This window comes from Marinobacterium sp. xm-g-59 (assembly GCF_013283315.1).
Classification (GTDB): Bacteria; Pseudomonadota; Gammaproteobacteria; order Pseudomonadales; family Balneatricaceae; genus Marinobacterium_E.
Genome location: NZ_WBYR01000007.1, coordinates 1 through 57671, shown reverse-complemented (window position 1 = coordinate 57671; position 57671 = coordinate 1). Strand labels below are relative to the sequence as shown.

32 protein-coding genes (1 of these 32 running past the window's edge) are annotated in these 57671 nt (G+C 50.9%); 22 read left to right on the top strand and 10 right to left on the bottom strand.

Annotated elements, in window-relative coordinates; translation table 11 throughout:
* The 5 genes from XMG59_RS08795 to XMG59_RS08775 all read right to left on the bottom strand — a co-directional run.
* Positions 1–1876: the 5' portion of a monovalent cation:proton antiporter family protein gene (locus XMG59_RS08795; protein WP_173481994.1), read on the bottom strand. Its footprint begins 107 nt before the window's first position; only the first 1876 of its 1983 coding nucleotides appear in the window; the start codon lies at positions 1874–1876; its stop codon lies off the left edge, out of view.
* Positions 1869–2198, bottom strand: coding sequence for a YqcC family protein (locus tag XMG59_RS08790; protein ID WP_173481993.1), 330 nt, complete (start codon positions 2196–2198; stop codon positions 1869–1871). Before XMG59_RS08790 ends, XMG59_RS08795 begins: the two co-directional genes overlap by 8 nt.
* Positions 2191–3132 (bottom strand): LysR family transcriptional regulator, encoded by a 942-nt coding sequence (locus tag XMG59_RS08785; RefSeq protein ID WP_173481992.1) that lies wholly within the window; start codon positions 3130–3132, stop codon positions 2191–2193. Before XMG59_RS08785 ends, XMG59_RS08790 begins: the two co-directional genes overlap by 8 nt.
* A 77-nt stretch (positions 3133–3209) precedes the next feature.
* Positions 3210–4118 (bottom strand): ornithine carbamoyltransferase, encoded by a 909-nt coding sequence (argF, locus tag XMG59_RS08780; protein ID WP_173481991.1) that lies wholly within the window; start codon positions 4116–4118, stop codon positions 3210–3212.
* A 60-nt stretch (positions 4119–4178) separates the two neighbouring features.
* Positions 4179–5360, bottom strand: coding sequence for an aspartate aminotransferase family protein (locus XMG59_RS08775; protein WP_217362035.1), 1182 nt, complete (start codon positions 5358–5360; stop codon positions 4179–4181).
* A 169-nt stretch (positions 5361–5529) separates the two neighbouring features.
* Here XMG59_RS08775 and grxD point away from each other — a divergent pair, with 169 nt between their 5' ends.
* Positions 5530–5871 (top strand): Grx4 family monothiol glutaredoxin, encoded by a 342-nt coding sequence (gene grxD / locus XMG59_RS08770; RefSeq protein ID WP_173481990.1) that lies wholly within the window; start codon positions 5530–5532, stop codon positions 5869–5871.
* Positions 5872–5887: 16 nt separating this feature from the next.
* Here grxD and rnt read toward each other — a convergent pair whose 3' ends face one another.
* Positions 5888–6523, bottom strand: coding sequence for a ribonuclease T (gene rnt / locus XMG59_RS08765; protein WP_173482040.1), 636 nt, complete (start codon positions 6521–6523; stop codon positions 5888–5890).
* 231 nt (positions 6524–6754) lie between these two features.
* Between rnt and XMG59_RS08760 the strand changes: the two genes are divergently transcribed.
* The 11 genes from XMG59_RS08760 to XMG59_RS08710 all read left to right on the top strand — a co-directional run bounded on the left by XMG59_RS08760 (position 6755) and on the right by XMG59_RS08710 (position 18354).
* Positions 6755–7975 carry an argininosuccinate synthase gene (locus XMG59_RS08760; protein WP_173481989.1) on the top strand — a complete coding sequence of 407 codons (1221 nt, stop codon included), beginning with the start codon at positions 6755–6757 and terminating at the stop codon, positions 7973–7975.
* A gap of 202 nt (positions 7976–8177) precedes the next feature.
* On the top strand, positions 8178–9218 hold the full coding sequence (locus tag XMG59_RS08755) for a hydroxymethylglutaryl-CoA reductase (protein WP_173481988.1): 1041 nt from the start codon (positions 8178–8180) through the stop codon (positions 9216–9218).
* Positions 9215–10240, top strand: coding sequence for a type 2 isopentenyl-diphosphate Delta-isomerase (fni, locus tag XMG59_RS08750; protein ID WP_173481987.1), 1026 nt, complete (start codon positions 9215–9217; stop codon positions 10238–10240). The genes XMG59_RS08755 and fni overlap by 4 nt, the downstream gene beginning before the upstream one ends.
* A gap of 15 nt (positions 10241–10255) precedes the next feature.
* Positions 10256–11422: a hydroxymethylglutaryl-CoA synthase gene (locus XMG59_RS08745; RefSeq protein ID WP_173481986.1), complete on the top strand. Its 1167-nt coding sequence runs from the start codon at positions 10256–10258 to the stop codon at positions 11420–11422.
* A gap of 2 nt (positions 11423–11424) precedes the next feature.
* On the top strand, positions 11425–12432 hold the full coding sequence (locus XMG59_RS08740) for a mevalonate kinase (protein WP_173481985.1): 1008 nt from the start codon (positions 11425–11427) through the stop codon (positions 12430–12432).
* Positions 12429–13352, top strand: coding sequence for a mevalonate kinase (gene mvk / locus XMG59_RS08735; RefSeq protein WP_173481984.1), 924 nt, complete (start codon positions 12429–12431; stop codon positions 13350–13352). The genes XMG59_RS08740 and mvk overlap by 4 nt, the downstream gene beginning before the upstream one ends.
* On the top strand, positions 13352–14344 hold the full coding sequence (gene mvaD, locus XMG59_RS08730) for a diphosphomevalonate decarboxylase (protein ID WP_173481983.1): 993 nt from the start codon (positions 13352–13354) through the stop codon (positions 14342–14344). The genes mvk and mvaD overlap by 1 nt, the downstream gene beginning before the upstream one ends.
* Positions 14337–16673, top strand: coding sequence for a DNA polymerase II (locus XMG59_RS08725; RefSeq protein WP_371731448.1), 2337 nt, complete (start codon positions 14337–14339; stop codon positions 16671–16673). The genes mvaD and XMG59_RS08725 overlap by 8 nt, the downstream gene beginning before the upstream one ends.
* 11 nt (positions 16674–16684) lie before the next feature.
* The gene (locus XMG59_RS08720) at positions 16685–17197 is read left to right on the top strand and encodes a retropepsin-like aspartic protease (protein WP_173481982.1); all 513 of its coding nucleotides are present in this window, start codon (positions 16685–16687) and stop codon (positions 17195–17197) included.
* A gap of 14 nt (positions 17198–17211) precedes the next feature.
* The gene (locus tag XMG59_RS08715; RefSeq protein WP_173481981.1) at positions 17212–17685 is read left to right on the top strand and encodes a hypothetical protein; all 474 of its coding nucleotides are present in this window, start codon (positions 17212–17214) and stop codon (positions 17683–17685) included.
* A 102-nt stretch (positions 17686–17787) separates the two neighbouring features.
* Positions 17788–18354, top strand: coding sequence for a hypothetical protein (locus XMG59_RS08710; RefSeq protein WP_173481980.1), 567 nt, complete (start codon positions 17788–17790; stop codon positions 18352–18354).
* Positions 18355–18399: 45 nt separating this feature from the next.
* Here the strand turns inward: XMG59_RS08710 and XMG59_RS08705 are convergent, their stop codons facing one another.
* A complete protein-coding gene (locus XMG59_RS08705; protein ID WP_173481979.1) occupies positions 18400–18789 on the bottom strand; it encodes a hypothetical protein in 390 nt (129 codons plus the stop codon).
* Positions 18790–18883: 94 nt separating this feature from the next.
* On the opposite strand from XMG59_RS08705, the gene XMG59_RS08700 reads away from it, so the two are divergent.
* Complete coding sequence (locus XMG59_RS08700) at positions 18884–19486, top strand: NADPH-dependent FMN reductase (protein WP_371731447.1); 603 nt, start codon at positions 18884–18886, stop codon at positions 19484–19486.
* Positions 19487–19495: 9 nt separating this feature from the next.
* A complete protein-coding gene (locus XMG59_RS08695; protein WP_217362034.1) occupies positions 19496–19873 on the top strand; it encodes a DUF2237 family protein in 378 nt (125 codons plus the stop codon).
* A gap of 17 nt (positions 19874–19890) precedes the next feature.
* Here the strand turns inward: XMG59_RS08695 and XMG59_RS08690 are convergent, their stop codons facing one another.
* Genes XMG59_RS08690 through XMG59_RS08680 form a run of 3 tightly spaced genes read right to left on the bottom strand, consistent with a single transcriptional unit; the run spans position 19891 to position 21703 of the window.
* Positions 19891–20211: a DUF1905 domain-containing protein gene (locus XMG59_RS08690; RefSeq protein ID WP_173481977.1), complete on the bottom strand. Its 321-nt coding sequence runs from the start codon at positions 20209–20211 to the stop codon at positions 19891–19893.
* Between the two features lie 25 nt (positions 20212–20236).
* Complete coding sequence (locus XMG59_RS08685; protein WP_173481976.1) at positions 20237–21058, bottom strand: M48 family metallopeptidase; 822 nt, start codon at positions 21056–21058, stop codon at positions 20237–20239.
* A 36-nt stretch (positions 21059–21094) separates the two neighbouring features.
* The gene (locus XMG59_RS08680) at positions 21095–21703 is read right to left on the bottom strand and encodes a protocatechuate 3,4-dioxygenase (RefSeq protein WP_173481975.1); all 609 of its coding nucleotides are present in this window, start codon (positions 21701–21703) and stop codon (positions 21095–21097) included.
* A 134-nt stretch (positions 21704–21837) separates the two neighbouring features.
* Here XMG59_RS08680 and XMG59_RS08675 point away from each other — a divergent pair, with 134 nt between their 5' ends.
* The 8 genes from XMG59_RS08675 to XMG59_RS08640 all read left to right on the top strand — a co-directional run.
* Positions 21838–23142, top strand: a complete 1305-nt coding sequence (locus tag XMG59_RS08675; RefSeq protein ID WP_173481974.1) for a ferric reductase-like transmembrane domain-containing protein — start codon at positions 21838–21840, stop codon at positions 23140–23142.
* A 261-nt stretch (positions 23143–23403) separates the two neighbouring features.
* Complete coding sequence (locus XMG59_RS08670) at positions 23404–30021, top strand: cadherin repeat domain-containing protein (RefSeq protein WP_173481973.1); 6618 nt, start codon at positions 23404–23406, stop codon at positions 30019–30021.
* The gene (locus XMG59_RS12225) at positions 30014–31489 is read left to right on the top strand and encodes a FimV/HubP family polar landmark protein (RefSeq protein ID WP_173481972.1); all 1476 of its coding nucleotides are present in this window, start codon (positions 30014–30016) and stop codon (positions 31487–31489) included. The genes XMG59_RS08670 and XMG59_RS12225 overlap by 8 nt, the downstream gene beginning before the upstream one ends.
* A 10-nt stretch (positions 31490–31499) precedes the next feature.
* Complete coding sequence (locus XMG59_RS08660) at positions 31500–33599, top strand: ATP-binding cassette domain-containing protein (protein WP_173481971.1); 2100 nt, start codon at positions 31500–31502, stop codon at positions 33597–33599.
* Positions 33592–34755, top strand: a complete 1164-nt coding sequence (locus tag XMG59_RS08655; RefSeq protein WP_173489332.1) for an HlyD family efflux transporter periplasmic adaptor subunit — start codon at positions 33592–33594, stop codon at positions 34753–34755. The genes XMG59_RS08660 and XMG59_RS08655 overlap by 8 nt, the downstream gene beginning before the upstream one ends.
* A gap of 72 nt (positions 34756–34827) precedes the next feature.
* Positions 34828–36099 (top strand): sigma 54-interacting transcriptional regulator, encoded by a 1272-nt coding sequence (locus XMG59_RS08650; RefSeq protein ID WP_173481968.1) that lies wholly within the window; start codon positions 34828–34830, stop codon positions 36097–36099.
* Between the two features lie 84 nt (positions 36100–36183).
* Entirely contained in the window at positions 36184–56292 is a 20109-nt protein-coding gene (locus XMG59_RS08645; RefSeq protein ID WP_173498558.1) for an Ig-like domain-containing protein, read from the top strand.
* Between the two features lie 238 nt (positions 56293–56530).
* A partial coding sequence (locus tag XMG59_RS08640; RefSeq protein WP_217363722.1) for a hypothetical protein occupies positions 56531–57671 on the top strand: 1141 nt, incomplete at its 3' end.

Genomic DNA, 57671 nt, shown 5'->3' with positions numbered 1-57671 from the left:
TATCGATCTCCTCACCCTGTTGAATCAGTGAGCTGATCTCCAACTCTAGGTCGAGGGCGTCTAGGGTTTTGCCACAAGCATAGGCGTTTTCAGAGAGAGTAACCGCGTGCTTTTGAATCACTCGGCTTGGGTCTAAATCCGCTTTCAGGGATTGTCCGCCGTGCACGAAACCATGCAATATTCGGTAACGTTGTGATCTTACGGTACGAATGCGCTCCTTGATGATATCTGCGGGAACATCCAGCAGTGTGAGGACGTGAGAGACCAACATTAGGCTGCCTTCAAGGGCCTCAGGTACCACCTCTGCTGCGCCGTATATCTGAAACTGCTCTAAGTGATAATCATCCTGGGTTCTAACGAGTACTGGGATATCACCGAATTCGCGCTTGATCTGTTTTAACGTCTCAAGGCTCGACTTGGGGTTAGGCAGCGTCAGAATAATAAGGCGAGCCTTCGCAGCTCCTAAGCCTCGCATAATATCGACACGTTTGGCATCGCCGTAATAGGCAGGCTCACCGGCTGAAGAGGCCTCTTTAATGCGAATCGGGTCCGGATCGATGGCTACGTATTGAATCCCCATCTGCTTCAGAAAACGAGCCACAATCTGTCCAACACGACCATAGCCACAAATGATGACATGGTCGGCGAGTTCGTGATGTTGGCTGGCGGCATCAGCATGTTGGTGCTCTGGCACAGACTCAGTGCTGTTTTCGGTTGGGAAAAAGCGCTCTGCGATCCAATCGGCTTTATTTAATAGACTAGGTGTAATGACCATCGAAATGATAATGGTGGAGACTAAGACAGCGTTTAGGTCACTGTCGATCACGTGATAGGTCAGAGCAACCGCGAGTAGGGCAAAGCCAAACTCACCGCCTTGAGCTAGACTGATGCCTGCTTTCAGGGAGGTGTTTGCGTTATTACCGAATAGACGACCTAGCAGCAAAATGACGAGGGTTTTCGCCGTGACCAACATCAGAGTCGTTAAAATAACCCAGTGGATATTTTCAACCAGTGCAGACAGATCAAGCTGCATACCCACAGTGACGAAGAAGAGTCCTAGCAACACATCTCTGAATGGGCGAATGTCATTCTCAAGTTGATGCTTAAAATGGCTCTCTCCCAACATCATGCCCGCTAGGAATCCACCCAGTGCCATTGAAAGGCCGGCTGCGTGAGTAATCCAAGCCGCTGTCATAGCGGTGACCAGTGCAACTAGAACAAAAAGCTCATCCGAGCGCTCACGTGCAACCTCATTAAACAGTGCGGGAAGAATTTTGTGCCCAAGAATGAGAAGGAGTAGGAGTAATCCAGCGCCTTGCAGTAGAGGCCAGATTATGGATTCGCTACTTTCAGCGGTGCTGGTTCCAAGCGCAGGGACTAAGATCAGAAAGACGACAGCTGCGATGTCTTGAAATAGCAGAATCCCAAAGGATAGTTGCCCATGCGGTTGGCCTAGCTGCTGGAGTCGAATGAGCTCCTTAGTAACGATGGCCGTTGAAGATAAAGCTAATGCACCGGCGAGAACAATGGATGGTGCCAACTCCATCCCCATGAGTAGTGATAAGCCGATGAAAATAGCGGAAGTGGTAATTACTTGGGCTGAACCTAAGCCGAGAACGGTCTTGCGCATGGCAATCATTTTCGGCAACGAGAACTCTAGACCCAGCATGAAAAGGAGGAATACAACGCCTAGCTCTGAAAGCAGCGCCATCTGATCAGGGTGCGCAACTTGAAGTGCAAACGGGCCAATCAGGGCGCCCATAGCTAGGTAGGCGAGAATGGCGGGTAGTTTCAAGCGTCTAAACAGGGTGGTGGCTACAACGGCACCAATGAAAATAAGCAGTATCTGTTCAAATAGACCGTAGCTTTCAGCCATTACTATCCCCGCTGAGTGCTCTATCGAGTTGTTGAATCTGAGCGATTAAGTGCGTGTTCTCTTTACGACTCTTCAGTGCCTCTTCGGCATAAGGGTGAATGGCACTGGAGTCGGGAACAGGAATGTTTGTTTTTAAAAGGGCTTCAAGCCTAGGGATCAAAATCCACTGCAACCACTGAGTAAACTTAAGCGTGTCGATGCAAAAGGGTTGTTGACTGTTTAACGCTTCCTGGGTTGGTGGCGATGCCTCCCAGAGTGATAAACGCACCATCTCATCTCTGATCGCTTCGATCGATCGTGTAACGGCTTGAGCTTTACTCATCGTTGTGTTCAAACTTGGTGATCGCGGCTTTAATGCCCTTGAGTCGTTTAAAACTGATCTCTTGCGCAGTGCTTAGGAAGTCCAGCATAAAGTCTGACTCTTTCTGCTCTTCGCGTATGGCCGCGTAGAGTGTGCACCACAAACCCTCTTCACCTAATGACTTGGCATCGATGAACTGCTTTTCAAGGTACTCGTGCAGTGCCCAGTTTGGCAACGCAGCCACGCCTCGACCACTAGCAACCAGCTGCACCATCATAACGGTTAACTCCGCAGTGCGAATTTCTTGAGGTTCGATTCCTGCAGGATCTAAAAATCGTGTGAACAGATCCAAACGGTTTTGATCGACGGGGTAGGTGATCAAGGTCTCTTCCGATAGATCGGACGGCTCAATCTGCTTTTTAGCGTTGAGTCGGTGCTGGCGGCTTAGCGCTAGCATCGATTCGTAACTGAACAGTGGAACGTAGTGAATGCCGTTTCTTGGCTCTGGATCCGATGTGATAACGAGATCAATATCACCACGAGCCAGTGCAGGCAGTGGCTGGAATGTAAAGCCGGTTGAGAGATCCATCTCAACGTCAGGCCAATTTTTGCGGAACGAGTCGATGGTTGGCATGAGCCAATCAAAACAGCTATGACACTCAATACAGATATTCAAACGACCGACTTCACCACCCGCTAAGCGAGCAATATCACGCTCGGCTGTTCGGATCATCGGTAGAATATCATCCGCCAACGATAGGATGCGTTGTCCAGCTGAGGTAAAACGAATCGGTTTGGTTTTGCGGATAAACAATGAACAGTTTAGGCGCTCTTCGAGATCTTTGATTTGGTGTGACAGGGCCGATTGGGTTAAGTGAACCCGCTCTGCAGCTTCGACAAGGCTACCGGCATCTCTCAGTGCCACAAGAGTTTTAAGATGTCGAAGATCGATCATGGCTGACTCCGGCTATTTGCTTTGAGGCCAGTATAGACCATAACAGGTAAGCAGCCCATGGACTGCTTACTCAAGGGTTAAATGCCTACTAGAAGGAACTCGAGAAGTGCTTTTTGGGCGTGAAGGCGGTTTTCAGCCTCCTGGAATGCAACGCAACGTGGGTCGTCCATCATTTCATCGCTGACCTCTTCACCACGGTGAGCAGGCAGACAGTGCATGAATAGAGCATCCGGTTTAGCGAGATCCATCAATGCGGTATTCACTTGGAATCCATCAAAACGCTTCAGGCGAAGGGCCTCTTCCTCCTCCTGTCCCATTGATGCCCAAACATCGGTGACAACCAGATCGCTATCTTTAACGGCCTCTTTGGGGTCATGGGTAATAGTTACGCGACCTGGGTTTGCGGCAAGTAGCTCTGCATCTGGCTCAAAACCTTTAGGGCAAGCGACGTTTAAATGGAAGTCAAACTGGCGAGCTGCATTGATGTAGCTGCTGCACATGTTATTGCCATCGCCAACCCATGCCACGGTCTTATCTTTAATGGATCCGCGGATCTCTTGATAGGTCTGCATGTCGGCAAGTAGCTGACAGGGGTGGAACTCATCGGTTAGCGCGTTGATAACCGGAACCTTTGAGTTGGCTGCAAAGGTTTCAACTAACTCGTGGCTAAAGGTACGAATCATCACCACATCAACCATGCTAGAGATGACTCGAGCGCTGTCTTCAATCGGCTCGCCGCGTCCTAGTTGGGTGTCGCGAGGGGATAGGAACATCGCATGACCACCAAACTGTGCCATCCCTGCTTCGAAGGAGACACGCGTTCGCGTAGACGACTTTTCAAAGATCATCGCCATAACGCGATTCTTGAGTGGCTCGTAGATCTCTCCCGCATTGCGCATGCGTTTAAGTTCAATCGCACGATTGATCAGTTTGTTAAGCTCTTCAGGAGTTAGGTCTAGAAGAGTTAAAAAGTGTCTTGTTCCCATAAAAATTAAAACGTCAGCCACAAATATGACTGACGATACCCTAAATAAAGTTAGTTTTGATTACTTTGCAAGTAGCTGATGAACTAGCTCAGATACAGTCTCTATCAGTTGCTCTGCTTCGGACTCAGAGATGATTAGAGGTGGTAGCAATCGAATAACCTTACCTCCTCCATTCACATTGAGCAATAGCTGATTGTCAGAGGCAAGTTTAGCTAAGCCAGTAATGTCAGTCTTGAACTGACAACCGATCATCAACCCTTTGCCTCGTACCTCAACAAATTCCTCAAGGTCGGCAAAGCGAGCGGCCAAACCATCACGAATTTGTTGGCCGCGAGCCATCGCGTTGGCCATCAACTCTTCATCTTGGATGGTGTTGTAAACCGCAAGGGCCGCCGCACATACCAATGGGTTACCACCATAAGTTGAACCGTGGTTACCAGGGCCGAATACATGGTTGCCATGATGTGCAACCAAGCAGGCACCAATAGGTACTCCGTTACCAAGACCTTTTGCTGTGGTCAATACGTCTGGCTTTACACCTTCATGTTGGAACGCAAAATACTTGCCAGTACGGCCATTGCCTGTTTGAACCTCATCCAGCATGAGCAGCCATTCATTCTCATCACAAATGTCACGCAAGGCTTTTAGGTAGCCGTCGGTAGGGACATGTACGCCACCTTCACCCTGAACAGGCTCTACAAGAATCGCCACAATGCTGCGGTTGTTTGATGCGACCTTCTTAATCGCTTCAATATCATCGTATGGGACGCGCACGAATCCACTCAGTAGCGGTTCGAACCCTGCTTGAATGGTGCGATTTCCCGTGGCTGACAGCGTCGCCATGGTGCGGCCGTGAAAACTCTGTTCCATCACAATAATTGACGGGTTAGTGATGCCGCGGTCGTTACCGTATTTACGTGCAATCTTGATTGCCGCCTCATTCGATTCCGCACCGGAGTTGCAGAAGTAGACAGCCTCCATATTGGTCTCGGTACATAACTTTTCGCCCAGCTGCTGTTGCAGTGAGATCTCGTACAGGTTGGAGGTGTGAATCAGTTTAGCGGCTTGTTCGCTGAGCGCTTGAGTGACGGCAGGGTGAGCGTGACCAAGACCAGTGACGGCTATGCCAGAGAGTGCATCCAGATAGCGTCGCCCCTCAGTGTCGAACAACCAAACGCCTTCACCGTGAGTGAAAGCAACAGGTAACCGAGCGTAGGTGGGCATTACAGGGGTCATGGTCATTGAAAGTGTTCTCCGTAAAACGCAAAAAGACAGCCGTGGCTGTCGCTGGAGAGTAATATTATTTTGTGCTTACAAAATAAGCAATCTTAGAGAGGATATAACCGAGTTTTTTACTCAGATTTACTGTATAGTGCGCCCATTCGTTCAATGAGATTTAAGAGGTGAGTTAATGAGCACTTTAGAGACAATTAAAGAACAGATCGAAAGCAATGCCATTCTTCTTTACATGAAAGGCACACCTCGCTTTCCTCAGTGTGGTTTTTCATCACGTGCATCTGAAGCGTTGATGTCATGTAACGAACGTTTTGCTTTCGTAAACATTCTTGAGAATCCAGATATTCGTGCAGAGCTACCCAAGTACGCTAACTGGCCGACCTTCCCTCAGTTGTGGGTTAATGGTGAGCTAGTCGGCGGGTGTGACATTATCTGTGATATGGCAGCGAGCGGTGAACTACAGACATTGGTCTCTGAAGCGGCTAAATCTGAAGAGGGTGACAGCGCTGAGGGTTAATCCCCGCTGACGCTTGTTAGTCCTGCTCGCTCTCTTCTCTGAGGGCGAGCATCATGTCCCATCCCCCCATCTCTTTCCACTGATTCACAATCATGCAAAACAGTTCGGCCGTTTTCTCTGTGTCGTAGAGAGCAGAGTGCGCCTGTTTGTTGTCGAAGCTAATTCCAGCGAGATCGCAGGCCTTTGCCAACACCGTATGGCCATAAGCCAGACCTGCTAGTGTGGCGGTATCAAAGGTGGAGAATGGGTGAAAGGGATTACGCTTGATGTCACAGCGATCGGCTGCATTGCAGACAAAGCTGTGATCGAAGTGAGCGTTGTGGCCAACCAGAATGGCTCGTTTGCAGTCATGTGCTTTAACCGCTTTGCGGATAGGCTTGAAGATCTTCTCCATCGCCATGAGTTCAGGCTCTGCTTCACGATCCGGTGACCAAGGATCGATGCCGGTAAAATCCAATGCCGATTGTTCTAGATTTGCCCCTTCGAAAGGCTCCACCTGTGCTTCAATCGACTGATCTACGATCAGGTAACCCTCTTCATCCATGGTCAGTGTGACCGCTGCAATCTCTAAGAGAGCATCGGTTTGAGCATTGAATCCAGCTGTTTCAACATCAACAACAACGGGAAGATAACCACGGAAACGGTCTGCCATTGGGTGACGCTGTTTCGAATTTGGCACAGTAGATCCTTACTCTTCGATGGGGTTTTGTGGAGTTTAACAAATCCAATGGATAAGGGCAGAGTTAAAACTCAGATCTACTGATATTTATTTAAATGTTCGCTATAATTCCCGCCCATAAATTTCAGTGCTGTCTGATTCATGAGTTCAGTGCGCCGTATTAACCTCTGCCCTGATCGGGCGAGCATGGAGTTGGAGTCGTCAATGTCCGACATTAAAAAAGTCGTTTTAGCTTATTCTGGTGGTTTGGATACCTCTGTAATCGTTCGTTGGTTACAAGATGAATACAATGCCGAAGTTGTAACCTTTACTGCTGATATTGGTCAGGGTGAAGAGGTTGAGCCAGCGCGAGCTAAAGCCGAAGCGTTGGGCGTCAAGGAGATCTACATCGAAGATCTTCGTGAAGAGTTTGTTCGTGATTACGTATTCCCAATGTTCCGCGCGAACACCATTTACGAAGGCGAATACCTACTGGGTACGTCGATCGCTCGTCCACTCATCGCTAAGCGTCTGGTTGAGATCGCCAACGAGACAGGTGCCGATGCGATTTCACACGGTGCGACCGGTAAAGGTAATGATCAGGTACGTTTCGAATTGGGTGCCTACGCACTGAAACCGGGCGTGCACGTTATTGCACCTTGGCGTGAGTGGGATCTTAACTCGCGCGAGAAGTTAATGGCTTACTGTGAAACTCACAACATCCCAGTCGATTTCTCTAACAAAAAGAAAAAGTCACCTTACTCTATGGATGCGAACCTGCTTCACATCTCATACGAAGGCGGCATTCTTGAAGATCCTTGGGCAGAAGCTGAAGCCGATATGTGGCGTTGGTCTGTTTCTCCAGAGGAGGCTCCAGATCAGCCAACTTACCTTGAATTGACCTACCGTCAGGGTGACATTGTTGCGATCAACGGTGAAGAGATGTCTCCAGCTACCGTATTGACTTACCTTAACAAGGTGGGCGGCGAAAACGGTATCGGCCGTCTTGATATCGTAGAGAACCGCTTTGTAGGTATGAAGTCACGTGGTTGTTACGAAACACCGGGCGGAACCATCATGCTTCCTGCACACCGTGCGATTGAATCGATTACACTGGATCGTGAAACGGCTCACCTAAAAGATGAGCTGATGCCACGTTACGCTAAGACAATCTACAACGGTTTCTGGTGGTCAGAAGAGCGCAAGATGCTTCAAACGATGATCGACGAGAGCCAGAAGTACGTGAACGGTGAAGTCCGTGTCAAACTGTACAAAGGTAACGTGACGGTTGTTGGTCGTCGCTCTGAAGAGAGTCTGTTTGACGAGAGCATTGCAACCTTTGAAGATGATGCAGGTTCCTACGATCAGAAAGACGCTGCAGGCTTCATTAAGTTGAATGCCCTTCGTATGCGTATCGCAGCTAGCAAAGGTCGTAAGTTCGACTGATCGTCAACTAGCCTAGGTTGCTAAATCGAAGCCCGAATCATCGATTGATGACTCGGGTTTTTTGTTTTTTTAGTGATCTCAGTAGCTCTGTTATGAGTTCAATCAATTGCATCAGGTAGATGTGATCGATAAAATTGTTTCTAGATAGTTATTGAACCTAAAGGGTTGTTACTACAACCCTTTTTTATTGGATTTTCAGCGGATGAAAACACACAAAATTCTTCAAGCTCCGATCCCAATGCGCTGGGTCGGTCCGATGAAACTGTCAGGTCATCTGATTGAAGAGAAGTTGAGTGTTCCTCTAGCCACTTACGAAACCCCTCTATGGCCATCCGTTGGCCGTGGTGCACGTATCTCTACACTCTGTGAAGAGGGGATTAAAGTCAGTGTGATTGATGAGCGTATGACTCGCTCGATTTTGCTTGAAGCGGAAGATGCTTATGCAGCGCACCAAGCGATCCAGTCTCTAAAAGCACGAATGGATGACCTCAATGAGGTAGTGGCTAAATCGAGCCGTTTCGCCAAGTTAATTGATATCAATTCACAGGTGGTTGGTAACCTTATTTACCTGCGCCTTGAGTTTACGACAGGTGATGCCTCTGGTCACAATATGGTGACTAACGCCGCTGATCATCTGATTCCTTGGATTTTGACAGAGTATCCACACCTTCAGTACAGCTCCATATCGGGTAACTACTGCTCCGATAAAAAGGCAACCGCTGTTAATGGTATTCTTGGTCGTGGAAAGTATGTGGTTTGTGAAATCCTGATTCCACGAGATATTGTTGAGCGCCGCCTTCACTCTACGCCGGAAAAAATTGTTGATCTGAACATCAAGAAAAACCTGATCGGCACAATGATCGCTGGTGGTTTGCGCAGTGCTAATGCGCACTACGCCAATATGCTGCTCGCCTTTTACTTGGCAACAGGGCAGGATGCGGCCAATATCATTGAGGGCTCACAAGGTGTGGTTCACGCAGAGGTTCGCAACGGCGATCTCTACTTCAGCTGTACGCTACCCAACCTCATCGTCGGCAGTGTCGGTAACGGCAAAGGGATCGACTTTGTAGAAGAGAACCTAGAACGCCTTGGCTGTCGAGATGATCGTGAGCCGGGTGCTAATGCTCGTCGATTAGCTGCAATCTGTGGTGCGACGGTTCTGTGTGGTGAGCTGTCGCTTATTGCTGCGCAGACTAACCCAGGTGAGCTGATGCAGTCGCACCTTCAGATGGAACGCAAATGAGTCAGTTGACCAACGATCGGAAGATTGAGCACATCAATGCGATTCTGCAGGATGCCGAGACCGATCGTGATGCGCGCTACTTCGATCGTATCAAGTTAACGCACAGGGCGTTGCCAGAGCTTGATTTCGAAAAGATCGATCCGTCCATTAAATTGTTGGGTAAATCGCTAAGCTTCCCCATGCTCATTTCATCGATGACCGGTGGCGATCATGAGTTGATCCGGACCATTAACCGTAATCTCGCTGAAGCAGCCGAGCGTTGTGGCGTGGCGATGGCGGTGGGTTCGCAGCGAGTGATGTTCAGTGACGATTCGGCTAGGAGTAGTTTTGATCTTCGATCGGTTGCTCCCAATGCGCTATTGATCGGCAATGTTGGTGCTGTGCAGCTCAACTATGGTTTTTCACTGGAGCAGTGTCAGGCCGCTGTCGACCTACTGAAAGCCGATGCTCTCTATCTTCACTTGAACCCTTTGCAGGAAGCCATTCAGCCTGAGGGTGACCGTAATTTCGAGAATCTTGCCGATCAGATCCAGCAGATTGTCGAGGGTTTGTCCGTTCCAGTCTGGTTGAAAGAGGTGGGTTCTGGCCTGTCGGCCGCCGATGTGGAGCTTGGTTACCGAGCAGGCGTTCGTTATTTCGATGTGGCAGGCAGCGGCGGAACCTCCTGGAGTCGAATCGAACATCATCGTCGTGATCAGGATGACCTTGGGTTACTATTCCAAGATTGGGGATTACCGACACCGGTGGCGTTAGATCAATGTCAGTCTTGGCAAGATAAGAGCACGTTAATTGCCAGCGGTGGTCTACGTAATGGGATTGATCTAGCTAAGTCTGTTATACTCGGCGCCTCGTTGGGGGGATTTGCAGCACCTCTACTGCAACCTGCAATGCAATCGGCTGATGCGGTTGTCGACGTAATTGAACGTATAAAACGTGAATATGTAACGGCACTGTTTCTTTTAGGTGTGCCTAGTACGACAGCGCTTAAGGGTCAGCGAGCGCTTGTCATCGAACAGTTTTAAGGATTTGATCAAAGTATGTCCGTAGGTATCGACGAAATCAGCTTCTATACATCGAGCTACTACCTCGATTTGCGCACGCTGGCTGAACGTCAAGGCACTGATCCGAACAAGTATTACGATGGTATCGGTCAAGAGAAGATGGCGATGGCGGCGCATGATGAGGATATCGTTACGCTTGCGGCGAACGCTGCGCTTCCTATTGTTGAACGCATTGGAACTGATGCCATCTCAACGATTCTGTTTGCCACTGAGACCGGTATTGATCAATCCAAAGCGGCGGGTGTCTATGTACATCGTTTGTTGGGATTGAACAGTCACTGCCGTGTCGTTGAGCTTAAACACGCTTGTTACAGTGCAACAGCGGCCGTTCAAATGGCCTGTGCACTGGTTGCTCGTAACCCAAGTAAACAGGTGCTTGTGATCGCATCTGACGTGGCTCGTTACGACCTGGACTCTCCAGGTGAAGCCACCCAAGGTTGTGGTGCGGTTGCAATGTTGATCAAAGCAAACCCGAGAGTTCTAGAGATTGAACCAGAATCGGGCACTCACACTGAAGATGTGATGGATTTTTGGCGTCCCAACTACCGTACAACGGCGCTGGTCGATGGCAAATACTCGACCAAAATTTACCTAACATCTTTGAAACGTAGCTGGGAAAACTTCTGTGAAGAGAGTTCCGTTCGCTACGGTGATATCGACTATTTCTGCTACCACTTACCCTTTGGCAAGATGGCACAGAAAGCTCACTCACAGTTGGCCCGTGTCAATAAAACGGGTCAATCTCCGGAAGAGCTTGCTGCTCAGATTGAACCAACACTTATCTACAACCGTTTGATTGGTAACTGTTACACAGCGTCAATGTACATTGGGCTCTGTTCCCTCCTTGAGCAACTTAACGAAGATTTAACCGATAAACGTATCGGACTGTTCAGTTATGGTTCGGGTTCGGTCAGTGAGTTCTTCACCGCTAAGGTGGTGGCGGGCTACCAATCGGCTTTGAATACAGGCCGCCACGCTGAGCTGCTAAACGATCGAACTGAATTGAGCTACGAAGAGTATCTCACCCTTTACCGTTACCCTGATCCACGTGATGGTGGGCAGCATGTGATTGCACCCGATACACAGGGCCGCTTCCGCTTGGCGGCGATTAGCGATCATAAACGTGAGTACGTAGAACGTTAGTCATGTCGGTTGCAAGTGCTCCCGGAAAAATTATTTTAAGTGGTGAGCACTCCGTTGTGTACGGTGCTCCAGCTCTAGCATTCTCGGTTAAACAGCGTTTGACCGTTAACTTTACTCCCGATCTTCTGCCTCGACTTAGCTGGTTTACTCCAGACAGAGCACATGAGATGGCTCTGGAAAAGTTTTCCACTCTTCGTCATAAATTGGATGCGGCGTTTGATGGCTACCTTCGAGGTGAACGCTCCATCAGCGAGATCTTCTCTCGACCGGCAGAGTTGATTTTCTACACCGTTGATGTGGCCCGTATCCTAGGTAACCTTGAACGCATTCCGCGCGGCAAATTTGATATTCAATCGGACATTCCGGTGGGTGCCGGTATGGGCTCGTCTGCTGCTCTGCTCGCTGCACTCTTGAAACTCTTCTCCAAACATGAAGATTTAGCCACTTTGATTGAGCAGGTGCGGCACTGCGAACGCTTACAACACGGTCGCGGCAGTTTGATTGATGCCGCTACAGTAACCATGGGGGGTTTGGTCAAGGTGGAGCAGGATCAAGCGAATCGATTGGGTCTGTTGCCTGATATTTTTAATAACGACTGGTACTGGATATTTACCGGAACTCCTGCAACAAGTACCGGAGTTTGTGTCGAGCGTGTTCGCAGCCAATTTGAACAGTCGGATATATGGAGTGAGTTTGCTGCTGTGACGCATCGTATCGAAACGGCTCAAACCGATCTCGATCAGCTCTTCTCTGCGATTCAAGATAACCACCGCCTTTTAAACCGTATCGGGGTGGTGCCCGCCCGAGTCGCCGCATTGATTGAGCGGATCGAGAGGTTAGGCGGTGTGGCTAAAATCGCTGGTGCTGGTGCGGTATCCGGTGATGCCGGTGGGCTTGTGCTGGCCTATCTGCCTAATCAAACACCGGATGCTTTGAAGTTACCGTCTTTGATGCGCTGGGGGCGGGTTGAATCGGATGGTCAGGGTGTCAGTCTCGGAGACGATGTATGATCTGTTATTCGGCCCCCGGTAACCTGATGTTAATGGGCGAGCATGCCATCTTGCATGGTCAACCTGCCATTGCTCTGGCCGTTGGTAACCGGCTGTCTGTCTCTTTGATCCCGCGAGTGGATGAGGTCGTCACTATTGAATCGGAACTGGGCCGTTACCAGAGCGCTTTGAGTGAGTTAGCAGACGATTCAACGTTCAGCTTTATGGTCACTGCAATTCAGCTATGTCAATCCAAGCTAAAACAGGGTTTTGATTTAACCGTCTCCAGTCAGTTTTCAGATCAAGTTGGCCTGGGTTCATCGGCCGCTGTCACCGCTTCAACCGTTGCCTGCCTGTTAAACTTTTGTAATGAGCCGGTGACCAATGAACAGGTATTCAAACAGGCTCTAGAGGCCGTTCACAGGGTTCAAGGCGGTCGTGGTTCGGGCACCGATTTAGCCGCTTCAATTTGGGGCGGTATGATCGCCTACGAAATGAACGGTGCCAAGGTGCGTCCACTGAAAGGCACCCCTGATATTGATCTCTTCTACGTCGGGTACAAGATGAAAACACCTGAGGTGATTGCGTTGGTAAATCAGCGAGCTGACGCCGATCCCGATATTTATACCTCAATCTATCAATTAATGGGGCAGGTGACTCGCGCAGCAGAACAAGCGATAGAGTCACAAGAGTGGAACCGGCTAGGGCAATTGATGGATCAATACTCAGGGCTTATGGATGCGCTAGGAGTGTGTGATGCTAATTTAGCAGACCTGCAATTTAGAATGCGTCAGCAGTCTGGTGTTCTGGGTGCTAAGATTTCAGGATCTGGTTTGGGTGACTCTGTCATCTCGTTAGGTTTGACCAATCCTTCAGAGATACCCTATCAACATCTGCCCGTCTCGATACACAGTGTAGGTCTCAAACAGGAGTCAATGTGATGACTAAGCAAGAAGTACTGACTAAAGTGCTGCCCGAGTTGGGGGCTGTCTCCGCTTCATCGGAACACTTTGCTCCGAGTAACATCGCTCTGTGTAAGTACTGGGGCAAGCGAGATGTTGAACTTAATTTGCCGATCAACCCCTCCCTCTCTGTCTCATTGAATGATTTGGGCTCTAGAACTCGAGTAACGCCGATTGATCAGCCGATTGATGAGGTATGGTTAAACGGCCAACAGATGCACCAGGATTCACAGTTTGCACGTCGTGTCAGTCGGTTCATCGATCTTTTTCGTGGTAACAAGTCACTCGCTTTCAGAGTGGAGACTCGAAATAACATTCCTACCGCGGCAGGCCTCGCTTCCTCTGCCTCTGGTTTTGCGGCCCTGACGTTGGCGATGAACGATGCACTATCACTTCATCTATCCAATGAAGCGCTATCCATGATTGCGCGTATGGGGAGCGGCAGTGCCTGTCGATCCATCTTTAATGGATTTGTAGAGTGGCACATGGGGCACCGTGAAGATGGCTTGGACAGTCATGCACACCCGATTGATGCGACCTGGGATGATCTTCGAATCGGTCTGGTCAAAGTAGATATCGGCGAAAAGTCCGTTGATAGCCGATCTGGGATGCAGCGCACCAAGGAGACCTCCCACCTTTATAACAGTTGGCCCGCTCAAGCAAATGCCGATCTGTCGAAGCTGCATCAGGCGATCTCAGATAAGGACTTTACCCTGTTGGGTTCTACGGCAGAGCATAATGCTATGTCTATGCATGCCACGTTTGCTTCCAGCTGGCCACCGCTCGTCTATTGGCAACCAGAGTCGTTACAGGCGATGCATAAGGTGTGGCACCTTCGTGAGCAGGGGTTGGAGGTCTATTTCACCATGGATGCGGGGCCTAACTTGAAGCTGCTTTTCCAGAAAGAGTCCTTAAGTGATCTATTGGCTCACTTCCCTGAACTAGAGGTAGTCACCCCTTTCGGTGTCTAACGCGGTTATGCCAATCACTGGCTTCCCTCTTACTCGAACTCAGCGAGATGGTTCGCAGGGTATTGAATACACCTTCTGGTTGACTGGGGTGGAGGGGGCTCATGCGGTTACCGTCACACATGCAGAAGCGGTCTGTTTTGTTTTCGCTATTGATCAAGCTGCCATTGAGTCCTGTCTGAAAGATATATCGGGTTGGACGCTGCGTCATTTAGAACTGAAATCCCTCTCTTTAAAACCTGTCATGGGTCTCTACTGCCAAAGCCTAAAAGTTTACTGGGAAGTGTTAAAACGACTCGAGGCGGAACAAATTGCTCTCATGGAAGAGGATATCAGGCCGGTTGATCGCTACTTGATGGAACGGTTTATTCGCACTGGGGCTGTTCAGTTCGAAACTGTTAAAGGGGTTGAGTTACGCCCCTATGATTTTACACCTGATTTAAAACTACTCTCGTTAGATATTGAAACCACGTTAAATGCCAATCAATTGCTCTCTATAGGTTTGCAGCAGGGCGATCAGAGTCTTGTGCTATTTAATGGTGAGGCACCCGAACTAGCCTGGTGTGAGGGCTGCTCGGATGAGCGAACTCTGCTTCAACGCTTTGTCGAGATAGTGGCAGATTGGGATCCTGATTTGATCGTCGGCTGGAATTTGATTGGCTTTGATCTGCGCGTGCTAGCACGGCGAGCTAAGGCTAATCGAGTTGGACTCAAACTTGGACGTGATAGCAGTGAGATGCACGTCGATGTTGGTCAAAATGGTCGCTGGTTCAGTCGCATTGCTGGTCGTGTTGCCATCGACGGCATCGAGACTTTAAAAGGGGCTACCTGGCAATTTGATAGCTTCAGCCTAGAGAGTGTCGCTCAGGCACTGCTGGGGCGTGGTAAAGCGATTGATAACCCTTACGATCGTGGTGAGAAGATACAGCAACTCTTTAGAGAGGATAAACAAGCATTAGCGACCTATAACATTGAAGATTGTCGATTGGTGTTAGAGATCTTCAAAAAAGCGGAGTTGCTTGAGTATCTTATCGAACGCACTCGTCTTACTGGTTTGGCGTTGGACAAAGTGGGTGGTTCCCAAGCGGCATTCGATAATCTCTATCTGCCTAAGCTGCATCGCGCTGGCTATGTAGCACCTCCTTATGCCTCAGGTCGCAGTGACCTCTCTGTGCCTGGTGGGTTTGTCATGGAGTCTAAACCCGGACTCTATCGTGATGTGTTAGTGTTCGATTTTAAGAGCCTCTATCCCAGTATCATTCGTACCTTCTCAGTGGATCCTTTAGCACTCGCTCTGGCGGGTGAGGCCTCAGAGGCATCATTAGTACCAGGATTCTTTGGTGCGCAGTTCAATGCCGATGTGGCCATTCTTCCCGCGATCATTGAAGAGCTCTGGTTAGCCCGAGATCGAGCCAAGGCGCAAGGTAACTCTGCGTTATCACAAGCGATCAAGATACAGATGAATGCCTGCTATGGGGTGTTAGGGTCCAATTTGTGTCGCTTCTATGATCAGAACCTATCGGGAGCAATTACGTTGAGAGGCCATGAGCTCCTGCAAAAAACCGCGCAATGGTTTGAGTTTGAACGGGGCCATCAGGTGATTTATGGCGATACCGATTCAGTCTTTGTCTGGTTGGGCGATGACTGCCAACAGGGTGATATCGCACAGTACGGTGCTGAATTGGCAGATCAAGCTAACCACTGGCTGCAAGAGCACCTTAAACAGCAATACGGTGTAGAGAGTGCACTTGAGCTGCAATATGAGACTCATTTCAAACGTTTTTTGATGCCAACCATGCGTCACTCTGAGAAGGGCACTAAGAAACGCTATGCGGGTCTTAAGAGATCGGGTGGTGAGGATCAATTGGTCTTTAAAGGGTTGGAGACGGTTAGGTCCGATTGGACACCCTTGGCCAAAAAATTCCAGACAGAGTTGTTGTCCAGAATATTCAATGACGAGTCTTGGCGTGATCTGGTCGTCGAAACCACGGAGCAACTACTCAGCGGTAATGCAGATCATCAATTGACCTATCGTCGTCGACTAAGACGACCTCTAGATGCCTATCAGGCCAGTAATCCACCGCATGTGAAAGCGGCTAAAAAAATGCAGTCATACCTAGATAGGCAGGGTTTAAACGTGCGTTTAGGGCGAGGCGACCCTATTGAGTACGTCATGACAGTTAACGGTCCAGAACCAACCATCTGTCGTAAATCAATCATTGATTATCAACACTATGTCTCTAAACAGTTAGAGCCGGTCGCTGACACAGTATTACCCTTTCTTGGTGCCAGCTTTAATGATCTGATAGATAAACAGAGAGCGCTTTTCTAGAGAGGTTTTGTGTGAATAAGGTTCCGAGTACACAGCGTAAAATGGCCCGTTTTTCTGCGCATATGACCTGGATTCTTATTCTGGTGATGCTTACCTATGGCTTTAACGCCTATCTTGAACAGCGCGATCATCCCAATGCACAACTATCTTTGGCAAACGGCACCGATCAGGTTCGCCTGATTGCCGATCGAAAAGGGCAGTATCGAGCACCCGGTACGATCAATGGATACCCTGTCTCTTTTGTGGTTGATACCGGTGCGACCTATGTGTCACTTTCAGATGCTCTGGCCGATGAGCTCTCGTTACCCCGTGAGGGCAAAAGCTTTGCGATAACCGCCAATGGTCGAGTGCCCGTCGATTTAACGCAGTTGGAGGAGGTTAGCTTGGGTGGGCTCTCCATGGCTAACGTACCCGCAATGATTGTACCTGAGCTGGACAGTCAGATTGTTCTGTTAGGGATGAGTTTTCTAAAACACCTCGACTTTGTTCAAAGCGAGGGAAAGCTGGAGCTTCGTGTTCCTTAAGAGGTAATGCTCTTTTGGCTGATTTCGGTTCTTATCTGACGTCGGCTCACGAAGCAAGAATACCGCTTCTTTGGGGGATCACTACGCAGTATTCATCGGGCTTAACCCATGCTGCGATCCGGTCAATGGGCTGCTCATACAGTTATAACGATTACCTGTATGAAACAGCAAAAGCACAAATTCATGATGCTGAATTGATTCAACGCATCGGCGAGTTCGAATCGGGTTGTTACAGCGTGGCGCGTGAGCAGCTAACCACGATACCAGTTGATCGCTCTGCGCTGAATAAGCTTTGGGATGTTGATTGGTTAGGCTCGAAAACTTTTCTCCAAACGCCCGGTACGTTCTATCAATCGCCCGAGGCCTATCTCCATAATCAAGAGGCCTATGGATTCATCCGGGATGAAAGAAATCATCAGCCTGATAAGCAAGAACCCATTGAACGCGGTACTAACCCGTATTGCTCAGAGGTCTGGAACGGTGCTTGAGGTTCAGGGCATTAACACAGACGCCGTCACTCGAGCAGGGCAAAGTTCCTATGTGCCGAGACACAGTTATACCAAGATCAAGGCTTCAGTGTCAGTAATATAATGAATAACGTCATTGGCATGGCAGAGAATGTCGTGGCAGCGGTGGGTGCTAGCACTCAAGCCATAGAGGCCGCTCAGCTTATGACAGCCAATAAAGCCGTAAAGGTCTTCATACCGATGATTATTGCTTTGATTCAGGCTGTGATTGTCATTGCGACACCCATCGTGTTGGTGTTTACGTCTTATCGTTTTAAGGCATTTTTTACGATGGCAGGCATGTGGTTCACGTTGGAGTTCATGCACGCGATTTTAGGGCTGGGTAATCTATTCCAGCACCGTCTGGCCTTATTGACGTCCACCGATGCAAGTGAGGCCTCTGCATTGGAAACGGTCATCAGTGTCATGCTCTCCTATGGCATCATTCTGATTCTTCCCATTATTTGGTTAATGATTATGACAGGCGTTGGATTAGCATTGGCGAAAGGGTTTCAGTCAGTAGGGGGGTCACCCAGATCAGGTATGTCGGGTAACCCTGTTAGTCCGACTTCAGGCACTCTTGGCAGTTCATCAACGCGTGTACCTGGTTCAATGGGTGGTAGTTCAGGAGAGGTTGGTAAAAATGGATGATGAATAATGATCTACAAATCTCGCTAATGAGATCTTCATACTCTTTTACCAAAAGTTAGGATTTTGAGAGTCGTTCCCTAATGGGTCTTTTTGGTCCTGAGAGTGATAGGTGGGATTGGAAGTTACCTGAATCGCTCTGGCACTGAATATTAGTCCGAACAGTCCCGCGAGGAGGGTCACTAATCCAATCACGAGCATACCAGTACGCAGGAATATCCATCTATAGACCGTGAATGTTTTAGCACGCCTATGAAGTGTCAGTAGTTTTGAACGCATCAATACAATGAGTAACGGTGTAGCGATGACTATGAATTCATCGAATATGTTCCAGTCTATCGTGCTTGTGTTTGCAAAAAGCGCGTTATGTAAAAAACTCCCTGTCAAAATGGTCAGCCAGATTGATGTGATAGATGTAATCCACTTTTGCTTAGTCATATGATCTCCTTGCTTTGAGTTTAGTACAAAAAAAGATGGCCGCTCGAGAGCAGCCTAATTGATTTACTAAACACCAAGGGTGGAGGGCTCCTTAGTGAGCAAGATACTCTCACTACTCTTTGAACTTACAAGTCAAAAGCTCGATAAAAAACTGTTTTTTGAGTTTGAGGACGGCCGTCGTGACGATGGCGTGCATCGACAAATCTTTAATCATTACTGCGAGATTGCAGCGGGTAAGTTTGAGCTGGAGCTCGGATCTATTGCAGGTATTCCCCTTTACGATGGGGAAGATGAGAGTCACCCAGCAGTTGAGAAGCTGTCAACTCAGATAGTTGAAGCTGATGGCGTGATCTTTTTTAGCCCCGAGTATAATTTTTCGATACCCGGTGGGCTCAAGAACGCCATTGATTGGCTGTCGCGCTGCAAACCTCAGCCCTTTGCAGGCAAGCCGGCCACAATCATTGGTGCGAGCCCCGGTAACCAAGGCACGGCCCGGATGCAGTATCACCTGCGTCAGGTGGGCGTCTACTTGGACCTTCACTTTATGAATAAACCTGAGGTAATGATTGCTGGTGTGAATCAGAAAGTGCAGGCTGGGAAAATCGTAGATCAACCCACTATCGAGTTTTTGCAGCGTCACGCGAGCGTATTCAAATCCTTTGTCGAGCGCCATGCGTACTCACGTCAAGACGTCTAGGAGTGGATGATGGCTGAGAAACAGAAAAACGTGTTGGGAGAGGCGTTGGAGCAGTGCGGTTGCGACCCAATGACCGGTTACTTTCGTGACGGCTGCTGCAATACCGATGCCTATGATCGTGGTTCACACACCGTTTGTGCGATTCTTACCGACGAGTTTCTGCAGTTCTCATTGAGTCGCGGTAATGACCTGATTACCCCTCGGCCGGAGTATGACTTCCCGGGTCTAAAGGCTGGCGACTCATGGTGCCTGTGTGCCTCGCGATGGCTTGAGGCGGAGGCTTTCCACTGTGCGCCGCCGGTAAAGCTTAGCTCCACAAATATCGCTGCGTTGGAACGAGTCGATCTAGAGATGCTCAAGCGATATTCGCATGAGCAGCTGCACTAGCCAGAGCATGGCGCTTTTTAAGGTGAGACGGTCACTTCCACAGAGATGTCGTCTCCCTCTCCAAAGCCCTCCTTGGTGCGAACGGGTGCCTTGAGTGGGAGGATAAACGAGCCCGACTTCTTATCGGGAAAAATAGAGGTTTTCCAGCAGCTGGAGCCTATCTGTACCTGAACCGGAATGCTGCCAAAGCCCCGTCTTAACGGAAAAAAGAAGCGAATCTGCTCGGCGGTCTCGATGGGCAGGGTGACGAAGAACCAAGAGGCTTTCTCCGACTCCCAGCGCCAGACTTCGCCAGTGAATCCAAAGCTATGTGCCTCGTGCGATGAGCTCGTTTGCATCTCAGTCCGCTCTTGTCTTTGCAACCTAGTTAAACGAGTAGGTAAGGGCCGCTGCAGTTGGGTTGTATAAGCCCGTCATCTGCGGTGCCAAGTTTGCCAGCGTCTGTTGGCGGTTTCCTGGGGCAGGGTGGGTACTTAGAAACTCGGGCGGAGCACCTTTGCTATTAGCGCCCATCTTCTGCCAGAGGGTGGCAGCAGCGTTCGGGTTGTAACCGGCGCGCGCAGCCAACTCCATGCCAAGACGATCGGCTTCAAGCTCGCCGGTCCGACTGTTGGGCAGCGTAATCGCGACTGCAGCGGCCAAAGGCGCACCTGTAAGCGCAAGATCGCGGTATTCACTGTTCTCGGTTGCAACACTCAGTGCCAACATCCCAAGTTGAGTCGCCATCGCCACAGACATACGCTCCGCCGTGTGATTGGCCAAGGCATGGGAGACCTCATGCCCAATCACCTGAGCCAGTTCATCATCGGTTGGATTTAGCTTCTCAATTAAGCCGGTGTAAATGGCCATGCGACCGCCTGCCATACACCAGGCGTTTACAGTCTCTGGGTCATCAATAACGCTGATGCTCCAATCCCAGTTACGGGTGTTGGGAAAGCGCTCGATCGCTTGATAGACAATACGCCCCGCGATCGTCTGTACGCGCTTAACCACCTCTGCATCAGTGTCTACTTTGCCTTCATCTTTGAGCGGGGCCAACATCTGGGTATAAGCCGCTTTGGAGGCGTTGATAGCCTGCGAGGGTGAGACCAGCATCAGCTGGCTGCGACCGGTGGGGCTGGTACCGCACGCGCTGAGCATCGCAGCTAGCGTGAGTGTTAAGCCAAGCTTGGAAAATTTTGTCATTGAAGGGCTCTCGGGCGAACTTAATTCTAGCGAATGTTATACCACCAGTAACACCTCTGTCTGCGCCGGATCCTGCTCAAAGCGCATACTGACCTGTTGCTGCTGTTCGCTACTCATACGATTGAATAGAAAGTCGCGCGTATTGCCGGGGTGGCCCTCGAGGTAGAGCTGGCTGGTGAGCAGCTCAAACCCTTGGTCAATCACTTTCACGTGGATATGCGGGGTGCGGCCCGGGTAGGGCACAGGCTTGATGGTTCTGAACGTAAAGCGCCCTTCAGCATCGGTACGGGCGCGGCCAAACCCTTGAAAGCCAGCGTCGCGTGGTTCGGCGCGGCGATCCGCCGTATGCAAGTAGCGACCCGTCGCGTCACATTGCCAGATCTCTACGATCGCATTGGCGATGGCATCCCCATCGCTATCTACGAGTCTACCGTTCAGCTGAATTACTTCACCGCCGGCGGCTTTTACCGCACCTTCGATCTTTACCAGATCGTTGTCGACATCATCGAAGCGCATCGAAGAGGTGGGGTAGAAAGGTCCCTCCATTGCTGACGGGGTTGGAGCAAGCGCATTGGCAACGGGAGCCAACGGGAGCAGTGCCGCGGCAGTTAGTAGGGAGCGGCGTTTAACATTGATTTTCGACATGTAAAAACCTCCTGTCACTAGTTTGGGTTGGTACGCAGGATTGGGCAGATGGCGTTTAGTTTAGCCCGCTATCGTAACGTTGACCTATATTGATACTGAGAGTTTTTGATACGGGGCGTTACGGAGGGGTTGAGATGAAGAAGGGACTGTTGATAGGTTTTTATGTACTGATTATTGCAATACCCCTGCTGGCCTCCTGGTACTTCGTAGGTCATCCACGCATTTTCTGGCAAGAGCTTGGTTCAGTATTGGGTATCCTTGCGTTCGCGATGATCCTCTCTGAATTTGTTCTGTCTGGCCGGGTTAAATCTTTCTCACGCAAGGTTGGCATGGATGCAACGATGAGGTTTCATCGCATCATTGGATGGTGTGCGCTGATCGCTGCTCTGCTTCATCCCTTTCTTTACGAATCGACCCCAACAACAGGCCCTTGGCCGTGGGACAGCACGCGTCAATTTGCAGTCGCCACTGACTTTGCCGCGATCTCGACAGGTGTGATCGCTTTTATTTTGCTACCAGTGCTTGTTGTGTTGGCAGTCTGGCGCTCGTCGCTGGACTATCGCTATGAGACCTGGCGACGGCTGCACGGCTTAATCGCCGCAGCCTTGGTTGGACTCCTTCTGCACCATACCTTGTCTGCGGGGCGGTATGCGGCACACGAAACTGTAGCGCTGCTATGGCAAGTCATGGCGCTGATTGCGCTTCTGACGCTAGTGTACCGCTATCTGATTTCGCCCATTCAACAACTGGGCAAACCCTGGAAGGTGAGTCGGGTGGAAAGGTTGTCAGAGAGACAGTGGCGCTTGAGTTTGCTGCCGGATGGGCATCCGGGGATGGATTACAAAGCCGGGCAGTTCGCCTGGTTGAAGCTCGGTCATTCAAGTTTCTCAATCAGCGAGAACCCGTTCTCTATCGCGTCGGCACCCGCAGAGGGGCCTGAGATCTGTTTTGTGATCAAAGAGCTCGGTGATTTCACCTCAACGCTCGGTGAAACCAAGGTGGGTGCGCGTGCTTACTTGGATGGCCCTTATGGTAGTTTGATCGTCGATGGCCGCTCGGAACCCGGTGTTGCTCTGATTGCAGGGGGTGTGGGTGTGGCACCGATACTTGGAATACTTCAGCAACTCAAACAAACCGATGATCCGCGTTCGTATCGTCTGATATACGCTAACCGGACTGAGGATCAGATTGTCTGTCGTGACGAGCTGGCTGATGACAACCCAATACTTGTGCTGTCAGAGCCAACTGAGGGTTGGCAGGGTGAGGTCGGTTTAATCGATCAGAAGCTGATTGAGCAGAGCTTTTCCGACGCTGAGTTTGACACTTGGCTCTTCGTTATTTGCGGGCCTGTACCGATGATGGACCAGGTGTATCAGGCACTCAAACAGAAGGGCGTATCTGACGATCGTATTCTGCTGGAGCGGTTTGATTACGACTGACACTCATATTGTTTTTTCTGTCAAGAATGGATCTTCTACCCATTTTTCGCGCCTGTGTGTCATATTTTTAATGAGCCCTGCTTGAACGCTAGGTTCATTCAAGATATTGATTTTAATAAGGTTATTCGTCTATTTTTGCCATCATTGACAATAGTGTCACGTCTATCGTTGACGCTATTTGCCATACCTGACATAATTGTCATAAGTGTGTCAATTTGTAATTTGACATAGTTTTGACCAATTTAGGGTAACGATGGCACGATGATCCTTGACCAAAGGCAGGTCCTGATCAAAGAAGATTTCGAGTCCGCATCGACTGTGTACGATGTGGCCGAAATGCGTGAGCTGCTCGCACGAGCAGGGGCCAGCTATACCCTATTGGACGGCTCCTCTCTCAGTCCGATTCCGTTTGTAGAGGGGCGACAAAACGGACCCAATCTAGAACTGCTTCTACCCGATGGCACCATTGTCATAATTCGTGAATTCTTCGGTGACATGGGCACGCCCTATAGCACTCAGACAATGCTGGCCAGTTTCGGACCCGAGACTGAGGTCTACTTCCCCGATTACGTTCCCGGCCTGATGCAAGCCTCTTACGGTGGTTTGTCAGGTGCGATCCCAATGTTTGGAACTGCCGCACCAGCGGCTGCTGCGGGTGGTATCAGTCCTGCGATGATGGCGATGGGTGCTGCGGCGCCCGCTGCTGCCCTCCTTGCCCCTACGCCGGAGGGTGGGGATATCAACATTAGCGTTGGTGGCGTCGGTGGGACAGTAGCGGCACCTGCCGCGAGTATCACCAGTATCGTAACAACTTTCGGAACAGAGCTTGGTATCGATGAGGATGTTGACGATGCCGTTGTGACGGTTAAAACAGCGAACATAGACAACGGCGAAACCATCGAATTGGAGTTTGCCGGTACAACTTACGAAGCGGTTGTCAGCAATAACAAAGCACTGTTTGCAATAGAAGCGGCTGAACTGCAGGCCCTCGATGACGGGCTGTATGACATGGTTGCGACGCTGGTGTCAGACGCCACTGTTACAAATGATGTCGGCATCACGCTCGATCGTATCGCGCCTGTGTTTGACAGTGATGAGCTTGCACTCAGTTTTGATGAGGGAACGACAGATTCTCTGCTGGACAGTGCCGATATAGGTGTTGCGCTTGCAACGGATGAAACAACCCTGGAGTACTCTATCGATGGTGCTGACAAAGCTGCTTGCTCGGTTAATTCGCTAACCGGTGCCATCAAATTTAAAGAGGCACCCGATTTTGAAGCGCCGAGCGATGACGACGGCGACAATATTTATGAGCTGACACTGATTGCGACTGACATCGCCGGAAATGTCACTGAAAAAGCCATCACAATCGAAGTATTAGATGTTGATGAGAGTGACACAACGGCGCCTGAACTTCCTACGGTCGACACACAAAACGTGTCTGACACGCTCCCCATCATTGAGGGCACGGCTGTTTTGGGGGCGAGCGAGCAATTAACCGTCGCCGTGAATGGCGTCGTTGTCAATGTCACACCCGATGAGAATGGCGATTGGGCCCTCAATCTACGCGCGGAGGATCTTGATGTTGTCTCTGGCACACTCTCAGAGCTGGAGCAGGGTGTTATCTACGACGTAGAGGCAACTGTTACGAATAGTGAGTCGCAGCTAAGTTCAACAGATGAAACGACCAGCGAGCTGCGAGTGGCGCCGCCAAGTCCGACAGTCAACGATCTAGCGATCGTCAATGTCGAGTCACCTGTTTTCACCGGCACATCTCCTGAGCTGAATGAAAATCTCAAACTCATCGTCAAACTGAGCCAAACCACCTCAACCGGTGAAGAGCTGATTGAATACGAGGTGACACCGGTTGCCAGTCAGACAGAGGCGGGCGTATACGAGTGGACGCTCGATACTGCAACAGCAACACCGTTAGAAACCTCAAGATTTGCAACTGAATTAAGCCTGCCACTTAACGATGGCGACTACACAGTCACAGCACGGATCGCGATGTACCTTGATGGTACGGAGTTGATGAGCAGTGATTTAGCCGTAGATGATTTCACTGTTGATCTCAGTGCATCCGTCGCACCCGTAGTGACTGATTCGGTTAGCGGCCAGCTTTCGCCGACGGTCAGCGGTACAGCAAATTTAAAACAGGGTGAGACGTTAGATGTTTCCGTTATTGGGACCGATCAGCAGATTATCGTTACCTTTGAGGATGTCACGGTCGTTAATGGTGCATGGTCGATTGATTTAGCAACGGCGGTACCCGTAAGCGGAGAATGGGTACAACCAGCAGCGGGGAGTGAAACGTCTTTTGATGTTCGAGCCGTAGTTCCTGAATCTGGCTTGGAGAGCACAGGAACTCTGGATATTGATCAGGCCGCACCGACTGTCAAACTCTGGATAGATACCACTGAGACCCTGACCGAGAACAACGCTGGTATGTATCAGCTGAACATCCTGTTTTCTGAAAAATTGGCTGAGTGGCCGCCTGATTTTTCAGGTCTTCAAATAAGTGGTTTGAGTCTTGCCGTTGATGATCAAAACACCCTTATTGCCCCTATAGTTGACCCACAAAATCCGCTGAAATTTACTGCGGACTTTGTGCTTGATAAGCCGTTCGAGGGAATCGGCTCGGCTGTAATACCAGCCGACACCTACGCTGACTTGGCTGGCAATGGACTTGAACTTCTGGAGCTGTTTAATCCCGAGGTTGACACGGTTGCGCCGAGCGAGCTTTCACTTTCGATAACGGATACAGGCGCCTCTGCCTCGGATGGCATCACACGTACCTCGATCGTTCAGGTCTTCGGGTTGGAGAAATACGCAGTTCTCAATTACTCGCTGGATGCAGGGGAGACCTTTATCGAAGCTCTTCCCCCTTCTGGTGGCTGGACTCGTTCAGGCGACACTTACGTAACGACCATTGCACTGCCCGAGGGTGTCCTAACGTCAAAGCAGGTTCAAGCTTACCAAGTCGATGCCAGCGGTAACACCGGAGATCAGGTTTCTCTTTTTCTGGATCGAAATTACACGATCGACACCAGTCTCCCTTATTTTTCCGAGATGCTGGTCAGCTATGTCATTGATGAAAATGACCAAGCAGACGTCACAGTAGTCGCTAAGTTGGATGCCAGTGCAACTATCGACTGGACTACGCTAGTTGCTCAAACAGACGCCAGCTATCTGCAGTTATCCAATCTAGTTGGTGAGCCGAATCAAGCAGCCCTGGTAGTTCCAGCCGACACAACCGGTGTCACCTCAGAACTAACATTCGTGGTGCAGGGTGTCACTGTTGACGATACAACGCTGAACATTGCCCCGGACGCGGTTTTCCTCGACACACTGGTAGTCAGTGATCTTGCGGGTAATGAGATTCCCCAGTATTCACCGGTTGATGAGATGACCACGGTCACCTACAACGTAGGTGCCTCAATTCTGGGTGTGGATACAACTGAAGGGGTGCTGCGTCCTGATGCAGAGTTCTCTATTCTCAGCTTTGCGTCGCCGGCTGGCGCAAAAATTGAATTTACCTTGGATGGATATGATTCTCTCGTTGCATCAATCGATACGAGCGTTACCAGTGCGGGGTATCTGGGCAGTTCAACTTTCGATCTGACCGCCTTAACCGCACTCCAATCCGCGCAGCTAGATAACACCAATATCAACTACAGCATAAGAATGCTGGACTCAGCCGGTGACCTAATTATTGGTGTGCCGACGAAAAGCGGTGTGTTTACTTTTGACTCGACGCCGCCTACGGCTCCTATCTTTGTTGATTCCAATGGCGATGAGATCACTGGTGGTCTGATTGAATTACTGGAGAATCAGCCTTATCAGTCCACTCTGTTCTTCATCGCTCAGTCGGACGATACCTCATCAATCACATACGAACTGAGCGCCGAAGATCAGCAATATTTCCAAATTAACCCTGATACCGGCGGTGTCAGTATCCGCCAAGACGCAGTCAGCGGCTTATGGCAATTTGACTTCGAATCCTTGGTTCAAGATCGGTTGGTTGATCAGGATACGAAAGAGATAACCCTGACGGTAAATGCCGTCGATGCGGCAGGTAATATCGGCGGAACAGCCAGCATTGCAGCTCATATCGGTAACCTGGATGAGAGCGCACCTCAATTCCAAGATGATGGTACTGCTGAGGATGACTACGATGCTGTGCGTGTGGTTGAGGAGTATGTGGAAGCGGGCGCGCTGGTCTACAGTCCGGGCACAGTTACTGACATCTATGATGACGATAGTCAGCGTGATGTGTCGGATCAAGTTGTATTCTCGCTAGCACGTACCGGTGACTTCCAACTCCTGACCGTCGACCCAGATACCGGTGACGTCAGTATCAATGCATCACCAGATTACGATCTAAAGAGCGTCTATACCTTCACGCTTATCGCCACTGGAGCAGACGGTAAAACGGCTACTCAAAATGTGCGCTTGGATGTCAATGAGAGCGGTACCGCAGCTAACTTCGTTGCCCTGAAAGAGCGAAATATCGCCACTGGTGAGTGGCAGAGTATCGAACTCTCCGAAATGCGCTTGAGTCTTGCGACAGTTGAAGAGAATACAGATCTTTCGGCTTATGCTTGGGAGTTGCGCGTTGATGATCCCGCTGCAGTTTTGACTCTGTTAGACGGATCCGTTGACTTCTTTACCATCACGCAGAATGCAGATTCGCCGGAGTACTGGGATCTTGTATTCAAAGATGACGTGACTTTCGATTATGAAACGCTGTCTACGCTCAACTTCCGAATTCGTGCAACCGATGAGCAGGGCGTTCCCAAGGACCTTCCGTTAACGGTCGCTGTACTGGATGACGGCACCAATCCAGTGTTTGATTCAGCGCTAGAAAATATTGAGACCCCAGAAGTTCTGGCCGGGACAACCTTCCAGCCAAGTATCGCAACGCTGGCATCTGGCGTTAACGGAACTATTGAGTATTCGATCGTTGAGAATTCAGAGCTCGATGTGAATGACGAGCCAATTATCACCGTGCCTTTCTCAGTTGATTCAAGTTCGGGTGCAATTACCGCGCTGGAGAACTTAGATTACGAGAGCAATGCGAGCAATGGTTTCAGCTTTACTCTTCGCGCAAGCAATGGTGATGAATTTTCAGACAAAACATTGACTGTCGCTGTGTCCGATGTTGCTCCAAATGCTGCGCAAGTGATCAGTGCCGAATGGAATGTTTCGCCCTTGCAGGGTGCTACATTGCCATTACAAGTCACCTTCGATAAGCCGGTGACCCCGTCTGATGTACAAGGGGTCAAGGCTGTACTACACCTGACTGGGGCTGATTCATTGGGTAATCCAGTGGTGAAAGAACTCAACGCCGCACTGCAATCGGTCGACCCAAATGATGCCAGCAGTTTGTTGTTCCAGGTGACACAGCCCATGGATACTGACTTTGTTGGAACAGTCTCGGTTCACGCCATCGTCCTCGATGACGGCGTTACATTGACTGGCGCCGGCGGTAACGCCGATCTCATTTTTTCAGCGATTGATGTTGCAGGAGAGTGGTCATTTAACAATATTCAACCCACTGTCGAGACAGTGGAGCTAGAAACAACAAGCTTTACGCTGAGCTACAGCGAACAACTGATCATTCCCGCCAACACAGAAATTAATGTCACGAAGGTAGGCACAGATGAGATTGTCGCCACGTTTACTTCGGGCACGGATGCGACACAAAGCGATACTCTAGTCTTTGATCTAGCGACCTCCAATGGAGTGTCGCTTGATGATCTGAAAGGTGGCTCGTTAGTGTTTGATTTGGTGTTGGGCCAACTTACGGGCGTGGACAGCAATAACACCGCAAAATCTTACTACGATTACGATCAAACGACGTTTGTCGATATCGATGGTTCTGTACACGATTACAACAGTGACACGAGCACCTGGATTGTGGCCGGCGAATTCGTCACCGACTCCCTAATTGTCAAAGCCTATACCCTAGAGGGCGAACTCCTCGGCGAGACCGACTTCAATCCACTCAACGGTGCAATCGACTATGTCGACCTGATGCCAGCTAGCTACAGCGGCCCGGCGATCATCAATATTCTGGACGGCTCAGCAGAGCTTGATTACCTCGATGAGTTTAGCGGCGAGCTAAAGGACTACGGCCAAACCACGGCAGGATTTGGTCTACGCGCGCTCATCAACTACGAAGATTCAGTAGCGCTTGAACCGATCAGCGTGACGCCACTGACAGAGCTGGCGCTGCGTTTAGCAGAGGCAAATAGCGTTTTGGATCTGGATGCCGCTTATGATCAGGCGATGGCACAGCTGTATGGGCTGTTTAGCCTCACCGACACCCGCGGCCAAATCACAGTTACAACAGCGGATGGGTTTGATACAGCTGACGGAATCTCTGCTGCAGAGAACCACGGTCTGGTATTAGCGGCTCTCTCTACGCTGGATAACCTTACCGGTGGAATCAATTCAACGCTCGATCTGCTTGACCCTGCGAGCGGTTTAGATCAATGCGAGCTCGACCCGTTAATTGCCGACGCTGTTCAAGCCGTCGCCGCAAGCGAAAACCCATACGTGCAACAGATTGCCCCAGAGCTGACTCAGGTACTCGAGCAGTTCTATGACTATTACCCGATGGTAATTGCACCGTTCATCGCCCCCGAAGGGATTGAACCGAATACCGATCTACTTGACCTCTCAGCTTACCTCTCGGACGAGTCCGATTTCGAGATGCTGATCGATGGCGAAATTCAGGAACTGAGCACAACTGACGATGCGGTCGCAGCTGCTCAGCCTGCAACACCAGATTCAATTTTGAATAACACACAGGTCGTTACACCCGCTGGTGTCGACCACATTGACGCTGAAACGGATGTAAATATCTATGGTTAACTCAAATTATATGGCATCAATCCATGCCAAACGCTTCATTAGACTGCTTACGTTAGTCGCTCTGTTACTGGTTATAGGGCTCAATGTCGCTTTGGCGAATGAGGGGTTAAAACTCAATATATTTCCGTCCATCGGTAAGCCGGTCTATGGCGTCGCCGAATTTGGTTCATCTGTTACTGACCCAGTTAGCGTCACTGTGGCATCAGAAGCGGAGTACCAAAAAGCTGGCTACACCCGACCTGCGTTTTTCAATACCGCGACCGTGCGCAAGTTAGGCGTCAATCGCTACCTTATTACCACATCAACCCCAGTCGATAGTGCTAATTTCACGTTGATACTGGATGTGCAGTTCAAAGAGTTTCGTCGCGTCTATCCTGTAGAGTTGTCGCTTCAGTCAGGGCAGGTAGCTGCAAATTTCGCGCCGGCTAAAGAGTACGATCAGCCCGCTAAAACCGCGGTAAGAGCCGTATCAAAACCGGTTGTGGCAGCTGTAGCACCTGCTGCGCAGTCATCTTCAGTGACGACCCCAGCGGCACAGCCGGCGCCGGTCGTTGAGCCGATGCAGCCAGCGGCGATCTACTCCACGCCCGCTCCACAACCACAGATTTTTTACCCGCCGATGCAGTCGAGCAGCCAACCAGTCTCCAATGGCACTGAGCAGTTCCCGTTCTACATTGTCGTTATCGCACTGGCGGTGCTACTTCTCTTAGCGATGTTTGTTGTCGTGCTGTTTATGCACAAGAACTCAGACTCGCGTCATCATTCGGTGCAGCACGACCAGCATTCCATGATGAGTGATCTACTCAAGGCGTTGCCCTCACTGATGGGCCACAATCAGCAGCTTCAGCATACACAGGCTCAAACAGCGGCCGTGCAGATGCCGCAACCTTGGCACCCATTAGAGGCAAGCCCGCAACAACCGAGCCCCCAACAGCCTCATTGGAATGATCCAGAACCAGCGCCAGTGCGCCCAGCACCGCAGCGCCCAGCGATACCTGCGAGGGTAGAACAGGCTCAGGCTAGTCCAACCAAAGAGCCCCAGGCCCCAGCAGTACAGCGCGCGCCTGCACCCCGGCCAGCCAGACCAACAGTACCGCCAGCGCCGCCGCCAGCTAATCCGGCTAAACCCGCAGGCCCTGTGAATCCAGCTACGCCGCGAGCACAGGCGCCGACGACTCAGCCTGCCCCAGCGCCGGCACGACCCCCGGCACAGCCAAGCGCGCCGGTTCAGCAACAACCAGAAAAAGTAGCCAAGCCTGCAGTTGCCGGCGCCGACAAGAGCGAGAAGCTGCAGTTAGCCATTGTCTACATGAACATGGGTGATGAAGTGATGGCTCGGATGCTGCTCGAAGAGATCGGCCGTGATGGTTCGGAGGCAGAAAAGGCCGAAGCAAAAGCCATTCTGGCAAAAATGAATAACCCCAGTGATCGACCGATCATTGCGGATAAGAACGATAAGATCGAGTGAGGCCTGAGCAGTGATTACTAAAGAACTAACCATGGCCCTGCTGGCGAACAGTGGCGCCACATATGATGTCGGAGCTCTGGATAAGGCCTTTGAGGACCTCCAGGAGCTGACAAACTTTACGCCCTTCGAGACCTTGCAGTTCGTAGTTAAACGTCTGGGTCTAAATGATCTTAATGTGGCGCATACCTCAACGTCTCAGCTACAAGATAGCAACCTGCCAGGGATTATCTTCCATGACGGACAGTGGAAGATTATCGAGAAGAGCGACACACTCTATCGCATCATCGATCAGGTCACGCTGGATGAGGTTGAGCTTGAACCTGAGCATTTGCCTGTAACCGTCGTCACTTGGCTAGAGCGCAGACAGACCAGTTATGAGAGCGCGCCGGAGCAGAAGGTCATCACGACCAAGGGTCTGATCTTTAAGAACTTCAAAGAGCATCCGGTGTGGTTGGTGAATATCGCGATCGCCACGGTCATCGTTAACCTCTTTGCTGTAGTTTCGTCGCTTTTTGCGATGCAGGTGTATGACCGTGTTGTGCCGACCTTGGCGATGGAGACACTGACCTCGTTGGTGGCTGGCGTATCGATCATCTACATGGTCGACTGGCTACTCAAAATCACCCGCTCCAAGATTGTCGATCACAACTCATCGTTTATCGATAAGAAGATCTCAGCGGACATCTACAAGCGCCTTCTCAATGTGCAGCTCGACAAGCTGCCAAATCAGGTTGGTACACTGACGGCCCAGATCAATGGTCTTGAGTCGGTACGTCAGTTCTTCTCCTCGACGATTGTATTCTCGCTAGTGGATATGCCGTTTGCACTGATGTTCCTCGGTGTTATCTACCTTATCGGTGGACAGATCGCCTTTGTTTACGGCGCATTTTTGGTGGTCAGCATCATCATGGCACTGATTGCACAGAAGCGCTGCAAGGACCTAGCGGCAAACCTAGTGATGCGCTCGAACGAGAAGCTAGGTGTCTTGGTCGATAGTATTCGCGGACGCGAAACAATCCGAAGCGTTGGCTCCTACCAGATGTTTGAGCATGAGTGGAATGAGATCAACGACTCAATCTCCGAGTACAGCCTCAAGCAGAAGCGTATCTCCACCAACGCGACCACTACATCTCAAACAATGGGACAGGTCTCATATGTAATTGCGATCGTTATCGGCGTCTACTTGATCGGTCAGGGTGAGATGACTATGGGTGGCATGATCGCCTGTTCAATTTTGGGTGGCCGAGTACTGGGCCCTGTGGGCCAGGCGGTAGGTCATCTTGTGCAGTATGAGAGCGTGGCGCAGTCAATGAAGATGATAGACGCATTCTGGGCTATTCCAGAACAGCGTAATCAGGGCGTCGACTATGTCTATCCGGATGTTCGCCCAGCTCGCATCTCCGTGCAAAATCTGGAGTTTCAGTACTCGGAAGAGGGGCAGAAGATCCTTAATGTAGAGCGTTTGGAGGTGAAGCAGGGCGAGCGAATCGCGCTCCTTGGGAGTATCGGCTCAGGTAAATCTACTCTTCTAAAAGTGCTGGCCGGTCTCTACAAACCCAGTGCCGGACGCATTCGTCTGGGCGATGCCGACCTTTGGGAACTCGACCCTGAATACATCGCTAAGAACCTAGCGTATCTGCCGCAAACCCCAGAACTATTCAAAGGTACTTTGAAGAGCAACCTCACTCTGGGTCGCCCAATCGGCGACACCAAAATTCTCAGTGTGGTCAACCTTCTAGGTCTCAACGCTATCGCTGATCAGAGCGAGAAAGGCCTAGACCTTGAGATTGCCGAGGGCGGTGTTGGTCTCTCGGGCGGGCAGAAGCAACTCGTCGCTATTGCGCGCATGTTTGTGGGCAACTCCAGCGTCTGGGTGCTTGATGAGCCCACTGCGTCACTCGATCCGAATACTCAAGCGGCGGTCGTTGAGGCGATCAAAGTGCGGATGCGTCCGACCGATATTCTACTCTTCGCTACCCACAATCCTAAATTGGCGATGGATCTGGCTACCCGAGTCATTGTGATGAATAACGGTCAGATCGCGAATGACGCGCCTGCGTCAGCGGTACAACTGCGCCCAAAGAGCGCTAGGGCGGTGAGCAATGGCTAAGACTAAAGAGATTTACAGCGGAACAGCCGTTGTATGGATTGTTTTCGCTGCTTTCACAGGCTTTATCGCCTGGTCCTACTATTTCGAGTTGGACCAGTTTGTTCGGGCACAGGCAAAAGTGTTTTCTCAGAGCCGTGTGCAGGTGATTCAGTCTGTGGATGGCGGTGTTCTTGATGCGCTGTATGTAAAAGAGGGTGACTTCGTTGAAGCGGGGCAGATTCTCGCAAAGATTAACTCCAAGCGTTTTGAAGCCTCAAGTAACGAGATCCAAGCCCGTGTGTATGCTTTGCGAGCCAAAATCGCACGCTTAACTGCCGAGATATCTGATGAAGAGCCGCAGTTTGAGCCGGAGCTCGTTAAAGGGGCTGCTGAAATCGTTGATATCGAACGCACACTCTACGAGAGTCGCAAAGCGAGTCTTCGCAACGATGTCAGCGCATTGCGCGACAACCTGCGCCTAGCTAAACGCGAAAAGGGGATTGTTGATCAGCTTAAGGCCACCGGTGATGTGGATCAGATGGAGGTGCTTACCGCGGAAAAAGCGGTCATCGACGCTGAAGCAAAACTGCGCAGCCGCATAAATGAATACCGTGAGAAAGCCAGTACCGAACTAGCTGAAGCGCGCGATGAACTCTCGCAGTCGAGCCAAGTGCTGAACCAGCGCACCGATATGGTAGAGAGCTCAGATGTAGTGGCTCAGATTCCAGGTTATGTGAAGAACATCAACGTCACGACCATGGGTGCAGTCCTCAAAGCGGGCGAAGAGTTGATGGAGATTATCCCTAAAGATGATCAGCTACTTCTCGAGGCGAAAGTAGCGCCCAAAGACATTGCTGACTTGTCATTGAACCAAATGGCAACTTTGCGTCTTGACCCTTTTGACTCAAGCATTTACGGGACAATTGAAGCAAACGTCAAGTTCATTTCGGGCGACACAGTTGTCGAAGATGGGAGCCGTCCAGGGCAGGAGCAAACCTTCTATATCGTCCACCTGATGATGCCTGCAAACCCCGTATTTACATCGATTGGAAAAGAGGTCGAGCTGATCCCGGGTATGACCGGTCAGGTTGACATTAAGACCGGTAACCGGTCAGTCCTGACATACCTGCTCAAGCCAGTTGTCAAGACATTGAATCAGTCATTTGGTGAAAAATAGGAGTTTGACAGATGCGACAAACAAGAATATTTTTGCCACATATGACAAATATTACATTAGGAGTAGTGTGCCATGGCTGCCAGTGAAGCGTTCAAACTGTTGATTGAAAACCTACAGCGTTCATCCCGTTTGGATGCCAACGTCTTGATCAACGGTGAGGTAGGAACGGGTCGCCGACAGTGTGCGCTCTCTATTCACAAGGCGAGTCGTAGGGCTGATGGCCGCTTTGTAACGGTCAATTGTACTGCACTGAACGATAGCCGTTTTGGTATCGAACTGTTCGGCATGCAGAACTCCGCTTTTGAGATGGTGCGCAAAGGTGCCGTATTCTTGGCAGAAGAGGGCACACTCTATCTGCACGAGGTGGCAGAGCTAACACTGGATATGCAGGCACAGTTGGTACGCTATCTGGAGAGCGGTGTATTTACGCCGGTTGGCTCGAATGATGTGATCGCATCCAACGTGCGTCTTGTCTGTTCAACGTCCGCTAACCTAACCGCACTTGTTGAAGCGGGTCGTTTCAGAAACGATCTGTATCACATGCTCGCCCAGATGGTGATTAATACGCCAACACTGAACGAGCGTATTGCGGATATCGATCTGCTCTCGGCAAATATCCTGCGTGAAATTGCGCCGGGTCAGCCTTACCAGTTGGATCGTTCGGCCTACAACCGCCTGCTTTCGCACAGCTTCACCGGTAACCTGATTGAGCTGCGCAACATCCTGTTACGAGCAATCTCGCAGTCCACGAGTTATGTCATCAATGAGAGTGTGATGCAGTTCGCGATTACCGGCGGCTCAGTGTTCAGCCAGAGCCAAGACTTGCAGGATCGCACGTTCAGCATTGAATCGACTATGGTGGATAACGCCGATGATCCAATGGCTCTTGAACGATCGACTGAGACACATACCCTGACCACTCAAGAAGCAAACTCTGCTCCGGTAGTAGAGCCGGCTGAGCTTAACGATGCTCGTCGAAAAGGGCGTTGGTCTGGTGCTCCAGGGGCTCAGGTTGATACCGATACCGTGGATTCAAAACTGCAGGAGTTCTCTGCAACCAATCAGTCGCTTGACGACCTAAGTACAGCCGATCAGGGCAGTGCGCCTGCACCTCAGGCGCGCCCACAACCCCAACCGGTGGTTGGTTCGCCAGTCTCATCAACAGCGCCATCAGCTCAACGCGCACAGCGAGAAAACCTTTCGCTAAAGGAGCGCGAACTCCTGTTTATCGAGGAACTGCTAGTGAAGCATGGCGGTGATAAGAAGGCGGTTGCAGACGAGCTCGGATGCACGGTTCGCACGCTGTATCGCAAGATAGAAAAAATCAAAGCCAAGTCTAGATAAGTTATATAAGCATCAGATTTTAAAGAATTTACCGGCTTTGCTTGTGTGGCAGGGCTAGTGCGCTGTTAGCGCAAGGAGAGTACAATGGCTATCACAATTCAACAGTTTGCAGCGCGTCAGATACTGACCAATTACAATGAAAGTCTGCTCATAGAGGCCCGTTTCAATGACGTGGTCTCTATCCAGGGGGCTTCGGATTTAACCTACCTCCATCTATCCAATGGCGGCTGGGCGATCTATGACGCTGAGGCGACTGCAGCGTTAAACTCCGATGATACCTTTGTATTCCGTTACACCGTAGCCGAGACTGACGATTCAACGCCGGACTTGAGCGTTAACGGATTCTACTTGGGCGATGCAATTATCAACTCTACTGTTACCACAGTGGCGATTGAGGACCGGGATGTCTATCTGATCGGTGCAACCCCAGATGACCTAGCAAATGATGCCAACCTAACGCTGCAAGATAAAATCGCCATCGTTGGGAACACTGAAACCAATAACGACCTTGTTCTCCCGCAAGCCCGTTCGGTTGAGGTTGTCAGCGGCAACTACCTGGTGGGTGAAACCGTATCTTTCAAAGTCGTTTTTGATGAGCCTGTGCTAGTCAACAGCCGTAACGGTACACCCACGCTGACGCTGACCAGCGATGGGGAACAACTACTCGACGTTTTCGGTGTCTACTCAGCAGGGTCAGGCACACAGACTCTCACATTCTCGTTTGTTGTTACCGAGACGATGAATGTTGCTGACCTTCAGGTTGGGACGATTCTACTTAATGGCGGTACCATCCTTGATGGTGATGGTAACTCAGCTGGTAACGGACTGGGTGAAGTCCCAGTGCCAGGTCTTGCTGACGCGCTATTTGTATCACTCGGTGACCAGAATCCAGATGCTCCGGATGTAGTGACCTATGAGCCGATCACGATCGAGAGTGTCCGCTATCTAGATAACGACACCGAGCAGTTTGTGGTGGGTGATGTTCTAGATCTGACGGTTCGTACGACCGGTGTTGTCAACGTCGATACCACCGAGGGTGTGCCGACGCTCGTGCTTAAAAATGGTGGTTTTGCCACCTATCAAGGGGGAAGTGGAACAAATACGCTGACATTCCGCTACGTTGTGAAACCGAGCGACCGTGATACGTTGGATCTGACGGTTCTCGGTGTTGCGGAGAACGATGGCGCTTTTGTTGGCACCTTGGGGCAAAATGTCGATCTGCGTATCAGCAGCGCAAATAATCTATCGACCTTCAACGATGTTGAGATCAATGCGCGCTCCCCTTATATCAGCGCGATTCAATCGACCAATGGTGTTCGTTCTATCGGCGACAGTGTTGAGTTCCTGGTTAAGTTCTCTGAGCCGGTCGACTTTGAAGGCGATGGTTCACCGAACCTCAGCCTGAGTAACGGCACTACTGCAAATTATGCTGCGCAGATAGATGCCCGCACCTACAAGTTCATTTACACCCTTCAGGATGGTGACGCTGACTCATCTGACCTGGATGTGCTGAGTTTCAATGCCGATGGTGTGGACGTTGTCTCTTTGGCTGATGCAAATGATCAGGTCTCTCTAGCACTGGGTAATATTACTGCCGTTGCAACTACTTACGATATCGAGGTGGACACAACCCGCCCAGAGGGACAAATCAGCTTTGATAGCTCGCAGGTTGTCGCCGGTGAAACCGTCGGTGTAACTCTGACTTTTGCTGAGCCGGTATCGAATCCGCGCTCAGCTATCACAGTCTCTAACGGAACGCTGAATACGTTGGTAGCGGTGGACGGTACCGAACTACCGAGAACCGTCTGGAAAGGGGTATTCATCCCTAGCCTAGGTCAGGAGGCAGAGGGTGTAACGCTGACACTCGATAACGCTCTGGTCGTTGATGACTCTGGCAACGCGGGTGTAGGCTTGAGCGCTTCAAACCCTCTGAGCATCGATACTCAAGGCCCGATAGTCAGCTTCTCGCAAGAGATCCTGTTCAATAATAACCGTCTCTTTACCATCGATTTTGGTGAAGAAGTTGTCGGTTTCGATGTCAACGACCTGACAATTACCAACGGTTTGCGAGTGACCAGTGGTTTTACCGAGGTAGTCCCGAATCGGGTCTACACGCTGGAGGTAGAGCCGCTAGCTGATAACCCAACGGGTGAAGTCACTGTGGCGCTGCGCAAGGGTACAGTGACCGATCTATTAGGCAATGAAAACGCGGAGCAGTCGTTTTCCCGCGCGTGGGATGTGATCCCGCCGCAGATTGTTTCGGTGACTGCCGTTGATACTACGCCTTACACAGTGGACGAGACTATTCGTATCGCGGTGAAGTATGACGAAAAGGTAAAGGTTGATACATCGACCGGCTTCCGTCCGTTCCTCGCTCTAAACAACGGCCAAGAGGCCAGCTATATCAGCGGTAGTGAGAGCGACACACTGGTGTTTGAGTACACAGTCGTTGAGAACGATCAGGTAGATGCACTCAATGTGCTCGCTCTGGTACGCAACAATTCAGTTATTACTGATTTTGCCGGTAATGCCGCGAAAGCTCAGATAGAGCCCGGTACCAATCTGGCAGATCTGCGAACCGTTGAGATCGACAGTGTCGCGCCGGTCATCGTAACCATCACCGCGGCTGAGGATAAGCTTTATCTCGCGGGTGATGAGGTCGATTTGACGGTTCAGTTCAGCGAAAACGTTTATGTCGACTTCACCAACGGGAGTCCAATCTTAGCGCTCAGTAACGGTGCGGTCGCTGAGTATGTAAGCGGCGATGAGAGCCGTTACCTCAAGTTTAAATATGTCGTTCAACCGAACGATTTCGACACCTCAGACCTCGATGTCCACGCTCTAATTGGTAACGGCGCGCTGTTAAAAGATATCTCAGGTAATGAAGTTAACCCGGCAATTCTGAGTAACAATAGCCGCTTATCGTACCGCTCTGATGTCGTCGTTGATGCCGCAACGCCTTACTTCAACACCATCTCCGTTAACGCGGGGAACTATCAGGCAGGCGAGATTATCGATATTGCGTTGGGTTGGAACAAACCCGTTGCGATGGACGATTCGCTGGGTACTCCAGAGCTGAAACTGAGCAATGGTGAAATTGCGCAATTCAATGCAGCAGCCTCAACGCCAAACCGCTTAGTCTTCAGTTACACAGTACGAGCAACCGATGGCGAGGCTTCCCAGCTCGCAATCGATGAGTTTCGCGCTAACTTTGCCCGTTTTACCGGCGTTGTTGCGGGTGAATCAGCCGATTTGAGTCTGCCAAATGATGGCGCTCTAGCCGATGATCAGGGTGGCGTGCAGATCGATCTTTCGCGACCAGAGGTGACGCAGATCAGCCTGCTAGATACAGATGGCTCTGCGACCCTCGGTGCGGGTGAGTTGGCGACGCTGACAGTCGTCTTTGATGCAGCGGTAAAAGAGCTGCGCCCCGAATTTTTCAATCTTGAAAATGGCTCGCTTGGCGCGCTCTCTAGTGATGATGGCGGGGTAACCTGGACGGGTAGTTTCACACCACTCAAAGGTACTCAAGCTGGTGAACAGTCTATCTCTCTTGATATGACTCAGGTGTCGGACCTGGCAGGAAATTATGGTCTGGGAACGTCAGCGGAAGCTGCGTACACACTCGACAGTGCCTACCCAACGGTAGAGATCCGCTCCGACCTTCGAGGGATTGCCGGTGAGGGTGATGAAGTCCGTATCGTTATCAACTTCTCCGAAGCGGTCCAGTTACGCACAGTCGACGCGCAGACGGGAGAGATTAGTTACTCTGCGATTGCACCGAGCATCCCGGGCACCCCTGAAGATTTCAGCTGGATCAATGTTCTCAACGGCGAGATTGATCTCGACAGTCTCGAAACGCCTGATAACTCCGGGCGGCCAGAAGGCGAGTACAGCTTCGTTGTTATACCGAATGACAACAGCACTGATCCGGTAAAAGTACGTGTTGCTGATGGTGCAGTCGCTGATATGGCGTTCAACGCAAATCTTGCTTCTAACGTGCTGGTTCAGCCTGTTGATACAGTCAACGCGCGCATCGAGGGTATTGAAACTGTTGCCGGTGCTTATGCTATCGGCGATACGCTAGCCCTAGACGTTAAATTCTCTGAGGCGGTGACCCTAATGGATCGAGCCGATGAGCCGGCGAGTGATCGAGTGCCGACGCTGACACTATCCAATGGTGAGACGGCGACCTACGTCTCTGGCTCGGGTACTGACAGCTGGCGTTTTGAATACACCTTCAGTGAGGGTGATGCACAGGTCCGAGACCTGCAGGTTGTCACTTTCCTAGAGAATGACAAATTGGTTGTTGATCAGGCGGGTAACCTGACGCAAACGCAGCTCGGATCGTCTAACCGTCTACAGAACACGGTTATTGTTGACGCAGAGGGCCCGGCACTTGTTGGCTTCAGTGCAATTGAGGCGCAGTACAACAGCGCTGAGGTGGATCCTGCACAGATCGGCATGTACAACACCGGTGATGTAGTCTGGATCAAAATGCATACCACTGAGTGGGTTTCAGTCGATACAACGGCGGGCCGACCTACCTTGGCACTGTCGAATGGCGGTGTCGCCAGCTATGTATCGGGCAGTTACTCGAACACACTCCTGTTCCGATACGACGTACTGGATAATCACCAGTCTGCAGCTGAGCTAGCAGTTAACGCCGTAGTGATGAACGGCGGAGTGATTGCGGATGCCGCCGGCAATGCCCTAGATGGTAATGCCTTCGATGTGAGCCGAATTAAGAGCGGGTCTCTGACATCGGCGAACCTCGTTGTTGTTGATACGGATGCGCCGGTCGTGCAGACAATCAGCATTGTCGAGACAACTTCTAGCGCAACGGGCGCCTCTGCTGCGACTAATGTAGCGAATGACGGCTACTACCAAGCAGGCACCACGATTGCGTTTGAAGTGGCGTTTGATTCTGTCATCAACGTTGACTTGAACGCTGTTACTCAGTCGCAAATAGGTCATGAGGATTACGATGGCCCAGTACTGACCTTGAGTAATGGTCAGCTTGCTTACTACATCGAAGGAGATGGAACAGACACCCTTCGATTTGAATACACCGTCGCTGAGGGGGATATCAACAGCGATGATCTAGAGGTTCTCGGTCTGGCAGAGCAGTCAGCCGTGCTGACTGATGATGCCGGTAACCCCGCGCTTGTTGAGATGGTGAGCGATAAGCGTAACTACACCACGGCGGTGGTCGATACCCAAGCGCCGGAACTTACTGCTGCCACCGACAGCTTCACTGCCAATGATGACGGTGAGGATGTGGTTAACACGCTAGAGGCCGTTAGCTTCACCTTTGAATTCTCAGAGGTGATGGATTGGATTCTTGCGACTGACCAGAGTATTGATCCATCGGACACTGCTGCAATTGCACAGCTGGTGGCTGATAACGAAGCTGAGATTTTGGATTTCTTCTCGATCGAGTTGGCTCAGATCCCCGGCAGTTCGGTTGCACCTCGTGCCTACGAAGATTCTGATGGCAACCTGCATGCGATGCCTCAGCCAACTGAATCGGATCCCGGCTGGAATACAGGGTTAGTAGCAGAGAACTTCCGCTTTGAGCTCAATGAACAGGGTGAAATGGATCTGACGCGCTTCAGTGTAGACGTTCAGATTCCCGATCTGACCTATGCCGATCTGAAGGTAAGCATCGCTAGTGATGCCTTAGGCGATTTTGCTCAGAACCTCTCTGAGTCAGATCTCAGTCACACGCAGCGTGTCGATACTCAGTCATTCGAGCTTAATCCATCGATCGTGCTCGGTCTCGTCGTCAACTCCGCGGCTCAGATTGATCTGCTAGACAAAGCGGGTAATTCGCTTCTTGAAGATGGGGTTGTAATTAATATCGACCCGGCAACGGGTAAAGCAAGCATCGTAGTCTCGCCAAGCGAAACCTACCCTGCGGGCTATCGTGGACCTGTGATTCTTGAAGTTCTCGACGAGGATTCTGATCCTGATTACATCGACGAGTACACCGGTGAAGCGAAAGACCTGGATACCGTTATTCGTGCAATGTTCAATGTTACTGGGCCGGGTGCGGTCGACGTGACCGTATCACCTCTGACTGAGTTGGCCGTTGCAAAATTCTTTGCGATCAATGGGCCTGACGCTCAGCTCGACGTTGCAACTGTTGATCAGTACAACGCAGGTATTGGTTCAATTTTTGGCTTAAATGACATCACTGCGACTACACCAGCGGTAACAAACGCTGCGGCAGTTGAGGCGGATACAGGCCTAGACTTGCTACAACCAGGAGAAGAAGGTGTCTCCGAAGCATCTGTTAAATACGGTCAAGTGCTTGCCATGCTATCAGCGCGAGACAGCCTCAGCGGTTCTGTTGCTGCAACATTGTCAGAGCTTGCAGAGCAGATTGAGCCTGTCACTAACATCGACGGTACAGCCGGTTTTGCGATTCAACAGGCCGGTGCCGATCTTTTGGTCGAAGCCCTCGAGGCTTCATCAAGCATCGAGTCACTCGATTCCGTTGGCGTAAACCGCGATCTCATGGATCTGGCCTATATGGATGCCGCTGCAGCCTCGGGCTTTGGTCTGAACTTAGCGGAAGCCGAGACAGCAACGCTGCCGATTAAAGGTGCTCAACTTGGCGACACTATTTTTGTGCGCTGGGGTAATATCGTTGGCGGTGATCATGATGGTCAGCCCAATATCTTTGAGGTGGTAATCGATGCCTCTCATATCGCTGAAGATGGCTCGATCTCGGTGCCTGTGCCGATGGAGATCATTGAGCTACAAGGCGATGCCAATAGTATCCCTGTAAGCTTCGCAATAGCCGCAAGCGAAACACAGGTATGGCAAGAGGCGGACTTCAGTGCCCCAATTCTAGTAGCAGTCGACATCGTGCCGCCAGTTGCTGAGGTTACTGCGCCTTCAAGCGACGCCCCCCTGCTTGTAAAAGGCTCGATTGAGGGTATTCGCCCAGGCGACAACCTCAATGTGCTGTTGAACAACTCCTTAGACGATAGCTTCAAATACTCGCTGGACACAAGCTTCCTGCAGATCGTGGATGGCGCGGTCGTGATAAACGATTCACTGCTACCCGCTGGGCTTACTGTCAATAGCGCCACCTACAACACTGTAGATGGAACCGTTGAGTTCGAATGGTCGTTAGATTTGACCGAAGCGATCTCCGTCGCTGCTGCCGAAAGCGAAGATCCCCAGCCTACCTTTGTGGTTGATGACCCTCGCGCAGTATTCGAAGTACAAGCGAGCACTGCTGACTTGGTGGGTAACCCCGCAGAGAGCTCTTCACGCAACGACTTTATTATTGGTAGCGTCGATAATATTCTGCCTGCAACTGCCGCTACTGAGCGCGCTGTAATGAATGAGCTTCTTGACAGGCTCTCAGGTCGCTATGGCGATACCGCCGTGGATACCCGCGATAAAATTATCACGCTAGCTGAAGCGGTTAAGAATCTGTCTGCGCTACAAGCGGGTACGGCAGATGCCATGGTTCAGGCGCAGCAAAGCCTGACAGTGAGCACCGATGGCACGCTAGAGCCCGCTGTGTTTGCGATCAATATTGGTGGCGATGCACTGTCGTTGGATCTCTCTGGTGTGGTAAACCCGAGCGTCAGTGACCTGGTCGCGGCAATTCAGGCGCAGCCTGGTTATTCTGCTAAGAACTACACCGTGGTTGCCGACGGCAACAACGTACAAGTGCTCTACAAGTCTTTTGGACCTCAGCCCGACTCAACCTTCCAGTCGACCCTGACTGAAACTGTTGCAGCCAGCGAAATCACTTCGACTGTCGTTCAGAGCGGCGATATTGCTAGCTTTGCTGTACAGGCAATCGCACCTGCAGGTACTGTTGTTGAAAGTGGATTTGAGCTTTCCCCAGGACAAGTCCGTCTAGAGTTTAGTGATGTTGTACTTACGGTAGATGTGTCCGAAGGCGACCTCATCACTGATCTGCTTGCGCAATTGCAGGCAGCGGACGCCTACGCCGATCTGCCATTTGCCCTCACTTTGGCTGAATCAGGCGATAGTCTGGTTGCAACTTGGGAGCGAGTCGGTGAGGTGACAGACACACTCAGTCTGAACCGCGATTATGTACAGGTAACAACCTCTGATTTGGCAACTTTTACGAGTTCGCCAGAGGGAGCCTCAGGTATTACCACAGCGCAGCTTGAAGCGCTGGATATTCAAAACGTTGATGACACCCAAATGGGTGCGATCAACCGCGTACTCGCTGATCAGTTGGCTGACACGCTTGGTCAGGCAACCATTGTATTCACAAGAACTGCGTTGGTGGCTGGGGAGTCGTCTGTCGTGACGATCAGCTTCCCAGAGCGGGTGGGGCAGTTGCCAGACGACGTACTGGAACTGGTAGGCGGTAACTTCACTGCTGCCGAGGGTGCGCCAATCTGGAGCAGCACCGACGGTATTAACTGGACAGCGACGTTCACGGCAAGCAGTACCATCGTCAACACCTCGCTAAGATACGAGAAGGTTCTTGATAGCGAAGGCGCTGAAGTTCTCGATGCTTCGGGTAATCCGACGCTACAAGTCATCGCAGACACTAATAACGCCAGCGGTTATGCCGAACTAGGCGCAATAGATCTGATGACGGTTGCCGTCGTCGAAGCGCTGGTGAACAAAGTCACCACCGCATCTGCGTTGATCCACGCATACTCGTCGGCTGCTGACGCGGCAGAACCTGGTCTCGAGGCATTTGCGGATATCGGTTTGGCTGAAGTGCGTGCCGATAATCTCAGCGCAGTACTGGATTCCTTGGCGCGCGTGCGCGATGGATTTGAAGTTGAGGGTGATCTCTACGCTCAAATCGATAGCCTGGCCAGCAGCTACAACAAAGTATTTAACACGGTTTACGCAACCGGCGCTCAACCAAGCGCTGCGGAACTTGAACAGGCGTTTGAGATAATTGGAGTCACCAACCTAAGTGCGACTCGTTCAGAAGATCAGGTAGCGCTGTTGCAAGGGGTTATTGCGTCTGTAGGAAACGGACAATCTGCGGCAGATCAGGCGAATCTGATAAACACAGTCGCTAAGATCGAAAGCTACGTTGCCACGGTAGAGAAGGTTCTATCACTCGCAGATTCAAACGATGTGCAAAGCGTCGCGATATCCGATGCGGAGCTAACACAACTCGGGTTTGCTGATCTGCTGGCCGACAGCGCTGGCAACAGTCGAAGTGCTGTTCTGCTGAAGGTGCTGGCTGATCAAACCAGCAGTGCTGCAGTGGTTCAATACGCGAACCTTGAAACACTGCTGGAGACAGCGGTTGATGCCTTTGATGCAGTGGTTGCGCTAACAACTACAGCCCAAGCTCAATCGGATACAAGCGCAGCGTTAGCCGCTATTGATGCTGCGACATTCAGTGAAATGGGCGTAGATGGCGTCACAGATGACGCTATCACGGGCCTAACCGCGGACGATATGGCTCTGGCCGTTAAAGACGCGCTGGCCAATACTGGTAACACGGTGACCGGCCTCGCTGCTGTTCAGACACTTGTCGACAGCTACACCGCTATTCTAGCGACAGCACAGTCCGGTACACCAAGTTTTGATGAGGCTGATCTCGTCAACATTGGTGTTGAATTGACAGCGACAGCCGGTGCCCAACCCGCTCAGGTCGCTATCTTGCAAGATTTCTTAGCTACACTTTCGCTCAGCGATGTTGCGCGTCTTGTTGACCTGCAGGTAGAGGTTGACCTTGTCGACCGCGTTCTGACACGTGCTGCCGGTGACACTGACATTCAGGTGACCGACGCTGAGTACCTAGATTTGGGTATTCAGGGAGCTACCGCAGATAACCTACCGGCGCTACAGAAGGTGCTCAGCGACCTTGGGTCGGTGGACTCCGTTTCAACCCTGGCGGAACTGCAGAGCAAACTGAATACCACTGTTCAAGCTTTCGCCGACATCACGGCTGTTGCCGGGCAGAGCAGTGCGGATACCTCTCTGCTTACTGCAACAACCTTTGCCAACATGGGGATCGACGCTCTAGACGACACGCGTCTGGCAGTGACTTTGTCAGCATTGAAGAACACCAGCAGTGCAACAACCCTTGCTAACGTCCAAGCCGCTGTTGATGCGATTAATAGCCTGTTGGATATCGCAGACAGCGATACAGGAGCCGTTTCAGCGCAAATGCTGACTGCCATTGGTTTGACACCGGTTGCTGATCTAACAGCGCAAACTGTGCAGCTCACCCTAGTGAGTGATCTTCTCGCGGCTGCGGATGAGTCTGACTTTGCAAGCGTTGCTGATATTAACGAACTGTTGTCGCTTACCACGGCACTGTTTGCAAATGTGGCAGGCACAGCTGATATCGCTCAGAGCGATTTGGAAGATCTAGGTGTCACCAACATCACTGCCGATAACCTCTCCACATTGCAGGCAGTACTTGAACAGCAGACAGACCTGAGTGCTGTATCTGATCTGGCGTCGCTCCAGAGTTTGATGGCGATAGCCATCACCACTCATGGGCAGCTGATTGCTGCAGCAGGCGATGCAGAGGCTGATACTAGTGCTATGGGGGCCCAGACATTTGTAGATGTGGGTCTAGATGTCACTGCAGGCCGCGAGGATGCGGTACTCTCAGCCCTGAAATCAACCAATGAGACGCTGACCACGGGCGAGTCAATCCAGGCTGTTTTCGATAGCATGGAGACCATTCTGGATGTTGCAGCAATCGATAGTGGCGCAATCGCTGCAACAGATCTGACCAGAGTTGGTGTGACCCTACGTGCAGATAATGCGCAGGCCGATCTGCAAGCCGACCTCGTCAGCGAGATCGTTGCGGGTCTGGATGAGAATGATGTGTCCACAGTGGCACAGATCGCTGCACTCACTGCAGTAACAGATCGCCTAATAGGCAAGATCAATGACGAAGCCGATGTCTTGTTGTCAGAGACCGATACAGCGGTGCTTGGCTTGAGCATCGATGCATCTAACTTGAGGCTGTTCAACGAAGCCCTCGGCGCTGAAACGGATCTAAGCAATGTTGAAGATCTGTCTGAGATCGCGGCAATTGCGTCATCCGTGATGACGGCTCAGACAACCGCGCTGACGAAAATCGCTGCCTATATTGCCGACAGCAACAACACTCCGCCTGATGTCGATGATCTGCGTGAAGCTGGCCTTGAACTGAGTGATGGCTCGCGTATCACGGATCAGCTAATTCCTGCTCTGTTGCAGCAACTAAATGCTGCGTCAGGAACTTACACCAGTTTCACCGATATCCAAGGTCTGATCACCACAGGCTCGTATCATCTATTAGCCCTAGCTGCAATCGCTGAGTACGCGCAAGCCGATGGTGTCGATGTCGCTGCACCGTCGCTGGCGCAATACCAAGATGCAGGTATAACCGCCTTTGGCTCACCTGCGGTAACGCTGGAGGAGCGTCATGTCGCTGTAGCGAACGCAATTCTGGCGCACAGCTCAATTGGTACGGACAGCGGTGAAGATCTAGCAACGCTCACTGAGTCAGCCGTTCAAAGCCTCGTAGACCTTGTGGCTGAGCCACTGCCGACGGTCGCTAGCATCGACGCTATTAGCATGGATACGTTTGATGCTGATAATGCGGGTGGTTCTGCTACTGACTTCATCACGTCGCATACCGGCGCTCAAACGATCTCTGCAACGCTGAGCGCTGAACTGAAAGCTTGGCAGTTGGCCGAGTACCGTATTGATGATGGTGCCTGGACTCAGATTGCCGATGACTTTATTACCGGCACCGCTATCGCATTCGGTTCAACTGCGTTTAGCGCAGATGCGACCTACACACTCGAAATCCGTGTGAAGGATCTTTCTGGTGAGGCCAGCGCAACAGCCTCACAGGATATCGTAGTCGACACCACAGATCCGTCTGCTCCCGCAGTAGTCATTCCAGTGGCGATAAGCGATGATGCAGCAAGTGTCGTAGAAGCCACAGCTCCTGAAGGTGTCATTACCGTTCAAGGCGGGCAGGGTGAAACGCTCGAAGTAACCCTAACAAGTGATGCATCTAGCAGCACTTCGGTTACGAAGACACTGTCAGCCAATGATGGCAGCGCGCAGAAGTTGGTATTGACGGCTGGGGATGTAAACAACCTTGGCACAGGCACGATAACAGTATCGGTGATCTCCACCGACCTGGCCGGCAACCAAACCACCAGCTCTGATATTGCAAGCTTTAGCTTGGATGCCGATCGTCCTAACCAGCCGACCCTTTCAAGTGACGGCAATGTGCTCACGATCGTTGGCGAACACTCCGCAGCCGTGGTGTTGATGGATGGTTCAACCGACATTACCGATAGTTTTGACATCATTGAAAGCCCTGCAGGTACCTACACCGCGACGGCGATTACCGATGCATTCGATGGTACCGAAACCCTTTCTATTACTGCCGCACTTAAGGATGCGGCGGGTAACCTGGGTTACGCATCCACCGAGCTGGCGGGTACAGGAATTCTGGATACCACGGCACCTGATGCCCCAGTTCTGACCGCAGTAGTGAATTTAGGTGACGCCTCATATGATGACGGCTTTACGGTAACTGAGAATGCCGATGTTGTTGTGAAGGTTGACGGAACAGCACTGACCGATACCGAGCTTGCTGCGTACTTTACGAAGTCGACAGCCAATAACATGGACACCTACACCGCGGTAAATGCGAAGTTTGCGGGTACTGAGACTATCTCCGTGACAGCCGGATTCACGGATAGCTTCAACAATACTACTGATGTGACGGTGGCATTGCAGGAGGTGAAACCAGTAACACCGACTCAGGCAATTACCTTCGATAGTCTTGGTTACACGGTCACTGAAAATGTATCTGGAGAGATTGGACCATCCGACACTCGCGTTAGCACGAGTTCCGATACGATCTATTTTGACTACGAAGATTTTGGCTCTGGCACGTATACGGTAAGTGACTCAAACGGAGTAATTGCAACATTCGATACGACTTGGAACGGTGATGCGAGTTACATCGATATTTACAATCAGCTGAATGCAAAGATCTACGCAGCCGGCTATCAAGCTAGCAATTCGAGCTCGGGTTCGATTAGAAACCTGTATGTCCGAGACCGAGACGGCGCTGACATGTCCACCACAGGTTTCAAAATTGAACTAGGTGGTGTAATTAGCACCGATTTCTCCGAGAGTGATTTCATTGTAAACCAGACTTCTGGTTTGACCGTGAAGGCGACTCTGAGCGCCGAACTAGCTGCCGGTCACAAGCTTATGTACTTCAATGGTGCAGGTGAGTGGGTCGACATTAGCTCTAGCGTATCAGGTACGTCTGTCTCGTACCTTGATCCAACGCTGACCCAGTCTGCGGCGATCACACTGAAGATTCGTAATGCCCTGGGTGAAGAGACGGTACCAACCGGGAAACCTGTTGTGATTGATACAGTCGTTCCAGATGCGCCAAGTCTTGCGGTTAATGGGGCTGTTTCCGGTGCATTGACCGAAACTGAGATCACGTCGTTGAATGCAACTGAGGGTCTCTACAACGTCTCTGCGGAAGAGGGCACAGAGATCACTTTAACCTTCACTAATGGTTCCAACGAAGTTGAGAAAACGCTGACAGCAACTGGCGGAGGTCAATTTGTACAGTTGTCCTCTGCAGATTTGACGCAGCTAACCGACGGTAGGATCACCGTATCTGTAGTAGCGACAGATGATGCAGGCAACGTAAGTACTGCAGCAACTTCCAGCTTTGTGTTGGATACCACACCTCCTGCTACCACCGATGCGGCGCTGACAAGCGATTCAGGTACTGCGAATGACAGCCTTACAAATAGTGCGGCTATCACTGCGCCTACCAATGCTGAGACGCAGGCGGTAGTTGAATACCGTGTGCTTGATGCTGACAACTCCGATGCTGTCGTGACGGATTGGTCGACTAGCTACATAGCGCCGACAACTGATGGTAACTACAAAGTAGAAGTACGTCAGACCGACGAAGCGGGCAACATTTCTACAGTTCAGACAATCACGTTTGAATATGATTCAACGATCCCAATGCCTGATGCGCTTATCACCACCGACAGCGGTAGCAGCGCGACAGATGGCATAACCGATACGGCGGGCATTACAGCACCCACAAATACAGGTTCGGATACACTGCAGTACCGCATTTTGAATGCAGCTGATGACAGTGTTGTCTCTGACTGGGCTGGTACCTACACTGCGCCAACCACAAATGGCAGCTATAAGGTTGAGGTGAAGCACACTGACGCTGCGGGTAATACCGCGACGCAAATGATTAATCTGACGCTAGATACTGCAGTTGACCTGTCGGTGAGCGTAGCTCCAGGAACCTACGGCGTGGGTGACTCGGTGGCAATTACTCTTACATCCGCGAGCGGCGAAACTGGAATTACGTTCTCAGCAGCCAAGTTCAATGGTGTAACGCTAGAAGGTGTTACGGACAACGGTAATGGTACCTATTCAGCTACCTACATCGTCTCGGCAGGCGATACCGAAGTGGCAGCTGGTGGCGATGTTACGGTGGACTTCCAATTCACTGATGTGGCTGGGAACTCAGATAGCCTAACTAGTGTGACGCTATCCAATAACGTTGCAATTACGCCGGCTGCGCTCGCGCTGGAGGCCTTTGAAGAGTTTGTTACACCTCCCGTACCGTCGACATTTGATATGGGTAGTTTGGGCAATCTTATCTTGCCAGTGACCGTTGATGGTGGGCGAGTCTATTACTTGCTCGACCGAAACGGGGATAACGCTGTTGGAAGATCTAATGATGGTTTGACCTTGGCTGAAGCACAGAACATTTTCAAAGAAGACGTCAATGGAAATGTTAACCCTTACCCAAGCTCAGGTCCGAATGTGACCTACCGCTATGCGACGATTAATGGTGCTCGTTTTGCGCTAGCAATTAGGGGAGGTACTGGTACCGATATTTCAGTTGATACGACTGACTTGAACACGTCGGTTTCTGGAAATGAGGATAATCCAGCTTTTGACGGCGGTCTGTACGCAATTGTCGACGCTTTCAACGGTTTGCCAAACGCATGGACTAGTGCTGGCTTAACCGATTATGTAGTGTCGGAACGATACTCAGGAGAGCAGTATTATCAATCATCTCCGTCCGTACCAAATGCTGGCAAGGACATTATCGATAGCGCCGGTGTTTGGGGAGTACAATCCCTCAACATTATTATTGAGGCGTTAAATCCTACGGCTATGTCGACGGTTCAGTTACCCGCGTTCACTGGATATCTCGCTCTTGGCATAGACACCTACAACGACGGATCTTCTGATCTGCCTTTGACGCAAGAGCTTGTTTCTCTTGCGAATGAGATTGTCAGTGGGATAACCGGAACGCTTAGTGCATCGGCTATTCAGGCAGCGCTCGATGCGGCACACGCCAAATTGACAGCGATGCAGGTAGTTTTGGATTACATCGACGATCAGGGCAGTGCTGCACCGGATGCCGATGATTACAACGCCATAGGCTTGGGCCGTACTGTCGCTGTCGCTGAAGTTGCTGCGCTAAACGCCGCGGCAGTGTCAGCCGGCGTTAATGCCGCAGATACGCCGGCGGAATTAGCCGCTCTTCTGCCAGTTCCATCGGTTACGATCGATGCGATTTCGGATGACACCTCAGCATATCCGCCTATGGCAGATTTAGCTGTTGCAGTTAGTACTGACCCCAATCGACAGCAAGGGGACGTATTAATTGATATTAGCTCGGTACAGGTTGGTGACTACTTAACATTGGAGTTAAATGGAGCCACTTACACCTCTGATTTTGCGGTACCGGCTCCGGGTGATTCGATCTATACTCTGCAATATCAGATTTTGCAGACCTTCAGAGGAGGAAATCCCGAGCCCGCAGCGTTAACTACGTGGAAAGCTGCAGTAGGGATAGATGAATTCTACAGTTCCGGTAGTGAGATATTGGTTCGCCCAACTGCGACAGATATTGACGTTTCTGCTCTTAATGTCAAAGCCGGAATACCGTCCACTCCAGACTTCATCACCAGCGACGACGACGGTCTAACCATCACCGCGACACTTGATGCCGCGCTGGCAACGGGCCAGCGTCTTGAGTTCTCAACTAACGGTACAGACTGGACTGATATCAGCGATTCAGTAACAGGTACTGCAGTTAGCTACGATGCCTCAAGTTTAACGTCTACAGCGACAGTACAGATGCGGGTTGTGAATTCAGCCGGAACGGCGGGAACTGTGGATTCGCAGTTAATTACCATCGACACGGCTGTAGCTACACCAAACGCAACTTTGGCTGTTGACAGTACCAACGGTGTCTCCGGCAATGATTCAGATGCAGTAACTAACTCTGGCGCTATTACTGCACCAGCAAATGCAGAATCAGGCGCTATTGTTGAATATCGAGTGCAGAAGGATGCGGGGGCGTTCAGTTCGTGGAGTGAAACCTACACCGCTCCGGCAACCGACGGTTCGGCCGATGGAGCTTATGTTGTTGAGGTTCGACAGACTGATGTTGCCGGGAATGTCTCTGCCAGTCAGAGCCTTACTTTCACGCTGGATACCACAGCACCCACGACGGCTGTCACTGCGATAACTATCAGTGATGACTCGGGGGTACAAGGCGATTTCATCACCAATGATGTAGATGGCCTCACAATCAGTGCGACACTCTCGGCAGCCTTGGCTACTGGTGAAATTCTAGAGTACTGGAATGGTGCTGCATGGAGCCAGGTCGCCGCAACTGCTATCAGTTCTACTGCTGTGAGCTTTAGCGATGCGAATCTCAACAGTGATACCACTGTGAAGTTCCGGGTGTCTGACGCGGCGGGTAACACCGGAGATCAGGTTTCTCTTTTTCTGGATCGAAATTACACGATCGACACCAGTCTCCCTTATTTTTCCGAGATGCTGGTCAGCTATGTCATTGATGAAAATGACCAAGCAGACGTCACAGTAGTCGCTAAGTTGGATGCCAGTGCAACTATCGACTGGACTACGCTAGTTGCTCAAACAGACGCCAGCTATCTGCAGTTATCCAATCTAGTTGGTGAGCCGAATCAAGCAGCCCTGGTAGTTCCAGCCGACACAACCGGTGTCACCTCAGAACTAACATTCGTGGTGCAGGGTGTCACTGTTGACGATACAACGCTGAACATTGCCCCGGACGCGGTTTTCCTCGACACACTGGTAGTCAGTGATCTTGCGGGTAATGAGATTCCCCAGTATTCACCGGTTGATGAGATGACCACGGTCACCTACAACGTAGGTGCCTCAATTCTGGGTGTGGATACAACTGAAGGGGTGCTGCGTCCTGATGCAGAGTTCTCTATTCTCAGCTTTGCGTCGCCGGCTGGCGCAAAAATTGAATTTACCTTGGATGGATATGATTCTCTCGTTGCATCAATCGATACGAGCGTTACCAGTGCGGGGTATCTGGGCAGTTCAACTTTCGATCTGACCGCCTTAACCGCACTCCAATCCGCGCAGCTAGATAACACCAATATCAACTACAGCATAAGAATGCTGGACTCAGCCGGTGACCTAATTATTGGTGTGCCGACGAAAAGCGGTGTGTTTACTTTTGACTCGACGCCGCCTACGGCTCCTATCTTTGTTGATTCCAATGGCGATGAGATCACTGGTGGTCTGATTGAATTACTGGAGAATCAGCCTTATCAGTCCACTCTGTTCTTCATCGCTCAGTCGGACGATACCTCATCAATCACATACGAACTGAGCGCCGAAGATCAGCAATATTTCCAAATTAACCCTGATACCGGCGGTGTCAGTATCCGCCAAGACGCAGTCAGCGGCTTATGGCAATTTGACTTCGAATCCTTGGTTCAAGATCGGTTGGTTGATCAGGATACGAAAGAGATAACCCTGACGGTAAATGCCGTCGATGCGGCAGGTAATATCGGCGGAACAGCCAGCATTGCAGCTCATATCGGTAACCTGGATGAGAGCGCACCTCAATTCCAAGATGATGGTACTGCTGAGGATGACTACGATGCTGTGCGTGTGGTTGAGGAGTATGTGGAAGCGGGCGCGCTGGTCTACAGTCCGGGCACAGTTACTGACATCTATGATGACGATAGTCAGCGTGATGTGTCGGATCAAGTTGTATTCTCGCTAGCACGTACCGGTGACTTCCAACTCCTGACCGTCGACCCAGATACCGGTGACGTCAGTATCAATGCATCACCAGATTACGATCTAAAGAGCGTCTATACCTTCACGCTTATCGCCACTGGAGCAGACGGTAAAACGGCTACTCAAAATGTGCGCTTGGATGTCAATGAGAGCGGTACCGCAGCTAACTTCGTTGCCCTGAAAGAGCGAAATATCGCCACTGGTGAGTGGCAGAGTATCGAACTCTCCGAAATGCGCTTGAGTCTTGCGACAGTTGAAGAGAATACAGATCTTTCGGCTTATGCTTGGGAGTTGCGCGTTGATGATCCCGCTGCAGTTTTGACTCTGTTAGACGGATCCGTTGACTTCTTTACCATCACGCAGAATGCAGATTCGCCGGAGTACTGGGATCTTGTATTCAAAGATGACGTGACTTTCGATTATGAAACGCTGTCTACGCTCAACTTCCGAATTCGTGCAACCGATGAGCAGGGCGTTCCCAAGGACCTTCCGTTAACGGTCGCTGTACTGGATGACGGCACCAATCCAGTGTTTGATTCAGCGCTAGAAAATATTGAGACCCCAGAAGTTCTGGCCGGGACAACCTTCCAGCCAAGTATCGCAACGCTGGCATCTGGCGTTAACGGAACTATTGAGTATTCGATCGTTGAGAATTCAGAGCTCGATGTGAATGACGAGCCAATTATCACCGTGCCTTTCTCAGTTGATTCAAGTTCGGGTGCAATTACCGCGCTGGAGAACTTAGATTACGAGAGCAATGCGAGCAATGGTTTCAGCTTTACTCTTCGCGCAAGCAATGGTGATGAATTTTCAGACAAAACATTGACTGTCGCTGTGTCCGATGTTGCTCCAAATGCTGCGCAAGTGATCAGTGCCGAATGGAATGTTTCGCCCTTGCAGGGTGCTACATTGCCATTACAAGTCACCTTCGATAAGCCGGTGACCCCGTCTGATGTACAAGGGGTCAAGGCTGTACTACACCTGACTGGGGCTGATTCATTGGGTAATCCAGTGGTGAAAGAACTCAACGCCGCACTGCAATCGGTCGACCCAAATGATGCCAGCAGTTTGTTGTTCCAGGTGACACAGCCCATGGATACTGACTTTGTTGGAACAGTCTCGGTTCACGCCATCGTCCTCGATGACGGCGTTACATTGACTGGCGCCGGCGGTAACGCCGATCTCATTTTTTCAGCGATTGATGTTGCAGGAGAGTGGTCATTTAACAATATTCAACCCACTGTCGAGACAGTGGAGCTAGAAACAACAAGCTTTACGCTGAGCTACAGCGAACAACTGATCATTCCCGCCAACACAGAAATTAATGTCACGAAGGTAGGCACAGATGAGATTGTCGCCACGTTTACTTCGGGCACGGATGCGACACAAAGCGATACTCTAGTCTTTGATCTAGCGACCTCCAATGGAGTGTCGCTTGATGATCTGAAAGGTGGCTCGTTAGTGTTTGATTTGGTGTTGGGCCAACTTACGGGCGTGGACAGCAATAACACCGCAAAATCTTACTACGATTACGATCAAACGACGTTTGTCGATATCGATGGTTCTGTACACGATTACAACAGTGACACGAGCACCTGGATTGTGGCCGGCGAATTCGTCACCGACTCCCTAATTGTCAAAGCCTATACCCTAGAGGGCGAACTCCTCGGCGAGACCGACTTCAATCCACTCAACGGTGCAATCGACTATACTGACGCATCTCCTACGGACACGGCAGATGCAGTATTCAAGGAAATAATAACCGGTACGAATACTGTATATAACGGAACTAACGCCGCCGTTGATGACAGTGGTGTTAACGCGGACGCTACCCCTGATATCGTCATTAAGCTTGTCGATATAGCCGAAGGCGATTCGCTTGAGTTAGTCGTCGACGGTGTGGTTGTGTCGACCCACGCAGTAACCGGAAGCGACATTACCAGTGGTGAAGTCACGTTTGCCGGTGTCGATGTGGCTGGCAACGATGCATCGTCAGATCGATCTGTCTCGCTTGGGCTTAAGGTGACGCACATCACAGAAACCCAACAGGTTGATACCTGGGAGTTCAACTGGTAATTCAGTTATCCGTGAATCCAACAGCCGCCCCTCGGGGCGGTTTTTTATGCCCTAAAGTAGTTCCCCGCATATCTACCCCATGTCATACATAGTCGAGTGTGACAAAAAATACCTGACATGTTTGACATCAGTGACAAATTGTCAGTATAATGACAAACCTGGTTGGATTGGTGTCACTAGTTGTCACTATTAGCCAGAGGCGAATGAAGTTAAACGAAGAGCAAATCTAGGGGTAGAGATGACTTTTCTTTCAGGTTTCAGCGTGCCATCAGCGCGCTACAATTCCGGATCCGTTGTGCCTATCAGCGCAACGTTCAGTGACAGTGTCACAGTGTCAAACGGCGCTGTGCCTTTTCTTTCGTTGTCTAACGGCGCGATTGCGACATACGCCGGTCAAACCGACGACGCCACACTGACATTCAACTACTTTGTATCGGATACTGACAACGCTACCCCGTCTCTGTCAGTCACCGGTTTTGCTTTAAATGGCGCATCAGTTCTCGCCGCTGATGGTTCTGTCGCTGCGACCACTGTCACTTCAGGTGTTAATAGCCAGATCGTTTCTACTGCCAATGCTGGCGCTGCTGTCACTATTGAAACCTCACTGCAAGATATTGCTGACGACCTCGTGTCACCGCGCGTAGCCTCTGTAGATGTTGTCAGCGGTAACTACCTGCCTGGCGATAAAGTCACCCTGACTGTTGTGTTTGATGAAGCGGTCGGTGTGACACCGGGCGCGAAGCTGCCAACCCTGACGCTTATGAGCAACGGCGAAGTACTGGACGATGTCATCGCCTCCTACGAGTCAGGTTCAGGCACGAAGAAGCTCAACTTTACCTTTACGGTCACTGACACCATGGATGTCGCTGACCTGCAGCTCGGTGAGCTGCTCTCAAACGGCTCTTTCCTCGCCGATGCTTCTGGCAATGCGGCGATTTTGTCACTGCCTGAACTGCCCAGCGCAACCTCTGTGTCACTGGGCGATCAGACCGTCTACGTTGACGAGGTGGTTAACCTCGCCGATGTGAAGATCGAGTCGATCCGTTACCTCGATAATGACACCGAAGCCTTTAAAGTGGGCGAAGTGCTCAGCTTTAGCGTGCGCATGACCGGTGTGGTTAATGTGGATACCTCTGAAGGTGTATCCACACTGGTACTGAGTAACGGTGGGTTTGCCCGTTACACCGGTGGTTCTGACACCAATACACTGACATTTAGCTACATTGTCGGTGCCAGCGATCGCAACACTGATGATCTGCGTGTTCTCGGTCTGGCCGAGAACGATGCCGTTTTTAACGGCAGCCTGGGCCAGGACGTAGATGTGCGTATCACCTCTGCGAACAACCTGAGCACCTTCAACGATGTGGCGATTAACGCCC

Coding starts and splice junctions, on each gene's coding strand:
- XMG59_RS08755 (WP_173481988.1), top strand. CDS start 8,178: ATGAAAACACACAAAATTCTTCAAGCTCCGATCCCAATGCGCTGGGTC.
- XMG59_RS08710 (WP_173481980.1), top strand. CDS start 17,788: ATGAATAACGTCATTGGCATGGCAGAGAATGTCGTGGCAGCGGTGGGT.
- XMG59_RS08785 (WP_173481992.1), bottom strand. CDS start 3,132: ATGATCGATCTTCGACATCTTAAAACTCTTGTGGCACTGAGAGATGCC.
- XMG59_RS08650 (WP_173481968.1), top strand. CDS start 34,828: ATGGCTGCCAGTGAAGCGTTCAAACTGTTGATTGAAAACCTACAGCGT.
- rnt (WP_173482040.1), bottom strand. CDS start 6,523: ATGGCAGACCGTTTCCGTGGTTATCTTCCCGTTGTTGTTGATGTTGAA.
- XMG59_RS08690 (WP_173481977.1), bottom strand. CDS start 20,211: ATGCAAACGAGCTCATCGCACGAGGCACATAGCTTTGGATTCACTGGC.
- XMG59_RS08675 (WP_173481974.1), top strand. CDS start 21,838: ATGAAGAAGGGACTGTTGATAGGTTTTTATGTACTGATTATTGCAATA.
- XMG59_RS08740 (WP_173481985.1), top strand. CDS start 11,425: ATGTCGGTTGCAAGTGCTCCCGGAAAAATTATTTTAAGTGGTGAGCAC.
- XMG59_RS08680 (WP_173481975.1), bottom strand. CDS start 21,703: ATGTCGAAAATCAATGTTAAACGCCGCTCCCTACTAACTGCCGCGGCA.
- XMG59_RS12225 (WP_173481972.1), top strand. CDS start 30,014: ATGGTTAACTCAAATTATATGGCATCAATCCATGCCAAACGCTTCATT.
- mvaD (WP_173481983.1), top strand. CDS start 13,352: ATGACTAAGCAAGAAGTACTGACTAAAGTGCTGCCCGAGTTGGGGGCT.
- XMG59_RS08705 (WP_173481979.1), bottom strand. CDS start 18,789: ATGACTAAGCAAAAGTGGATTACATCTATCACATCAATCTGGCTGACC.
- XMG59_RS08645 (WP_173498558.1), top strand. CDS start 36,184: ATGGCTATCACAATTCAACAGTTTGCAGCGCGTCAGATACTGACCAAT.
- fni (WP_173481987.1), top strand. CDS start 9,215: ATGAGTCAGTTGACCAACGATCGGAAGATTGAGCACATCAATGCGATT.
- XMG59_RS08655 (WP_173489332.1), top strand. CDS start 33,592: ATGGCTAAGACTAAAGAGATTTACAGCGGAACAGCCGTTGTATGGATT.
- mvk (WP_173481984.1), top strand. CDS start 12,429: ATGATCTGTTATTCGGCCCCCGGTAACCTGATGTTAATGGGCGAGCAT.
- grxD (WP_173481990.1), top strand. CDS start 5,530: ATGAGCACTTTAGAGACAATTAAAGAACAGATCGAAAGCAATGCCATT.
- XMG59_RS08685 (WP_173481976.1), bottom strand. CDS start 21,058: ATGACAAAATTTTCCAAGCTTGGCTTAACACTCACGCTAGCTGCGATG.
- argF (WP_173481991.1), bottom strand. CDS start 4,118: ATGGGAACAAGACACTTTTTAACTCTTCTAGACCTAACTCCTGAAGAG.
- XMG59_RS08670 (WP_173481973.1), top strand. CDS start 23,404: ATGATCCTTGACCAAAGGCAGGTCCTGATCAAAGAAGATTTCGAGTCC.
- XMG59_RS08745 (WP_173481986.1), top strand. CDS start 10,256: ATGTCCGTAGGTATCGACGAAATCAGCTTCTATACATCGAGCTACTAC.
- XMG59_RS08760 (WP_173481989.1), top strand. CDS start 6,755: ATGTCCGACATTAAAAAAGTCGTTTTAGCTTATTCTGGTGGTTTGGAT.
- XMG59_RS08775 (WP_217362035.1), bottom strand. CDS start 5,360: ATGACCATGACCCCTGTAATGCCCACCTACGCTCGGTTACCTGTTGCT.
- XMG59_RS08695 (WP_217362034.1), top strand. CDS start 19,496: ATGGCTGAGAAACAGAAAAACGTGTTGGGAGAGGCGTTGGAGCAGTGC.
- XMG59_RS08790 (WP_173481993.1), bottom strand. CDS start 2,198: ATGAGTAAAGCTCAAGCCGTTACACGATCGATCGAAGCGATCAGAGAT.